A 41,358-nucleotide genomic window follows, 5' to 3' on the forward strand; every position below is an offset into this window, starting at 1 on the left:
GAAAAACGTGCCGGACAACAAGCTGATGTGGTACGTGATTATCCACCTGACCTTCGTCCTTTCGGCCTTTGTGATGGGCTATCTCGATCGTCTGAACAAAGTGAAACACTGATCTCTTCTCTCCCGGCGGTGTTAGCCGCTGGGCTTTTTTCTCCCCCGTTTCTGCTTCTCTGCGCTGGCGTATGTCCGGGCTTCTGCTTTGCTTAAAGGGCGCTTAACAACGGAGGCAGGGTGATGACGCGATTAACGGCCAAAGATTTCCCGCAGCAGCTGCTCGAGTATTATGACTACTATGCCCACGGCAAAATCAGCAAACGCGAGTTTCTCCAGCTGGCGGGGAAATATACTGTCGGCGGGATGACCGCGCTGGCGCTGTTTAATCTGCTGAAGCCCGACTATGCCCTGGCAGAGCAGGTACTGTTCACCGATCCGGATATCCGTCCGGAGTATATTCATTATCCCTCTCCTGACGGCCACGGCGAAGTGCGGGCTTACCTGGTGACGCCGACGAAAATAGCCGACAAAGCGCCCGCCGTTGTGGTGGTACATGAGAACCGAGGCCTGAATCCCTACATTGAAGACGTAGCCCGGCGGGTAGCGAAAGCGGGATATATCGCGCTGGCGCCTGATGGCCTGAGCTCCGTCGGCGGCTATCCGGGGAATGATGATGAAGGCCGCGCGCTCCAGCAGAAAGTCGATCCCGTGAAGCTGATGAATGATTTTTTTGCGGCGGTCTCGTTTATGGCGAAGCATCCACAGGCGACGGGGAAGGTCGGTATCACCGGTTTTTGTTACGGCGGCGGCGTCAGCAACGCGGCGGCGGTGGCGATCCCGGAGCTAGCCTGCGCGGTGCCGTTTTACGGCCGCCAGCCGCCGCTGAAGGAGGTCGATAAAATTAAAGCGCCGCTGCTGCTGCACTATGCCGGCCTCGATAGCGGCATTAATGAAGGCTGGCCCGCCTATGAACAGGCGTTGAAGGAACACCATAAAATCTACGAGGCCTATCTCTATCAGGGCGTGAATCACGGCTTTCATAATGATTCCACGCCGCGCTACGATCGGGCTGCGGCTGATCTGGCCTGGCAACGCACGCTGGCATGGTTTGAGAAGTATTTACACTAGCGCAAACGACATAAATAGCGCTACCGCTCGCTCAAAAAAACGCTATATAATTTATTATATAACGATTAGGGGGCGCGATGGAAAATCATTTTGGAAAAGGCTTAATGGCGGGGCTACAGGCATCCTATGCTGACACCGCCGCGCATGCGGCGAATTTTTGCGCCGACTATAAACGCGGGTTTGTGCTCGGCTATTCGCACCGCATGTTTGAAAAAACCGGCGACCGCCAGCTCAGCGCGTGGGAGGCGGGGATCCTGACCCGTCGCTATGGCCTTGACAGAGATATGGTGATGGATTTCTTCAAAGAAGGGGATTCGGGTATGGCGATGCGCTATTTTCTGGCGGGGTATCGGCTGGAAAGCTAAACAGGACGGCTTCGCAGGCGGAGCCGTCCTGTGGTGTGTGCCTTTTCCCGTCAGCGGGAAAGGGTAAAGACCTTACGCCTGGCGCTTATCTTCCGTTTGGGTGTCAAAGTCGCGGGCGTCGTGGCGCTCATGCAGCTGCTCATTGAGCGGGCCGTTGGTGCGGTTGACGATGCGTCCGCGCTTGACGGCCGGACGGTTGCCGACATCCTGCGCCCAGCGCAGCACGTTTTTATAGCTCCCGGCGTCGAGGAACTCCGCCGCGTTATAAACATTGCCCAGCACCACGTTGCCATACCACGGCCAGATAGCCATATCGGCGATGGTGTACTCCTCTCCAGCCACATAGCGACCACGGGCGAGCTGTTTGTCCAGCACGTCGAGCTGGCGTTTGGCTTCCATCGTAAAGCGGTCGATCGCGTACTCGATCTTCACCGGCGCATAGTTATAGAAGTGGCCGAAGCCGCCGCCGAGGAACGGCGCCGCGCCCTGCAGCCAGAACAGCCAGTTGAGGGTTTCGGTGCGACCGGCAGGATCTTTCGGCAGGAAGAAGCCAAATTTTTCCGCCAGATAGAGAAGAATGTTGCCGGACTCAAATACCCGGGTCGGCGGCGTGGTGGAGTGGTCGCTGAGGGCTGGGATTTTCGAGTTCGGGTTGATGTCGACAAAGCCGCTGGAAAACTGATCGCCTTCGCCGATGCGTATCAGCCAGGCGTCGTATTCCGCGCCGCTGACGCCCAGCGCCAGCAGCTCTTCCAGCATGATGGTCACCTTCTGGCCGTTGGGTGTACCGAGTGAGTATAGCTGGAGCGGATGGGTGCCGACCGGCAGGACGCGTTCATGGGTCGCGCCGGAAACGGGACGGTTGATATTGGCGAACGCGCCGCCGCTGTTTTGCTTCCATTCCCACACTTTTGGTGGCTGGTAGTTTTGCTCTGACATGCTGGTTTGCCTTTTTCGTGGATGTACAAAAAGTGTAGCAGGTGACCTCAGGCCATAATGCGCGCGGCCCACACGCTGACATCATCGCCGCTGCCCAGATCCGGCTGCACCAGGCCATTGACCATAAAGGTCGGCGAGACGTGGATGCCGTTCTGACGGGCGTATTTACTGTGCCACTTGATCACGTCCTGCAGCTCCGGGCGGGCAAAGGCGGCCCCCAGCAGCACGTGACTGTAACGTTCAATGCGTTCAATGATTTGCTGCGGCGTGGCGTTCATGTTCGGCCCGCTGCAGTGATCGGTAAACTCAAACTCTTCCCGATGGTCGGCCACGGCCTGCATCACCTTATGCGCCTGCTCTCTACCGTGCGGCAGGGTGGACGCGGCGAGGATGCAGCGGACGATAACCCCGGAGAACAGATGCCACGGCTGCGACTGCAGGCGTATCTTGATGGTGACGTTATCGGCACCGACCTCATCAAGCAGGTCGTCGAGTTTATTAAACGCGCGGACAGAGTAGGGGCAGGTGGGCTCAAGGAACACCTCAAACGTCCGCGGGCCGTGTCCCCAGACCAGCGGTTGGGCATTCAGATGCGAGGGTGTGCTCATTGTCGACTCCTGATGTTGCGTTGTTTTTTTGTTATATCACCGATAACGATATCACTTTTGCTTCCGGCTGCAGGGTTATTTTCCTTAACGGCACGATTAGCGAAACGAATGAGTGGTATCATCGTTACACCTCTGTCTGGTAAGTGCCTGCGGCAGGATAAGAAGAGGGAGTTTTGTTTCGCCAACTGCCCGGGCTGCATTAATTTGAGGTCAGGCTAAATGAGCAAAGGATCGACAAGCAGTGACGCCCCGTTTGGGACATTGTTAGGCTACGCGCCCGGCGGCGTGGCGATTTATTCATCGAATTACAGTAGCTTAAATCCGCAAGACTATCCGGATGACGCAACGTTTCGCAGCTACATCGATAATGAGTATATGGGACATAAATGGCAGTGCGTCGAGTTTGCACGCCGCTTTCTGTTCCTGACCTACGGGTTTGTCTTTACCGATGTGGGGATGGCGTATGAAATCTTCTCCCTGCGTTTCCTGCGTGAAGTGGTCAATGACAACATTCTGCCGCTGCAGGCCTTCGCCAACGGTTCCCGCCGTCCGCCCATCGCCGGTTCGTTACTGATCTGGCAGAAGGGAGGCGAGTTTAAGCACACCGGCCACGTCGCGGTGATCACCCAGCTTGTCGGCAATAAAGTGCGTATCGCCGAGCAGAACGTCATTCACTCGCCGCTGCCGCAGGGCCAGCAGTGGACCCGCGAGCTGACCCTCGAGGTCAACGCCGGCCGGTACACCATCAAAGATACCTTTACCGATACCGAAATTTTAGGCTGGATGATCCAGACCGCCGATACCGAACACAGCCTGCCGCAGCCGGTGCTGCCTGGCGAGGCGATGGCGATCAAAGGCGCGCGGCTGCCGAACAACGGCCAGTTCCGCGGCAAATGGCTGAACGAGAAAGATCCGCTGCAAAAAGCCTACGTGGCGGCCAACGGCCATTTCATCAACCAGGATCCCTACCAGTATTTCACCATCAGCGAAAGCGCCGAACAGGAGCTGATCAAAGCGACTAACGAGCTGCACCTGATGTATCTGCACGCCACCGATAAGGTGATGAAGGATGATAACCTGCTGGCGCTGTTTGATATCCCGAAAATCCTCTGGCCGCGTCTGCGTCTCTCCTGGCAGCGCCGTCGTCATCATATGATCACCGGGCGCATGGATTTCTGCATGGACGAGCGCGGGCTGAAGGTGTACGAGTACAATGCCGACTCCGCCTCCTGCCATACCGAAGGCGGGCTGATCCTTGAGCAATGGCTGAAGCAGGGCTACTACGGCACCGGCCACAATCCGGCGGAAGGTCTGCTCGATGAGCTGGCGGGGGCGTGGAAACACAGCCGGGCGCGGCCCTTCGTCCACATCATGCAGGACAAGGATCTGGAAGAGAATTACCACGCGAAATTTATCCAGCGTTCGCTGACCCAGGCCGGTTTTGAGAGCAAAATTCTCTTTGGCCTTGATGAGCTGCGCTGGGACGCTGCCGGCCAGCTGATTGACGCTGACGGGCGGCTGGTCAACTGCGTCTGGAAAACCTGGGCATGGGAAACCGCCATTGAGCAGGTGCGCGAAGTCAGCGCCGATGAGTACGCGGCGGTGCCGATTCGTACCGGACATCCGCAGAATGAGGTGCGGCTGATTGACGTCCTGCTGCGTCCTGAAGTATTGGTATTCGAACCCCTGTGGACGGTGATCCCGGGCAACAAAGCGATTCTGCCTGTGCTGTGGTCGCTGTTCCCGCATCATCGCTATCTGCTGGATACCGATTTTGTGGTTAACGAGGAGCTGGCGAAAACCGGCTACGCGGTTAAGCCCATTTCCGGACGTTGCGGGAACAATATCGATTTGATCGGTCCTCAGGATGAGGTTCTGGATAAGACCAGCGGCCAGTTTGTCGATCGAAAGAATATCTACCAGCAGCTGTGGTGCTTGCCGAAAGTCGACGGTAAGTACATTCAGGTGTGCACGTTTACCGTTGGCGGTAACTACGGCGGTACCTGTCTGCGCGGCGATTCGTCGCTGGTGGTGAAAAAAGAGAGCGATATCGAGCCGTTAATCGTTTTGAAAGACAAAGCATGACGTGCGAAACCCGGGTAGCGGCATACCCCTGTCCGGGTGACAACGTACAGAAAAGGATAGCCCCGGCATGGTCAGCGCCGCCGGGGAACACCTGCAACGAAGCGAAGATAATTAACACAACAACAAGACAGAAAAGGAAAATAGTATGCACGATCGGCGTCTCGCCGCCCGCGCGGGTGAACTCAAGCCCTCCGCCGTCCGCGAACTTCTCAAGCACAGTAAACTGCCCGGCGTGATCTCGCTTGGCGGCGGCATTCCGGCCCCGGAACTGTTTGATACCGAAGGCCTGGAGCTGGCGGTGCAGAAGGTGATGAGCGAACGTTTTCATGACGCATTCCAGTACGGTCTGACGGAGGGCTACCCGCCGCTACGTCAGGCGGTGAGTGAAATCTGTCACTCCCGTGGCGTGACCTGTTCTCCCGCTCAGGTCTATATCACCTCCGGCTCGCAGCAATCGCTGGATATCGTTGCTCGTACGCTGCTCGATCCAGGTGACACTATCGTCGTTGAACGTCCCACCTATCTGGCGGCGCTGCAGGTGTTTCAGCTGGCGCAGGCCAATATTCTCAGTGTCGACACCGATGATGACGGGATGCTGGTGGAGCAACTGGCCGACCTGCTGGAGACCACCCGCGTCAAAGCCGTTTATCTGGTGCCGACGTTCGGCAACCCCGGCGGCAAAACGCTGAGCGAGACGCGTCGTCGTCGCCTGGTTGAGCTGGCGAAAAAATATGACTTCGTCATTCTGGAAGACGATCCCTATGGCGAAATTAGCTTCACTGACGCCGTTCGACGCCCGCTCTATCAGCACGCGGTTGAGCTGGGCTGTGAAGATCAGGTGGTCTACACCTCGACCTTTTCGAAGATCCTCGCGCCGGGGATGCGCATAGGCTGGGTCGTGATGCCGGACTGGCTGGCGCAGCAGACGGTGATCGTGAAGCAGGCGGCGGATCTGCATACCAATATGCTGTCGCAGGTGATTACCGCGGAGTACCTCGGCATGAACCGGCTGGAGAACCAGATCGCGTTGATTCGCGAAGACTACCGCAAGAAGTGTGTGGCGCTGGCCGACGCGCTGGAAAGCCGCCTTGGCGAGCACCTGGAATTCAGCCGCCCGCAGGGTGGCATGTTCCTGTGGGCGCGTTTCCGCTATCCGTTCGATACCATGGAATGGATGAAGAAAACGCTGGAAAACGGCGTGGTCTACGTTCCTGGCGAAGCGTTCTATCACGATAAGCCGGATACCCGTACTCTGCGTCTCTCCTACTCCACGGTGTCAGAGGCCGGGTTGCTGACGGCCGTAGAGCGGCTGGCGGCCTCCCTGTAACGACTCTGCTGTGCGCCGCTTAACGACGGCGCACAGCCCTTCGCGACGAGAGCGGGAGGAACTGACGTTAGCGTCCAGCCCCAGGATCAATCTGTTTCGGCGATCCGGTCATCCAGCCAGACCAGCATCAGCGATGCGAGAAAAGCAACCGCAAAGGTGCCAATAAACAACCACATAAACGTCCCTCGCGGGTTAATTATTTTTCTGAGTTTACCGGAGAGCGATCGTTTCGGTCGGAGATGGAGATTTTTGTCCCAGCAGAATGGCTGGCGAGAGAGAAAAAGTCATCGGCATCAATATCGAAGTTGAGAATAATTTCTCTGTATTTCCCACCGTTAATCAACGCTTTGGCTTCTTTAATACTACTGGCAATAATGACTGGCATCAGTTTTATCTCATTTTGAAAACTGAGAAGCAAAATAAGAGTTAGTTCGTACCAGATCAACTACTTTTTATAGTATGTCGCTGCAGAAAAAAACGTCATATCGCGGCCCCGCAAGGGCGGGGTGTTTTGTGGCAGTCATCTGGTCATCAACAGCACAATCTCATTCGACGCTGAAGATATACTGCGATTTCGCCCCCCGTCAGGATGATTTTCCCTGCTGTTTTTCGCGCAATATCTCGCCACAGCGCTGCCGATCTTCGCCCAATATTTGCTGCTCCTGTGCGCTGAGCTGGTGCCAGGTGTCCAGCATCCGCTGCCCCAGCGCCGGCAGGTAATGGGTTTTATGCAACGCATAGTCAGAATTTCCCCCTTCGACGATATTTTGCATATCGTGGAGGAACTGGCGGCTGTCGTCATGATCGATCATGCAAAAGACTGCCCGGTAGTAGGCTTCTTCATCTGCGGTGTAATGCGGGGTGAACCACCAGACCAGCAGCGCGATAAGCGCTAAAAGCGGGATAATAAAAGGTAATTTTTTCAACATCAGTTTTTCGGCCGGAGACAATCAGCGGTAAGTGTACCTGCAATGACGGCCTGATGTAAGCGCCGGCCCCGGCGGGCCGGCACAGGCTAGTAGCCAACCGGGTAGATGCGGCCGGTCTGAACGCCTTCAATGCTGCGACGATAGGCCTGCGCCACGGCGGCAGCGGGGACGCTGGCAAAGCCCGGGAAAAAGTCGCCGTAGGCCGCCAGCGACTCGCTGAGTACGGTGGGGCTAATGAGATTGATGCGGATCCCGCGCGGCAGTTCGCAGGCGGCGGCGCGCACAAAGCCTTCCAGACCGGCGTTGACCGTCGTGGCATTGACCCCCTGAGCAATGGGCTCCTGGGCGACAATACCGCTGACCAGGGTAATCGACCCGCCGTCACGCAGGAAATGCTGCCCGATCAGCGCCAGGCGAATTTGCCCCAACAGCTTGTCCTGCAGCCCGAGGTTGAACTGGCTGTCGGTCATGGTGCTTAACGGCCCAAAGTGCAGATTGCCGGTGGTGGAGACAATCGCATCTACTTCGCCCGTTTGGGCAAACAGCGCCTGGACGCTCTCCTGCGAGGTGATATCCACCTGATAATCCCCCCGGGTGCGACCGACGCGAATAACTTCATGTCTCAGGCTCAGCTCTTCGCTGACCGCGCGACCGATGGTGCCGCTGGCACCGATAACGATAATTTTCATGGCTGTCTCCTGATGAGGTGAGAGGCTATTCTTTAATAAAACGAATATCGGATAAACTGGCTAAAAGTTAGAACATTACTAACCAGAGGTTAGCAATATGGATAAGTTACGAGGGATGGAGACGTTTATTGCCGTGGTGGAGTGCGGTAGCTTTACCGGGGCGGCGTCGCGCCTGGGGCTGTCGGCGGTGATGGTCGGGAAATATATCGCCCAGCTGGAAAGCCAGCTGGCGACACGTCTGCTGGAGCGTAACACCCGACGCCAGAGCCTCACCGACGCCGGGCGGGTCTATTTTGATGAAGCGAAACGGGTGATGGAGCAGGTTTCTATCGCCGAAAGCGCGGTCGAGCGGCTGCGGCTGGCGCCCGCCGGCACTCTGCGGGTGAGCGCCCCCACCTCGTTTGGCGCCAGCGTGATCGCGCCCCTGACCGCCACCTTCCTGCAGGCCTGGCCTGCGGTCCGGGTGGAACTGGATCTGACTAACCGGATGGTCGATCTGGTGGATGAGGGGGTCGATCTGGCGATCCGCATTGGCGAGATCCATCAGGAGGATCTGGTGGCCCGCTATCTGGCGCCGTATCGGATGGTGATCTGCGCCGCGCCGGCTTATCTGGCGCGTTACGGGACCCCCGGGACGCCGGAGGATCTCGCCGATCATCTCTGCCTGTCCCATACGGTCTGGACCGCCCGCAACGAGTGGCGGCTGCCGGGCATGGAGGGGGAAGTGCGCTGGAAACGCGATGCGATTTTACGCTGCAATGATGGTTACGCGCTGCGCCAGGCGGCGATCGCCGGGGCCGGGCTGCTGATGCAGCCGGAGGTGCTACTGGCCGATGCGCTGGCCAGCGGCAGCCTGGTGCGGGTGCTGGAGGCTTGGACCCCGCAGCCGAGACCCGTGCATCTGCTCTGGCGCCAGGATCGTCGGCCCCTGCCGAAGCTGACGCAGTTTATCGCCCACCTTCAGCAGGGAATGGCCGACGCGCTGACCCCGAGCCGCGCGTCGGAATAATCACTCTTCCCGCAGCGCCTGCTGCCAGTCGGCAATCAGATCGTTGGGATCTTCGATCCCCACCGACAGGCGGATCAACTGCGGCGTGATGCCGTTCGCCAGACGTTTCTCCAGCGGGATCGAGGCATGGGTCATGCTGAAGGGCTGGCTCACCAGACTCTCCACGCCGCCCAGGCTCTCCGCAAGCGTAAACCAGCGCAGCTTGCTGATGATGCGCTCGGCGTAACCATCATCGCCCTTCACCACCACCGAAATCATGCCGCCGGGCAGCGCCATTTGCTGGCGCGCCAACTGATGATGCGGGTGCGAGGCCAGCCAGGGGAACCAGACTCGCTCCACTTCCGGCTGCTGTTCCAGCCATTCGGCGAGCTGCAGCGCGTTCGCGCTGTGGCGCTCCATCCGCAGCGCCAGGGTACGGATACCACGTAGCGTCAGGAAGCTGCTGAACGGGTCGAGTACACCGCCTACCGCATTCTGCAGATAGCCAAGCTTTTCCGCGAGCTCGGAGTTATCGCCAACCACCGCCAGGCCGGCGACGACATCGGAATGGCCGTTGAGGTACTTGGTCGCGGAGTGCACCACAATATCAAATCCATGCTCCAGCGGGCGATGGATCGCCGGCGAGGCGAAGGTGTTATCGGCGACGCTGATCAGGTTATGGCGTCGCGCGATGGCGGCGATGGCGCTGAGATCCGCCAGCTTCAGCAGCGGGTTGGTGGGCGTTTCCACCCAGATCATGCGCGTATCGGGGCGGATCGCCGCCTCAATCCCCTTCAGGTCGTCGGGTTTCACCCAGCTCACCTGCAGACCAGCGCTACGGCGGCGAACGTTTTCCAGCAGGCGGTAAGTGCCGCCATACACATCATCGACCGCCACCAGGTGACTGTCCTTATCCAGCAGCTCCAGCACGGTGGAGATGGCGGCCAGCCCGGAGGCGAACGCGTAGCCGCGCGTGCCGTTTTCCAGGTCGGCGATCGCCGTCTCCAGCGCGTGGCGGGTAGGGTTCCCACTGCGGGAATATTCATAGCCGGTATGCTGCCCCGGCGCCGGCTGAGCAAAAGTGGAGGTAGCATAAATCGGCGGCATCACTGCGCCGTGGCTGTCGGTGAAGGTTCCGCTATGTACGCTCAGGGTGTGGATAGATGACATAAAAAATTCCTTATTGTGCAAGTCGGTTACGCCAGGCGGTCAGTACATCGCTACGGGTGACCAGACCAAGAAAACGTGCGTTATCTGTGATCACCGCTACCAGGCCGCGATCGAAAATGGCCTGCAGCGCGCTCTCGGGCGCCTGCTTATCGAGGGTTTCAACATGGCGGCTCATCGCTTCGCTGACCGGCAGGGAGAAGCGTTGGCGATCGCCCTGTACGTGGCGGATCAAATCCCACTCATCGACGATGCCAACGACGCGACCATCCTGCAGCACCGGCAGTTGGGAGATGTCATACAACCGCATGCGGGCAAAGACCGCGGCCAGGGTGTCGTCCGGCGCGGCGGTGACGGTGGCGCCTTCATCATGACGCAGGGCGATAAAATCACTGAGATCGCCCTGTTCGGGTCGGGCGATCAGTCCTTGCTGGCGCATCCAGTCGTCGTTGAACATTTTTGACAGGTATTTATTGCCGCTATCGCAGGCGAAGGTCACCACCCGTTTCGGACGGCTTTGTGCCCGGCAGTAGCGCAGCGCGGCACTGAGCAAGGTGCCGGTGGAGGAGCCGGCCAGCACGCCCTCGACCTGCAGCAGCTGACGCGCAGTCTGGAACGCTTCGCGGTCGCTGACGCGATACGCGGTATGCACCCCCTCCAGCCTGGCCAGCGGCGGGATAAAATCTTCGCCGATCCCTTCGACCAGCCAGGATCCCGTTTCGCCATAGCGACCGGTATCAACCTGATCGGCAAGGATCGAACCCGCCGGATCGGCGAGAATAAATTCCGTTTTTGGCGAGTGTTCAGCAAACCAGGCCTGAAGCCCGCCCAGCGTGCCGCCGGAGCCGACGCCGACAACGACGGCGTCAATGTCGCCCTCCAGCTGCTGATAAAGCTCCGGCGCAGTGGAGGTGGCATGGGCCAGCGGATTGGCGTCGTTATTAAACTGGTCGATATAAAAGGCGCCCGGCGTTTCATCGGCAAGGCGGCGGGCATAATCCTGATAATAGGCCGGGTGGCCTTTATTGACGTCGGAACGGGTGAGCAGCACCGTCGCGCCCAGCGCCCGCAGGTGAAAGATTTTCTCGCGGCTCATTTTGTCCGGCACCACCAGGATCAGCCGGTAATTTTTCTGCGCCGCGATCAGCGCCAGCCCGAGGCCGGTGTTGCCGGCGGTGGCTTCGATTATCGTTCCTCCGGGCGCCAGTTTTCCCTGGCGCTCGGCTTCATTAATCATCGACAGCGCAACCCGGTCTTTAATTGATCCACCCGGGTTCTGATTTTCCAGTTTTAAAAACAGACTGCAGGGGCCGGTATCCAGTTTGTGCAACTGGAGCAGGGGAGTATGACCGATCAGGTCGCTCACGGAATGAAACAGTGACATAACCATTTACCCACTCGTTTAAGATATTTTTGCATGGTAGAGCTGTGAAAACGGTAATTTAAAGAACATTTCTCTGTCTTTTAGCGTCAAATGGAATATAAGATGCTATTTGGCCATCTGGAGGGAAAGCAGGGTAGCCACCTGGGCGGATCGATTTCCAGAAAAGGGCGTTTTTAGCCGCTTTTAGCGATAAAATGGCGATTTGAATCAGCGTGTTATCTGATATCTGAAAATGTATTTTCGAAAAGATTCTATGGGGAACAGGCCTTAATGGCACAGAGGATACGGCGTGGTAGAAACCCACGGATAGAGGGCGCAGAAAAGCAAAAACCCGCCTTTTGGGCGGGTTCTTTAAATAGTGGTGCCCGGACTCGGACTAACGCCGCAGGCGTTGAACAGCGCGCGTGTCGCGCTGGCCCCGAAGGGGTGTGCCGCTGTGCGGCGAATAATCGAACGTAGTTCGATGGAGAGTCCGGATGCAGAAAAGCAAAAACCCGCCTTTTGGGCGGGTTCTTTAAATAGTGGTGCCCGGACTCGGACTAACGCCGCAGGCGTTGAACAGCGCGCTTGTCGCGTTGGCCCCGAAGGGGTGAGCCGCTGTGCGGCGAATAATCGAACGCAGTTCGATGGAGAGTCCGGTCGCAGAAAAGCAAAAACCCAGCCATAGGCTGGGTTCTCTGAATAAGTGGTGCCCGGACTCGGAATCGAACCAAGGACACGGGGATTTTCAATCCCCTGCTCTACCGACTGAGCTATCCGGGCAACGGGGCGCATTAAACCGTAATCGCCGCGCCTCGTCAACGAAATTTATCTGTTTTGCAGCAGACTGAACAATCTATCACCACATTGCGCTAAAAGCACGCGTCTTCAGGCAAAAAACAGCGTCCAGGCCGCTGAAATTGGCATCGCCAGCACCAGCGCAGGCAGCATATTCACCACGGCAAACATTTTTATCCCGCAGATGCGCAGCCCGGTGGCCACCAGCAGCATACCGCCGACGGCGCTGAAATCCGCCAGCATCATCGGCGTGGTGAGCGGCATAATAATCGCCGCGCAGGCTGCAAGAGTCAGCTGGATGAGCAGCATCGGCACGCTGATGGCGGCGACGGCAATGCCCAGGGTGCAGGCGAAAATGGTGGCGGTGAAAAAGTCGAGAAACGCTTTGGCAATCAGAATGCTGGCGTCGCCAGTCATCCCTTCGCGCATGGCGCCGAAGACGCCGGTGCCGCTGGCGCAGAACAGGACGATAATCGCCACATAGCTCTGAATATAAGAGTCATGAGCCGAGGCCTTTTTCTTGCCTTTCGCTGACATCAACTGCTGGAGCTTACTGACCAGCGTATTGATGCCTTTTTCCATATTGCATATTTCGCCGAGCAGCGTCCCCACCAGGGTCGACAGCACCATCACCGGCAGATTGGCGCACTTAATGACCAGTAAAATGCCGATGCCTAATGATGCCAGGCCAAAAATTGAGGTCATTGATGTGCGGATCCGTTCCGGCAACCGTTGACTGAGCAAGGCGCCCAGCACACCGCCGACCAGCACCGCGCTGGCGTTAATAAAAGGTCCTGTAACCACGCTGACTCCTGTTAAATATCCCTGATAACCGCATTATTATGACGTTAACCCGCCGCGAAAGCTTGTGTATCCGTGATATAAGTGCATACGGTTTTCATCTTGCGCCTGTTCGGGAAAGGTGCCATGATTGCGCGAATTTTCTCCTCCCTGATATGAGGCCGCCGATGACGACACTGCCATTATCTCGCCAGCGACGTCGCGCACAGATGCGCGGGCTGCCTCATCTTGCTACGCTTACCCCTCTGTTCACCATGCGGTGAAGGACACGTATGCTCACTGTAGGGCAACAGTAAGATCGGACGCGTCTGCTTTTACTGATGTCCGGCGGTCGGAGCTGAAATCCGTCAGACCCGGACACATCGTTGGGCAAGGTTTCCTTGTCTGAGATTTTTACACTCCCGATACGGGCATTTGCGCTTATGAAATCCATGCACATTGCCGCCAGCTGCGAGCTGGTCACCCGCTTGTCCACCCACCGTCGCGTTGTGGCGCTGGACAGTACCGATTTTACCGATGTGGCGGCCGTCGTCATCACTGCGGCTGACAGTCGCAGCGGCATCCTTGCCCTCCTCAGACGCAGCGGATTTAATCTGCCGGTCTACCTGCTGAGTGAGACGGCGGTCGAGAAGCCAGAGGGTGTACAGGCGGTGATCGCCGGTAAAGATCAGGAGTGGCTGGAGCTGGAGGCGGCGGCCTGTGATTATGAAGCGCGTCTGCTGCCGCCGTTTTTCAATACTCTGACCCAGTACGTCGAGATGGATAACAGCACCTTTGCCTGTCCGGGGCATCAGCACGGAGCGTTTTTCAAAAAGCACCCTGCAGGCCGTCAGTTCTATGACTTTTTTGGCGAAAATGTCTTTCGCGCCGATATGTGCAACGCCGACGTAAAATTAGGCGATCTGCTGATCCACGAAGGCTCGGCCAAGCACGCGCAGAAATTCGCAGCGAAGGTGTTCAATGCGGATAAAACCTACTTCGTCCTTAACGGCACCTCGGCGGCCAACAAAGTCGTGACCAACGCGCTGTTGACCCGCGGCGATCTGGTGCTGTTCGATCGTAACAACCACAAGTCAAACCATCACGGGGCGCTGATTCAGGCGGGAGCGACGCCCGTCTATCTTGAAGCCGCGCGCAATCCGTTCGGCTTTATTGGCGGCATTGACGAGCGCTGCTTTGATGAGCGTTACCTGCGGGATCTCATCCGCGAAGCGGCGCCAGAGAAAGCCAATGCCTCCCGCCCGTTTCGTCTGGCGGTGATCCAGCTCGGGACCTACGACGGCACGGTCTATAACGCCCGCCAGGTAGTGGATAAAATCGGCCACCTCTGCGATTACATCCTGTTCGACTCGGCCTGGGTGGGCTATGAGCAGTTTATCCCGATGATGGCCGACTGCTCGCCGCTGCTGCTGGAGCTGACCCCGGACGATCCGGGTATTTTTGTCACCCAGTCCGTGCACAAGCAGCAGGCCGGCTTCTCGCAGACGTCGCAGATCCATAAAAAGGATAACCATCTGCGCGGCCAGGCGCGCTTCTGTCCGCACAAGCGGCTGAATAACGCCTTTATGCTGCATGCCTCCACCAGCCCGTTCTATCCGCTGTTTGCCGCGCTGGACGTCAACGCCAAAATTCATGAAGGCGAGAGCGGCCGCCGCCTGTGGGCCGAGTGCGTGGCGCTGGGCATCGAGGCGCGGAAAGCGATCATCGCTAACTGCAAGATGATCCAGCCCTTTATTCCGCCGGTGGTGGCGGGGCGGCCATGGCAGGATCACCCGACCGAGGCGATCGCCCGGGAGCGCCGCTTCTTCAGCTTTGAACCGGACGCGCGCTGGCATGGTTTTGAGGGCTATGCGGACGACCAGTATTTTGTCGACCCGTGCAAGCTGTTGCTGACCACCCCGGGCATTGACGCTGAGAGTGGGGAGTACAGTGAGTTCGGCATCCCGGCGACCATTCTGGCGCATTATCTGCGTGAAAACGGCATCGTGCCGGAGAAGTGCGATCTCAACTCGATTTTATTCCTGCTGACGCCAGCGGAGAGCGCCGAAAAAATGGCGCAGCTGGTGGCGATGCTGGGACAGTTCGAACAGCATATTGAATCGGATACGCCGCTGGCTGACGTGCTGCCGACCATCTACAACAAATATCCGGTGCGCTATCGCGATTACACCCTCCGCGAGCTGTGCCAGGAGATGCACGATCTGTACGTCAGCTTTGATGTGAAGAGCCTGCAAAAGGAGATGTTCCGTAAACGGAGCTTCCCGCGCGTGGTGATGAATCCGCAGGATGCTAACCGCGAATTTATCCGCGGCAACGTGGAGCTGGTGCGTCTGAGCGAGGCGGAAGGCCGCGTTGCGGCAGAGGGGGCGCTGCCCTATCCGCCAGGGGTATTATGCGTGGTGCCCGGTGAGATCTGGGGCGGGGCGGTACTGCGCTATTTCCTCGCGCTGGAGGAGGGCGTCAATATGCTGCCGGGATTCTCGCCGGAGCTGCAGGGGGTCTATAGCGAAACGGATCCAGATGGCATTAAGCGGTTGTACGGGTATGTGTTGAAAGCGTAAACCGCGACCAGGTATTGTGCGCGTATTTTTGCCGGATGGCGGCTGGCGCCTTATCCGGCCTACAAATTCTGTAGGCCCGGTAAGGCGCCAGCCGCCACCGGGCAATGACGATCAGGCGCTCTGGCGCGCGGCGGCAGGCTGTCTGACGTGTTGATACTTGAACAGCGCCACGAAGGCAAAGGCCAGCACCAGCGAATAGCCAGCGAAAATCAGCCATACGCTCTGCCAGTTAGTGATCCCCTCGACGGTAAAGTGCTCAACCACTTTGCCGCTCACCATCCCGCCAAGAATGCAGCCGAAGCCGTTGGTCATCATCAGGAACATCCCCTGGGCGCTGGCGCGGATTTCCGGACGCACTTCTTTCTCAACGAATACCGAACCGGAGATGTTGAAGAAATCGAAGGCGCAGCCGTAGACGATCATCGACAGCACCAGCAGTACGGTGCCGAACGGCGTCGGGTCGCCGAAGGCGAACAGGCCGAAGCGCAGCATCCACGCGACGATACTCATCAGCATCACGTTCTTAATGCCGTAGCGGCTGAGGAAGAACGGAATGGTCAGGATAAACAGCGTTTCGGAGATCTGCGAAATCGACATCAGCACCGAGGCGTGCTCGACGATAAAGCTGCCGGAGAACAGTGGATCTTTATCGAAGCTATGCAGGAAGGTGTTGCCGAACATATTGGTGATTTGCAGTTCGGCGCCGAGCATCATCGAGAAGATAAAGAAGATTGCCATACGCTTGTTTTTAAACAGCGCAAAGGCGTTCAGGCCGAGCATCTCGGTCCAGCTCTGATTGCGTTGGGCGTTAGCGACCGGAATATGCGGCAGCGTCAGGGTGAACAGCGCCAGGACCACCGACAGGATCGCGCCGATATAGAGCTGCATATGGCTCAGCTCAAAGCCCGAGAAGCTCACGCCCCACATGGCGAAGATAAAGCCGATGGTGCCCCAGATACGAATCGGCGGGAAATCGGTGACGATATCCAGTCCTGCCGACTGCAGGCGGTAGTAGGAGATGGTGTTAATCAGCCCCAGCGTCGGCATATAGGCCAGCGAGTTGAGGAGGATCACGAGGAACATCTCACCCGGCGTGGTGACCTGCGCCGCGAGGTACAGCGTCAGCGCGCCCACCAGGTGGCAAACGGCGTAAACCCATTTAGCGCTGATCCACTTATCGGCGACGATGCCGAGCAGCGTCGGCATCAGCACCGCGGCGATACCGAGCGAGCTATACACTGCGCCGATTGCCGCGCCGTCAAACTTCAGCGTGACAAACATGTATGAGCCAAGCGTGGTCAGCCAGCTCCCCCAAAGGCAGAACTGCAGGAACGACAGTATTTTTAGCTGCAGCTTAAGATTCATGTATTTATCCTCACGAATGTGGGCTTGTTATGTTTTTTAAATAACATAACTACCGTTATTTTGATGCGATTCTATCATTCGGGTGTGAGATGCTTCTGTTAACTGCCGCAGAAAATCGAAAAGATATGACGAAGTATGTCATATAAATAGAGAGGCCCAGCGCGATGTCCGGGCCTGTGAGAGAGGAGCGTTATTTACGGCGATAGCTTTTCTGCGCGGTGTTAACTTTATACAGATAGCGGCGTGATTCGCCCGACGGGTGACGGGTGGTCAGCGTCTGATAGACATCGCCCGGCGCCATACTGTTAATAATGTTAGCCGCCTGCACTTTATCGCTGGAGAAGACGCGGAGCACGCTGCCGGCGCCGCCGTTATAGGCGGTGATCACCGCGTAGCGACGCGAGGTGGGGTTATCGATGCCAGCGAGATAAACATTGTTCAGCATCGCCAGATAGGCGGTACCGGTATCAATGTTATTTGCCGGGTCGAACAGATAGCTGCGGCTCGGCAGGCCGGATTTGCCCTGCGAACGGAAAACGTCTTTCCCGGCGCTGTGCTGGACGACCTGCATCAGCCCCATGGCATCGGCGTGGCTCACCGCATACGGGTTAAACGATGATTCTGTTTGCATAATTGCGAGGATCAGCGACTCATCAACACCGTATTTACGCGAGGCCTGACGCACCATGCCGAGATACTTATGCGCACGTTTGTCGAGGTGGTTCGGTACCAGATTGATGGTGATGCTGTAGATCACGCGCAGGCCGTTGCTGCGGCTCTTCAGACGGGTTTGCAGTAGATAATCGGCATAGCGCGCGGCGCGCCACTCCCAGCGGATGGATTCACCGGTGTTATCGACCACCTGACCATAGAGGAACGGCTCTTTGGAGATCTGAATATCATCGACGTCGGAGTAGAGGTCAATGGAGTTGGGGTCATCGCCCATCAGCAGCGTTTTGATGATCGCCTGACGCAGTCGCCCGCGCGGATCGGTACCCGCGATGGTCTCGACGGTGATCGTCCCGGCATCAAAGTTGATGTGGCTACGGGTTTGATATTGATCGGTGTATTTGACGTAGTCCTTCGGCCCGGCGAGCAGGACTTCGTTATACCCCCAAATGTTCTCGATGTTGTGGGCAAACTGGCCCATCAGGATATCGAATCCGTTCGTGTCCTTGACCCAGGCCTCGTTATATTCGGTGCCTTTTTTATTGGAGCTGGAACACGAAACGAGCAACGGCGCAATCAGCGCGAGCGCTAAGTATTTTTTCATCATTCCGGGCGTGCGTGTTGTGTTTGTTTTTAAAAGGCCACAGGGCCCTTACTGTTTTTCTGGCGGCGTGTAGCCTTCGATATGCACGTCTTTCCCTTCAAACAGGAACTGCACCATCTCCTGCTCCAGCAGCTTGCGGTGCTCCGGGTTCATCATGCTGAGTTTTTTCTCGTTGATCAGCATGGTCTGCTTGTGCTGCCACTGCGCCCAGGCTTCTTTGGAGATTTCGTTGTAAATGCGCTTGCCGAGCTCACCCGGATACAGCTGGAAATCCTGGCCGTCCGCTTCACGCTGCAGGAAAGTACAAAAAATGGTTCTGCTCATAATCAATCCTCTTTGATAGCCGAAAATTTATACCGGCGTTCCGGCTTTTAACTGTTGCAACAAGCGCTCCACGGGGGCCGCCAGTCCGACCGACGGCGGCTGCGCTAAGTTATACCAGAGTGCGTTGCCTTCATCCATGCATGCGCCAGATGAGTGCACTGTAAGCCACATCGGCACAATATCCAGGTGGAAATGGCTGAAAGTGTGGCGAAAGGCGGTTAATTGCGTCAGATTATCGGTCTTTATCTGACGCTGCGCCAGCCACTCGCGCAGCCCGGATTCGTCTGCAAACTGCGGAAAACAGAATAATCCGCCCCACAAACCCACAGGTGGACGCTGGGAGAGAAACACCTCGTCGCCGTGCTGCATCAGCAGGAAATAGCCGGTGCGTTCCGGGATGATCTGCTTCGGTTTTTTGCCCGGATATTCCGACCATGAATGGTTCGCATAGGCCACGCAGCCGTTGCTCAACGGGCACAGCTCGCACTTCGGCTTCGAGCGGGTGCAAACCATCGCCCCGAGATCCATCATCGCCTGGTTGAAGCGTTCTACCCCTTGCGCCGGGGTCACCTCTTCGCTGATATCCCACAGCCGTTTTTCGACCTCTTTTTTCCCCGGCCAGCCGCTGACAGCATAGCAGCGGGCGAGCACGCGCTTCACGTTGCCGTCGAGAATCGGATAATGCTGACCGAGCGAAAGCGACAGAATCGCCCCTGCCGTTGAACGCCCGACGCCGGGCAGCGCTGCCACTTCGTCAAAGGTTTGCGGGAAGATGCCGCCATGCTGTGTCGCCACCTGCTGGGCGGCTTTATGCAAGTTGCGCGCCCGCGCGTAGTAGCCGAGACCGGTCCACAGATGCAGCACTTCATCCAGCGGCGCGTTGGCGAGATCCACTACCGTTGGGAAACGCGCCATAAAGCGTTCAAAATACGGGATTACCGTGGTCACCTGGGTTTGTTGCAACATCACTTCGGAGAGCCATACTTTGTAGGGCGTCTTGGCGATTTGCCAGGGCAGGGTTTTACGCCCGTATTTGTCGTACCAGTCCAGAACCTGGGCTGAAAATTGCGCGGCGAGAAAAGTCAAAGCTATGGCTCCGGGATCGCGATTACAGGGTGGCAGATTGCAGCACAAGGGCGAGTGGCTGTAAACCCTTGCATCCGCCGGGTAACTTTGGATAATGCCCGTTTTCCGAACACTTTCACTAGCAGACTTAACTTTTATGAAAAACGACGTCATTTCTCCGGAATTCGATGAAAACGGCCGCCCGCTGCGCCGTATTCGTAGCTTCGTCCGTCGCCAGGGGCGCCTGACGAAAGGGCAGCAGCATGCGCTGGATAACATTTGGCCGGTGATGGGCGTTGAATTCAACGATGCGCCGCTCGATTTCGCTGCCCTGTTTGGCCGCGAAGCGCCGGTCACACTAGAAATTGGTTTCGGCATGGGGGCTTCGCTGGTGGCGATGGCAAAAGCCAAACCGGAACAGAATTTCCTTGGCATTGAAGTGCACTCCCCGGGCGTTGGCGCCTGTCTGGCTTCTGCTGAAGAAGAAGGTGTGCAAAATCTGCGTGTGATGTGTCACGATGCGGTGGAAGTGCTGCATACCATGATCCCGGATAACTCACTGAATATGGTGCAGCTGTTTTTCCCTGACCCGTGGCATAAAGCGCGTCATAATAAACGTCGTATCGTGCAGCCGCCTTTCGCTGAGCTGGTCAAAAGCAAACTGAAACTCGGCGGCGTCTTCCATATGGCGACCGACTGGGAAGCCTATGCCGAGCATATGCTGGAAGTGATGTCCTCGCTGGAAGGCTATCGTAACCAGTCGGCAAGCAACGATTACGTACCGCGCCCGGAATCGCGCCCGGTAACCAAATTTGAACAGCGTGGTCATCGTCTCGGCCACGGCGTATGGGACTTAATGTTCGAGAGGGTGAAATAATGGCCAAGAATCGTAGCCGTCGTCTGCGTAAAAAAATGCATATCGATGAGTTTCAGGAGTTAGGCTTCTCCGTCGCCTGGCGTTTCCCGGAAGGGACCACCGAAGAGCAGATCGACCAGACGGTCAACGATCTGATCGAAGAGGTGATTGAGCCGAACAAGCTGGCCTTCGACGGCAGCGGCTATCTCTCCTGGGAAGGTCTCATCTGCATGCAGGAGATCGGTAAGTGCACCGAAGAGCATCAGGCCATCGTACGCAAATGGCTGGAAGCGCGTAAATTAGAGGATGTGCGCACCAGCGAACTTTTTGACGTCTGGTGGGACTAAGTTTGACAAGGGTCGGCAACTGCCGGCCCGTTTTGTCTTAAGGGAGTTTTATGATGCGTAAAACGCTGCTGGCGGTGGCGCTCTCCGTCACCGCTTTGTCTGCCCATGCGGACTACCAGTGTAGCGTCACGCCGCGTGACGATGTGATCCTTAGCCCGCAGCAGGTGCAGGTGAAAGGGGAAAACGGCAATCTGGTGATAAAGCCGGACGGCAACCTGACCTTTAACGGTAAAGCCTATACTCTGAGCGCCGCCCAGCGCGAACAGGCGCAGGATTACCAGGCCAGCCTGCGCAGCAGCCTGCCGTGGATTGACGAAGGTGCGCGTTCGCGAGTCGAAAAAGGCCGTAAGGCGCTGGATAAAATCATCACTGAACAGGTTGGCGCCAACAGCAGCATGCACGGTCGCCTGACCAAGCTGGACGCGCAGCTGAAAGAACAGATGAACCGCATCATTGAGCGCCGCAGCGATGGCCTGACCTTCCACTATAAAGCTATCGACCAGGTACGCGCCGATGGCCAGCAACTGGTGAATCAGGCGATGGGCGGCATTCTGCAGGACAGTATTAACGAGATGGGCGCGAAAGCGGTGCTCAAAGGCGGCGGCAACCCGCTACAGGGCATTCTCGGCAGCCTCGGCGGCCTACAAACGGCGATTCAGGATGAATGGAAAAACCAGGAGGCCGATTTCCAGCAGTTTGGTAAGGACGTCTGCAGCCGGGTGGTCTCGCTGGAGGATAGCCGGAAATCGCTGGTTGGCTCGCTGAAATAAAGACATGGCGGTCCGCTTTCCGACAGGACCGCCTCTGCGTTTACTCGTTCAGAAATAACTCAAGCAGGGAATTCAAAAACAGCTTACCGTGCTCGGTGATCTGCCAGTTCTGCTCGTCTTCCTGTAGATACCCCTGGGCTATCGCCGCGTCCAGCTGGGGGCGGATCACCGCTTCCTCAAGACCGGTATAGCGGCTAAATTCTGCGCGCGGCGCGGCCTCCAGCAGGCGGAAACGGTTCATAAAGAACTCAAACGGTTTATCCGCCTCTTCCACATCATGCTGACGCTCGAGGTAGCGGCCCTCCATATACCCGCGTGGGTGGCGGGTTTTGGCGGTCCGCAGGATGCGTCCGTCAGGGAAGGTTATCTTACCGTGCGCGCCGCAGCCGACGCCGAGGTAGTCGCCAAAGCGCCAGTAGTTGAGATTATGCTGACACTGGAAGCCCGGTTTAGCGTAGGCGGAAGTCTCGTACTGCTGATAGCCGGCGGCGCTCAGCAGCTGATGCCCCTGCTCGAAAATATCCCATAGCGCGTCGTCATCCGGCAGCACCGGCGGCCGGGAACCGAACAGGGTGTTCGGCTCAATGGTCAGCTGGTACCACGACAGGTGCGGTGGATTCAGCGCAATCGCCTGACGCAGATCGTCCAGCGCCTCCTCCAGCGACTGGTCCGGCAAACCGTGCATCAGGTCGAGATTGAAGCTGCGCAGGCCCAGGCCGCTGGCGAGACGTGCCGCGCGTTTGGCCTCTTCCGGACCGTGGATCCGCCCCAGGCGCTGCAGCTTCGGTTCGCTAAAGCTTTGTACGCCGATGGAGATGCGGTTTACCCCGGCGCGCTGGTAATCAACGAAGCGATCGGCCTCCACGGTGCCCGGATTGGCTTCCATAGTGATTTCCGCCCCGGCGGCCAGCGGCAGGCAGGCGCGGACGCCATCCAGCAGAGTTTGCATGGCCGGGCCGGACAGCAGGCTCGGCGTACCGCCGCCGATAAAAATAGTGCCTATTTCCCGTCCCTGGGCATATTGCGCATCGGCCTGCAGATCGTTTAGCAGATGCTGGACGTAATCGTCATGCGGCACCTCGCCTTTCAGCGCATGCGAATTAAAGTCGCAGTACGGGCATTTCTGCACGCACCAGGGAATATGAATATAGAGACTCAGCGGCGGCAAATTAGCCATTACGTAATGCTTCCAGTAACAGTTTTAGCGCTTGCCCACGATGGGAAATCGCACTCTTTTCTTCACGGCTCAGTTCAGCCGCGGTTTTCCCTTCTGACGGGACGAAGAAGATCGGGTCGTAGCCGAAGCCACCCGTACCGGCGGCTTGTCGGGTGATTACCCCAGGCCAGCTGCCGTGGCATACCAGCGGCGTGGGATCTTCGGCATGGCGCAGATAGACCAGCACGCAGTGAAACTGCGCCTGACGCTTGTCGTCCGGCACGTCCTTTAACGCGTCGAGCAGCTTCTCAAGATTCTGCTGGTCGGTGGCGTTGACGCCGGAATAGCGGGCGGAGTAAATACCCGGCGCGCCGCCAAGAGCATCGACGGCCAGACCGGAATCGTCGGCGATGGCCGGCAGGCCGGTGATCTGTGCCGCATGACGCGCTTTCAGAATCGCGTTTTCAATAAAGGTCAGGCCGGTCTCTTCCGCAGAGTCCACGCCCAGCTCGGTCTGAGCGACGATATCGAGACCAAAATCTTCCAGCAGCGAGGCCAGTTCGCGCACTTTACCGGCGTTGCCGGTCGCGAGGACGACTTTTTGCATGATGAATCCTGTTTATTCAGTTAGCGCCGCGACCGCAGTCGGGATCTGTTGTGGGGCGATGATTTTAACTTGCTTATGGCGACCCAGCTCGCCTTTTTCAATCAGTACCTGGCTTTTGGCTACGCGGAACTGTTTGGCGAGAAATTTCACCAGGTGGGCATTGGCCTGGCCATCAACGGGCGGGGCGGTAATGGCGACTTTGAGCTCGTCGCCATGTACGCCCACGATGCTATCGCGGCTGGCCTTCGGCTGAATGTACAGCCTCAGCACCAGCCCGTCAGCACAGGTTTCAACGGCACTCATAGCGCCATCCACAGCCCCGGCAGCAGCACGTTACCGGTGGCCTGCAGCACCTCGGCGACGCCCATATTAATCACGTACAGCAGCAGCACCAGCACCATCGGTGAGAAATCGATACCGCCCATCGACGGCAGCAGGTTGCGGATAGGGCGCAGCAGCGGGTCCGCCAGCTGCATCAGCACGTACTCCACCGGACTACGGCCCTGGCTGACCCAGCTCATGATCGCCATCAACAGCAGCACCCAGAAGATCAACGAGCCGATGGTTTTCAGCAGAATAAGCAGGGCGGAGATCCAGATGATCGGCTGGAAGGTGATCACCATAAACAGCACGATCGCTTTGATGACGCAGAGAATAAATGCCACCAGCAGCGAGGCGCTGTCAATCGGCCCCATCGCCGGGATAATCCGGCGCAGCGGCCCGACAATCGGCTGCGTGGCCTTCACCACAAACTGCGAAAACGGGTTGTAAAAGTCGCAGCGCGCCCACTGCATCCAGACGCGTAACAACACGACCATCGTATAAAGCTCAATGACCGTTGAAAGCAGGAAAGTCAACGTCTTCATGGCGTTCCTCAGATTCCTTATTATTTGCTGTAGTCGCGCGCACCAAAAATAGCTGTGCCGATGCGCACCATCGTGCTTCCCGCCGCGATTGCGGCTTCCATATCGTCCGACATTCCCAGAGACAACGTATCGACCGTGGGGTACCGCGTTTTTAATCGCGCAAATGCTACCGCCATTTGCTGGGCGACGGCAAACTGCCTTACATATTCTGACTCAGGCGCTGGGATGGCCATCAGACCGCGCAGCTCCAGATGAGGTAACTCAGCGATCTCTGCCGCTAATCCATCGAGCGCTTCCAGCGGTATGCCGGATTTGCTCTGCTCATCGCTGATGTTGATTTGAATCAGCACCTTCAGCGGCGGCAGATGCGCCGGGCGCTGTTCGTTCAGGCGGGTGGCAATTTTCAGCCGATCGACGGTATGGCACCAGTCAAAATGCTCTGCCACCAGCCGGCTTTTGTTGGACTGTAGAGGGCCAATAAAGTGCCACTGCAGCCCACTGACGCCGGCCTGCTGGAAATGGTTAATCTTTTCCACGCCCTCCTGGACGTAGTTTTCACCAAATGCCCGCTGGCCTGCCGCGATGGCTTCTTCGATCGCGCTCGCAGGTTTTGTTTTACTCACTGCAAGCAATGTCACTTCTTCTGGCGCACGCCCGCAACGAGCGGCGGCACCGGAGATTTTGTCCCGGACCTGTGCCAGGTTATGCGCAATATCGTTCATATTCCGAGGATGAGTTATGAAGCTGGAAGAAATCGTAGCCCTTAGTGTAAAGCATAATGTCTCCGATCTACACCTGTGCAATTCCGCCGCACCGCGCTGGCGGCGACAGGGCAGGCTGGAGCCCGCCCCCTTTCCCGCGCCGGATATCCCGGATTTACTCAACTGCTGGCTTGATGCCGCACAGTTACAGCACTGGCAGGAACACGGCCAGATTGACTTTGCGCTGACCCTGGCCTGCGGTTCGCGGTTGCGCGCCAGCGCTTTCGCCCATACGCGTGGAATATCACTGGTGTTGCGGCTCCTTCCTGAACAGTGCCCGCGTCTGGAGACGCTGGGCGCCCCGCCTGCGCTGAGTGAACTGCTGGCGGAAGAGAGTGGCCTGCTGCTGGTCACCGGAGCGACGGGCAGCGGCAAGTCGACCACCCTGGCGGCGATGGTGGGGCATCTCAATCAGCGTCTTGATGGCCATATTCTGACCCTGGAGGACCCAGTGGAGTTTATTCATCACAGCGAGCGCTGCCTGATCCAGCAGCGAGAGGTTGGCCGTCACTGTCCTTCATTCGCCGCGGCGCTCCGCGTGGCGCTGCGCCAGGATCCGGATGTGATCCTGCTCGGCGAGCTACGCGACAGCGAAACCATTCGTCTGGCGTTAACGGCTGCGGAGACCGGGCATCTGGTGATGGCGACGTTACACACCCGCGGTGCGGCGCCGGCAGTGGAGAGATTGATCGATGTCTTTCCGGCAGAGGAGAAAGATCAGGTTCGTAGTCAGCTGGCCGGAAGCCTGTGCGCGGTGCTGGCGCAAAAATTGTTACCTGCACGTCAGGGCGGGAGAGTTGCGCTATACGAGCTTTTGGTCAATACCCCCGCCGTGGCGAATTTGATCCGTGAAGGAAAAGTGCACCAGTTGCCCGGCGTGATGCAGACCGGGATGCAGGCCGGAATGCTGACATTTACGCAGAGTTTTCAGCAACGTGTCGCCGCAGGCGAGCTGTAAGAGAAGCGTGAAGCAGGCAGGGTGGGTTAAATGATATGTTAACTGAATGTTTGATGGCTGTTTATTTATATTATTTGGTAATACAAATAACCATTCTGAATAAATTCAAATAACACATTCAGTTGCGATATGTCGACAGTGAATACGCATTTCCAGGAAAAAAGTTTGATTACCTTTTGACAGCTTTGAGGTATTCGATTTATGCTGTTTACGGGAATAGGATGATTCTCATGGAATAACGTTTCAATTTGTAAGTTGCCAAGGCTATTTATAAATTCACGACTGTTTGTATATTTTTTTATTCATTTAACCACCATGGCGGTGGGTAGCAGCTAAGGAGAGTTTTAAGTGATTAATTTTAATGGAAATTCATCATCTTCTCGTCAGGTTACATTTATTACCCACCCGTCAATTCAGAGCAAAGCCTTTGCCAGCTATCTGAGTGAAACCCTGATGGCACCAGTGGTTTTACAAAACATTAATAAACCACTGGCGCAGCGCCTGGCGAAAGATTCGGTAATATTATTTGATATTGCAGTGTCAAATAAGAAATTAAATGGGGTGTGGCGAGACATTATTCGACTGCAGGCAGATAATCCTCGCTTGTTGATTATTAATAGCGCACAAAAGTATGAGTTATACGAAATGGCGCAGTGGCCGGCTTTATATGGCGTGTTCCGCCATGACGATGATGAATCGCGCTTAATTGAGGGCGTTAAGGCCGTACTGAACGGCGAACAGACGGCTGAATTGAGCGTGATGCACCCGGCGATGTACGCTGCGGACCATGCATCGGCGCCCGTTGAGAACTCGCCACTCACTGAGCGGGAATGTGAGATCCTCAACGAGCTGCGCTGTGGGGCGACGAATCTGGATATTGCCCGTGCCCTGTTTATCAGCGAGAACACGGTGCGTACGCACCTGTACAATGTGTTTCGTAAACTGAGCGTGAAGAATCGTACTCAAGCGGTGAGCTGGGCGAACGAACATCTGCGCCACTAAGCGGCCTGAAGCGCGCCGTCAGCAATTTGCCGGCGGCGCAGGAGAGCAGAGCCTAAAAGCTCTGCTCGAAGTAGCTTTCCAGAATGACCACGGCTGAAGCCGAATCAACGCTACCTTTATTCAGCGCCCGGTAGCCGCCGTGTTCAAATAAGCCTGCCCGAGCCTCCACCGTACTCAGACGTTCATCGTGAAGGACGATCGCGACGCCAAAGCGGCCATGAATTTTATTGGCGAAATTCCGTGCGCGCGCCGTCAGCGGTTGCTCGGTGCCGTCCATATTCAGCGGCAGGCCAACGATCACCGCCTCAGGCTGCCACTCTTTGAGCAGTTTTTCGATGATATTCCAGTCCGGTTTACCGTCCTGCGCCTTCAGCGCCGGTAATGGTCGCGCGGTTGCGGTGATGCGTTGCCCCACCGCCACGCCGATGCTTTTGGTGCCGAAATCAAAGCCGAGAAAGGTTCCGCTCATCATGCATGCCCCGCGACGCCTGGCATCGTCACAATGTCGATACCAATCAGTTTAGCCGCCTCGCGCCAGCGATCGGCGATGGGCGTGCGGAAGAGAATATTCTGGTCAGCAGGGGCGGTGAGCCAGGCATTATCTAAAATCTCTTGCTCCAGTTGCCCTTTCTCCCATGAGGAGTAGCCCAGCGCAACCAGTACGTTGCCCGGCTGTCTGTCGGTACCTAAGGTTTCAAGAACATCCCGCGAGGTGGTGACCACTGTATTATCCGAAATGCGGATACTCGAGGAGAAGTCAGAGGGTGGGGTATGCAGAATAAAGCCGCGGTCTTCCGCCAGCGGGCCGCCCAGCATCACCGGTTTATCCAGACGGATCTCCGGATTGCGCGGCTCCGGAACAATCTTGAGCTTCTCAAGGATCCCTTCCACCTGCAGATTTTCCAGCGGCTTATTGATAATAATGCCCATGGCTCCCTCGTCGTTATACTCGCAGATATAGACCACGGAGCGGCGGAAAATAGGATCCTGAAGCGCAGGCATGGCAATCAGAAAGTGATGCTGTAAATTCATTGTCAGAGGTTCTGTTCCTGGTTCAAAAAGCAACACCCAGTATGCGGGCAAAGTAGAATAGTGTCGATGCACTTTATCTGGCTGGCGCCCGAGTGGCGCCTGGCTGGCAGCGTTTCACGAGCGCGGTCAACCGCGCTCGCTGCGCCATGAGCGGACGTTTATCCGCCCTGGTGTTTATTTGGTGATACGTCTTTCGATAGCGTCCATCAGCATGCCGGTGATCGAAATATCCGGGAAGGCGGCTTCAATCTCACGCACGCAGGTGGGGCTGGTGACGTTAATTTCCGTCAGACGGTCGCCGATGATATCCAGGCCGACGAAGATAAGACCTTTGGCTTTCAGCGTCGGGCCGACGCGGCGGGCAATTTCCCAGTCGCTTTCGGTCAACGGGCGAGCTTCGCCACGGCCGCCAGCGGCCAGATTACCGCGGGTCTCGCCACCCTGCGGAATACGCGCCAGGCAGTAAGGCACCGGCTCGCCGTCCACCACCAGCACGCGCTTGTCGCCGTCTTTAATGGCGGGCAGATAGTTCTGCGCCATGCAGTAGCGGCTGCCGAGCTCGGTCAGGGTCTCCGTGATCACGCCAAGGTTCGGATCGCCGGCTTTGACGCGGAAAATAGAGGCGCCGCCCATGCCGTCGAGCGGCTTCATGATGATATCGCCGTGTTTTTCCCAGAAGGCTTTCAGCTGGGCTTTATTGCGGGTGACCAGCGTTTCCGGCGTCAGTTCAGAGAACCAGGCGGTGAACAGTTTCTCGTTACAGTCGCGCAGGCTCTGCGGCTTGTTGACGATAAGCGTGCCTTTCTCTTCTGCCCGCTCCAGGATGTAGGTCGCATAAATAAATTCGGTATCGAACGGCGGATCTTTACGCATCAAAATAACGTCAAGATCGGCCAGCGGCAGATCCTGCTCACCGGTGAAGTCATACCATTTATCGTAGTTCTGTTCGACGCTCAGCGTGCGCGTACGGGCGCGGGCTTCGCCGTTGATCAAATAGAGGTCGTTCATCTCCATATAATGGAGTTCATAGCCGCGACGCTGCGCTTCCAGCAACATAGCGAAGCTGGTGTCTTTCTTGATGTTGATGGTTGCGATGGGATCCATCACGATGCCAAGCTTGATCATGGTTCTTCTCCGTTAACGCCTCAACCTAAGTCGCCAAAACGCACCTGCAGGGCGGTGATGGCGGTGAGCGCAGTAGTCTCTGTACGCAGAACGCGCGGTCCCAACAGGATATCAGTAAACTGGTATTGCGCGGTCATCGCTATCTCTTCTGCCGATAGCCCACCTTCCGGACCAATCAGCAAACGGACGCGTTCAACCGGTAGCGGCAGCGTATTAATGCTGGCGCTGGCGCGCGGGTGCAGGTTGAGCTTCAGCCCGCTGTCCTGCTCGGCGCACCACTCTTCCAGCTGCATAGCCGGACGTATTTCCGGTACCACGTTACGACCGCTCTGTTCGCAGGCGGCAATAGCGATTTTCTGCCACTGCTGGATCTTCTTCTGCAAACGTTCGGCGTCCAGTTTAACGCCGCAGCGCTCGGAAAACAGTGGCGTTATGAGGCTTACCCCGAGTTCGATCGATTTCTGGATAGTAAATTCCATTTTTTCACCGCGCGACATCACCTGGCCTAAGTGAATATGCAGCGGCGATTCACGATCGTCGGGGTCGCCGCTGAGCACCTCAACCGTGACATTTTTCTTGCCAGCCTCGGTGATGACGGCGTCAAACACCTGGTTACTGCCGTCAAAAAGCTGTAAGTGCTGACCGGTGGCCATGCGCAGGACGCGACCGACGTGGTTGGCCGCGTCATCGCTCAGCGCAATCTGGCTGCCGACAATGAGGCGTTCTGGATGATGGATGCGAGGAATGCGCATGCTTGATATTCCGTTCGTTGCGCAGATGCCAGCTTCCCGCCACCGGGCGGGAAGCACAGGGCTGCAAATTAACAATTGCCGCTAGTGTAGGTTAGCTCTTTTGCGCCTGGCAAGCCTGCTGGACATACGGATTATGGTTGCCCTGCACTTTCGCGATGCGCTCATCGCGCTCACATTCCCAGGCGGTGACCGGGTACTGTTTATCCCAGGCGGTAAACAATTGAGTTTGCTGGCGGGAAAGATTCAGCTGGTAGCGGTCGCGCATATAGAAGTAGGTGCGGGCGATGGCGCCGCGGGCGCGGGCAGGGGGCTCAGCGACTTTATCTTTAAAATCGACCTTCATAGTGCACTGGCCGTACTGGCCTTCACCGCCGTTCCACTGGCTGTACATAAAGTTGCCGCGATCGCCATTCACTTCTCCCACCGCCGGCTGCAGGTTGTGCATATCGCTTTCCATCTTGCGGTACTCCGGATCTTTGGCGCAGTTTTGCCGCCCGCCTTCCTGCCAGCACTGGCGCTGATGGCCGAACTGCCACGCTGGCACCACGTGTTCCCATTCAACCCGGCTGGCGCGGTTCTCATTTTTACGCACTTTATAGCCGCAAGATTCCAGATCGATAACGCCTTTTTTACCCTGCCAGTCGATTTTACAGCCGCAATAAAAGTCGCCCGGAACGTCGGCGTTCACTTTGACGCCAGCGGCCTTGGCCTGGGAAAAACTACTAATACCGGCGGCCGCAAGCGGGCCACTGACTGCCGTGCTCAATACCGCTACGGCTAAAACATGCATACGGGACATCGTTAACTCCGTGTCAAAACGAGCCCGCAACGTAGCGAATGAGGGTGCCGGATGCAATCAGTCAGATCAGAAAGTTTCTAATTAATTCCGATGGTTATTTTTCAGCCACCAGCAGATCGCCGCAGTGAACGCAGCGGTAGGTGGCCTCGCCGCGCACCACCCGGTTATGGCGACGGACGGTGAGCTGATGCTGCTGACAGCGACAGCGATAGGGGAAGGTGTTCTGGCGGACCGAATCGAGTTCAAAACGGTGGGTGCGACGCGCGGGAACGCCAAGGACGCTCTCCATCATCCATTTCCACTCTTTACCGTGCGGCGCGACGCGGCCAAAGTGCTGCCAGACCAGCAGGTGCGCCAGCTCGTGCGGTACCACTTCATCGATAAACTCCTGCTGATTTTCCAGCAGCAGCACCGGGTTTAAACGAATTTCGTTTTTCTCCAGCCAGGCGGTGCCGGCGGAGGTACCGCGCTGCTGGTAGACCAGCGTCGGCTCCGCGTAGCGGCGTTCCAGTTTGAGGTTCGCTTTGGCGAGATGCTCCCGCAGGCTGCGCATCACGGCCTGCTGAATAGCGATGGGAATACGGGGTGTTTTCATAGCGCCAGAGGATAGTGCGACGGGCGGGGGAGAGCAAGAGGAAGCTTCCTCCCGGGAGGGGAGGAAGCTCAGGCGGGTTAGTCGCGGGCGCCGATTTCACGCAGCGGACGACCCTGCATCAGGTTACGTTCAATATGTTCCAGCGAGACGTTTTTGGTTTCCGGAATCAGCCAGATAGTCAGCAGGATAAACAGCACGTTCAGACCGCCGTACACCCAGAAGGTATTGGCGCTGCCCAGCGAGTTGAGCATGGTCAGGAAGGTGGCGCCGACAATCATATTGGCAATCCAGTTGGTCGCTGTGGAGCAGGTGATGCCGAAGTCGCGGCCTTTCAGCGGCTGGATTTCGGAACACAGTACCCAAATCAGCGGACCGGCACTCATGGCGAAACCGACGATGAACATCAGCAGCATCAGGACGGCGATGTACTGCGCGGTAGAGGAGTGAATGCCGATGTGCATCATGCTACCCAGCACGCCCATGCCCGCGGCCATCACGATAAAGCCGAGGATTAGCGTCGGTTTACGGCCCCAGCGGTCGACCAGACCGATAGCGATAAAGGTGGCCAGCACGTTGGTCAGACCGACGATCACCGTCCCCCACATCTGCTCGGTGGTGTTGGCATAGCCCGCCAGCTCAAAGATCTTCGGTGCGTAGTACATGATGACGTTCATGCCGGTGAACTGCTGCATCACCTGCAGCAGAATACCGAGGAACACCGCGCGGCGGAAGTTGCTGTTGTCTTTGAACAGCGACCAGCCGGACTGTTTCACCTTCAGGCTTTCGCGGATCTCGTCAAGCTCACGTTTCGCTTCGGCGCTGGTATCGCGCAGACGCAGCAACACGCGTTCAGCATCAACGAAGCGACGTTTCGCAGCGAACCAGCGCGGGCTGTCCGGCAGGAAGATGACACCGATCAGCAGTAAAATCGCCGGAATAATGATCACACCGAGCATCCAGCGCCACGCGCCGCTATAGCTGAAGGCGGTGTCAGAGAGATAGGCGCCGAGGATCCCGATGGTGATCATCAGCTGGTACATCGAAATCATACTGCCGCGAATCTTCTCTGGCGCGATTTCCGACAGATACAGCGGTGCAGTATAAGAGGCAACGCCCACCGCCAGGCCCAGCAGCACGCGGGAAACCAGTAGGATCTCGACGTTTGGCGCGGCAGCGGAGAACAGAGAGCCGGCGACAAAGAGGATGGCGCCGATCATCAGGCTTTTTTTACGGCCCAGTTTGAAGGAGAGCCAGCCGCTGCCGACCGCACCGACGGCGGCACCGAACATCATGGAGCTGACCACCCACTCCTGGGTATGGGCTGAAATCTGGAACTCATTGGCAATAAAGGGTAAGGCACCCGCAATAACACCGATATCAAGGCCGAACAGCAGGCCAGCCAGTGCGGCGAGGAAGCAGACGAAGAACGTCATGGTCTTGTTCGAACGCCCTTGTTTTTTGTTGTCAGGCATAACGCCCTCCAGTTGAGTTATTGATTCTGTCGATGGTTAGGGTAGGACACTCGACGGTAAAAAAACGTGATTATAGTCACGGCTGTGTAATCGTTTACACAAAGGTAAAGAAACGTAATGCATTAAATGCTTTTTAAATCAGCAGTATATGCAAGGATAGTCGACAATTTGAAAAACGGTAATCAGAGTTGACCGAAACAATATGTAACATTGTGAAAAAAACACGCATGAAATGCCTGCTGTAGGCAGGAAGTGGCATTCATCACTATGTAATCGCTTTCATCATGTTGCAGCGTTCCGCTGAAGCGAGGCGCAGGGGGAGGGCGACGGAAACAAAAAGGCCAGCGCGAGGCTGGCCTTGAAGAGAGGAAACGGGGAGGTTATTTCAGACCGGCCGCTTCGCGCAGCAGAGCCGCTTTGTCGGTTTTTTCCCATGGGAAATGCTCGCGACCAAAGTGACCGTAGGCAGCGGTTTCTTTGTAGATCGGGTGCAGCAGGTCCAGCATCTGAATCAGGCCGTACGGACGCAGGTCGAAGAACTCGCGCACCAGCAGGGTCAGCTGTTCAGAAGGCACTTTCTCGGTGCCGAAAGTTTCCACCATGATGGAAGTCGGTTCAGCAACGCCGATAGCGTAGGAGACCTGGATTTCACAACGATCGGCCAGGCCTGCGGCAACGATGTTTTTCGCCACATAGCGCGCCGCGTAGGCTGCGGAACGGTCAACTTTAGACGGATCTTTACCGGAGAACGCGCCGCCGCCATGACGAGCCATGCCGCCGTAGGTATCAACGATGATCTTACGACCGGTCAGACCGCAGTCGCCCATCGGGCCGCCGATAACGAAACGTCCGGTCGGGTTGATGAAGAACTTGGTCGAAGCGCTCAGCCATTCGGTCGGCAGGGTCGGCTTGATGATCTCTTCCATCACCGCTTCCTGCAGAGATTTCTGGTCAATATCTTCCGCGTGCTGCGTGGACAGAACCACCGCATCGATGCCGACGATTTTGCCGTCGTCATACTGGAAGGTCACCTGGCTTTTCGCATCCGGACGCAGCCACGGCAGGGTGCCGTTTTTACGTACTTCAGCCTGGCGCTGCACCAGACGGTGAGCATAGGTCACCGGCGCTGGCATCAGCACGTCGGTTTCGTTGGTCGCATAGCCAAACATCAAACCCTGGTCGCCTGCGCCCTGTTCCAGCGGGTCGGCACGGTCGACGCCCTGGTTGATGTCCGGAGACTGTTTACCAATGGCGCTCAGAACGGCACACGAGTTGGCGTCAAAGCCCATATCGGAATGCACGTAGCCAATTTCGCGGACGGTGTTACGGGTGATCTCTTCGATATCAACCCATGCGCTGGTGGTGATTTCGCCGCCTACCAGCACCATGCCGGTTTTGACATAGGTTTCACATGCGACACGTGCTTTCGGATCCTGCTCGAGGATCGCATCCAGCACGGCATCAGAGATTTGGTCAGCAATTTTGTCAGGATGCCCTTCTGATACGGACTCAGACGTAAAAAGGTGTTTTGCCATATTTTATTTCACCTGTGGACGATTCGGATAGCTCATACTGTTGTGTAATGTGGCTTTGGTGGATAATCAGCGCAAAGCCGCGCAGGTAGCGACACGAGCAGTCTGAGTGTTAATCAGTATAGACGGATTAACTTCTGGATGGCTATTTTAGGTCAATTCTTGAGCCCATTTCCAGCCTTTTTTGATGGCGGTCGCATTTATGGGAAAACCCGCCTGGCAAATTTTCCTGACAACCACGCAAACGCACACATTTTTATTTTGCTTTTTACCCTGCTTCTCGGTATAAAACGCCGCGCGCGGCTCATTAAAAAAGCGCACGGGGCATCGCCCTGTGGTGCCACTTCCAGCCGGGTTAAGCAGTCTGTATTTACAGAATCTCGCAGCGGCGTAGCGCCTGTTGCCCGGTATGTATAGCTTTGGCTTGTCGCCGACCCTGTCGCAGGGCGGTGTGGAGGTGATACCAGATAATGAACCAACGTTTTTCGCTTGATTCGTCGCGTCGTTCTGTCGCGCGTCAGCACTCCGCAACCTGCATCTCTCTCATGCAAACCAGCCGATGTTCACCCCATCTCGGCGCTTCTCAGGATTCCAGGGCCGGTCGGTCGTCAGAAAACTGAACAAGGGCGCTCTTGCCAGGCAAGAGTTTTCTCGTGGTTTCTCCGGACTGTCATACTCTGTTCGGCTACGTGTTTTACGATGATATGAATAAGAAACCGGTCGCGCAGTCGCAAAACCAGCAGATAGTGCTGGGCTTTAGGACTGTTCATGGGTTGTTATCGCATCTTTGGACTGCGATAGTAGTTAACTGTCTTACACTTATTATTAAAAATTGAGGTTCGCTATGTCTGACGACATGTCTATGGTTTCGCCTTCGTCAGCAGGCGAACACGGTGTACTACGTTCCATGCAGGAGGTAGCGATGAGCTCCCAGGAAGCCAGCAAGATGCTGCGTACTTATAATATTGCCTGGTGGGGCAATAACTATTATGACGTCAACGAACTGGGCCACATCAGCGTTTGCCCGGATCCGGACGTCCCGGAAGCGCGCGTGGACCTCGCGGAATTAGTCAAAGCCCGCGAGGCGCAAGGGCAACGTTTGCCGGCGCTGTTCTGCTTCCCGCAGATCCTGCAGCACCGCCTGCGCTCGATCAACGCCGCCTTCAAACGCGCGCGTGAATCGTACGGTTATAACGGCGATTACTTCCTCGTCTACCCGATTAAGGTTAACCAGCACCGTCGCGTGATTGAATCGCTGATCCATTCCGGCGAGCCGCTGGGACTGGAAGCCGGTTCGAAAGCGGAACTGATGGCCGTGCTGGCGCACGCCGGGATGACCCGCAGCGTCATCGTCTGTAACGGCTATAAAGACCGCGAATACATCCGTCTGGCGCTGGTGGGCGAGAAGATGGGCCACAAGGTCTATCTGGTCATCGAGAAGATGTCGGAAATCGCCATCGTGCTCGAAGAAGCCGAGCGCCTGAACGTGGTGCCGCGCCTCGGCGTGCGTGCGCGTCTGGCCTCTCAGGGCTCCGGCAAATGGCAATCCTCCGGCGGAGAGAAGTCCAAGTTTGGCCTCGCGGCGACCCAGGTACTGCAGCTGGTCGAGATCCTGCGTGCCGCAGGGCATCTTGAGAGCCTGCAACTGCTGCACTTCCACCTCGGCTCGCAGATGGCCAACATTCGCGACATCGCCACCGGCGTGCGTGAATCCGCGCGTTTCTACGTCGAACTGCATAAGCTGGGCGTCAACATTCAGTGCTTTGACGTCGGCGGCGGTCTGGGCGTGGACTATGAAGGGACCCGCTCGCAGTCTGACTGCTCGGTGAACTACGGTCTGAATGAATACGCCAACAACATCATCTGGGCGATCGGCGATGCCTGCGAAGAGAACGGCCTGCCGCACCCGACGGTGATCACCGAATCCGGCCGCGCGGTGACCGCGCACCATACCGTGCTGGTTTCCAACATCATCGGCGTGGAGCGTAACGAATACACTGAGGCGACCCCGCCGGCGGAAGACGCCGCGCGTCCGCTGCAGAGCATGTGGGAAACCTGGCTGGAGATGCACGAGACCGGCAACCGCCGCTCGCTGCGCGAATGGCTGCACGATAGCCAGATGGACCTGCACGATATCCATATCGGCTACTCCTCCGGCACTTTCAACCTGCAGGAGCGCGCCTGGGCCGAGCAGCTGTATCTGAACATGTGTCATGAAGTGCAGAAGCAGCTCGACCCGAGCAACCGCGCGCATCGTCCCATCATCGATGAGCTGCAGGAACGCATGGCGGATAAAATCTACGTCAACTTCTCGCTGTTCCAGTCGATGCCGGATGCCTGGGGGATCGATCAGCTGTTCCCGGTCATGCCGCTGGAAGGGCTGAACAAGTCGCCGGAGCGCCGCGCGGTGCTGCTGGACATCACCTGCGACTCCGATGGTGCCATCGATCACTATGTGGACGGCGATGGGATCGCCACCACCATGCCGATGCCGGAATACGACCCGGAGAACCCGCCGATGCTGGGCTTCTTTATGGTCGGGGCCTATCAGGAGATCCTCGGCAACATGCATAACCTGTTCGGCGACACCGAGGCGGTGGACGTGTTCGTCTTCCCTGATGGCAGCGTTGAGGTTGAGCTGTCCGACGAGGGCGATACCGTGGCGGATATGCTGCAGTATGTGCAGCTGGATCCGAACACGCTGCTGACCCAGTTCCGCGATCAGGTGAAAAACACCGATCTGGACGACGCGCTGCAGCAGCAGTTCCTCGAAGAGTTTGAGGCGGGACTGTACGGCTATACTTATCTGGAAGACGAGTAACCATTGATGCCCGGTGGCGCTGCGCTTACCGGGCCTGTGAAGGTAGGCCGGATAAGGCGAAGCCGTCATCCGGCAGAATGCGATACTCACTTGAACCCGTATGCATTACCGGCGATAATTCACGCCAATAAGCGATTTATCTATCAAACCCTTCCTCGTCGGGCCTAACGACGTGGAGGGGTTTTTTTATACTTATTTTTTACGTTCCACGACTGCGAGAAGAGGTCATATCCATGAGCACTTTAGGTCATCAATACGATAACTCCCTGGTATCCAACGCCTTTGGCTTTCTGCGTTTGCCAATGAACTTCATGCCGTATGAAAGCGATGCGGACTGGGTCATCACCGGCGTGCCGTTTGATATGGCGACCTCCGGGCGCGCGGGTGGCCGTCATGGTCCGGCGGCGATCCGTCAGGTTTCCACTAACCTCGCCTGGGAGCACAACCGTTTCCCGTGGAACTTCGACATGCGCGAACGCCTGAACGTGGTGGACTGCGGCGATCTGGTATACGCCTTCGGCGACGCGCGCGAAATGAGCGAGAAACTGCAGGCCCACGCCGAGAAACTGCTGGCGGCAGGCAAGCGCATGCTCTCCTTCGGCGGTGACCACTTTGTTACCCTGCCGCTGCTGCGCGCCCACGCTAAGCACTTCGGTAAAATGGCGCTGGTGCACTTCGATGCCCACACCGACACTTACGCCAACGGCTGCGAGTTCGACCACGGCACCATGTTCTACACCGCGCCGAACGAAGGGCTTATCGATCCAAACCACTCCGTGCAGATCGGTATCCGTACCGAGTTCGACAAAGATAATGGCTTTACGGTGCTGGACGCCGGCCAGGTCAACGACCGCAGCGTTGATGACGTGATTTCCCAGGTGAAGCAGATCGTCGGCGACATGCCGGTGTACCTGACCTTTGATATCGACTGTCTGGATCCGGCGTTTGCGCCAGGCACCGGGACCCCGGTTATCGGTGGGTTGACCTCAGACCGCGCGATCAAACTGGTGCGTGGCCTGAAGGATCTGAACATCGTTGGGATGGACGTGGTGGAAGTCGCTCCGGCCTACGATCAGTCCGAAATCACCGCTCTGGCGGCGGCGACCCTTGCTCTGGAAATGCTCTACATCCAGGCGGCGAAGAAGGGCGAATAAGCCGGGTAACCCCGACCCTCTCCCTTCCCGGGAGAGGGTTGCGCGCGGCACAGAGGGGTTATCAAGGCGCCGGGCGAGAGCTCCTGCGCGCCGGGAGAGGGCCGGCGCACAGGAGAGGGGTCATCATCGTGTCAAAATACGTTAAACGGATATTCGACGTAGAACCGGACTTCATTCCCGCTAACGTTATAGTCGCTGGCGTTGCTGGAAACGCGCAGCACCGAATAGCGTAGTCTGAATTTCAAATCTTTCGCCACGCCGTTTTGTACCTGGTATTGAACCTGGTTGAACCATTCGTGTTCTTTGCCGTTGCTGGTCTCTGACGTTTTAATGTTATCACCGCGCACGTAGGCAGTGGTCCAGGTCAGCCCCGGTAATCCCAGCCCGGCGAAATCCAGTCCGTACGATGCCTGCCAGGAGCGTTCATCTTCACCGTTAAAATCAGACCAGTAGGAGTTGGCCAGCCAGATGGTGTTCCCGCCATCGCCAACGCCACCCTGGTTCTGGTAACCGCCGTAGTGGTAACCGGTGCTGCCGCTGCTTTGCTGATAAGCGACTTTAAAGGTGTGAATATCCCAGATGTAGCTGGCGGCCAGGCTCCAGATGCTGTTGCTGCGCCCGGTGTCATTGGCGTCGGCATATTCTTGATCCAGGCGTGAGTTATAGCCGTTGAAATCGAGAACCAGCTGTTGGTCGGCGGCGAACGGCTGCTTGTAGTTCAGGCCAAGATACTGTTTGTTCAGCACATCTTCGACGTGTGACGCGTACAGCGCGCCGCTGAGCTGCTCGTTGAACCGGTAGCTTGCCCCGCCGAAGGTCAGGCTTTTCAGGCCGCTGTTATGGCTGTCGTCGCTTTTGCGCTGCTGGTCGGTGAGATAACCGGCGTTAATTTCCAGACCGTCGATTTCGCGTGAGGTGAGCATGGTGCCGGTATAGCTCTCGTACAGCAGGCGTGAATCGTCAGCGTAGACGATGGGCAGCATCGGCCGCTGGCTGCCGTAGCTGAGCACGGTATTCGAAAAGCGCATTTTGCCGGTAGCGCCGAATTTCGCGAGGTCGGATTTCGCGCGGCCATCGTCATCCTGGGCGAAAAAGTCGATCCCGCCCGCGCCGCTGCGCCCGCGACCGCCGTCAAGGCGCACCGCATACTGAGCGATACCGTCCACGCCAAAGCCGACCGGTCCCTGGGTAAAGCCCGATTCGAAGGTGGCGATAATCCCCTGGCCCCATTCGGCTTTATCCGGCAACCCATCGCGATAATCACGTTTGATATACGCGTTACGTAAAAAGAGATCCAGATGGCTGTCGTCAATAAAGCCCTGACTGGCGGATTGTTGGCTGGCGAAAGTCGGTGCGGCGGCAATTATGCCAAGTGCAATTAAGGATAATTCTTTTTTCACTGAAGACACTTCTCTGTCTGTCGATATATATTCAAGGGAATCACTGCAATCGCGATATTCTCCTGAAATAATGTCGAAAGCAATCATTGTGTGAGCAATGGTATCGCCAGGAAACAAGCTGTGTGGCGCACGCCGGCTGCGTTTGGCGAAGAGGGGTGGACTATTTATTATCTGGAGGAACGCGGTTCTGAAAGGCGGATTGTGTACGCTGTTTTTTATTTGCCAAATAATATCTTGCTGAGTGACAGCGCTTAAAATAATTGGCTGTAACGAGGTGCAGCAATAATTAACGGTTTGTGCGCTTAAGTTATCAATTCATGCGGCTAAATATTTTTACAGGGATATAAAAAAGGGAGGCGATAATGCCTCCCGCTGTCGATTATTTAATCCCGTCGGCTTTCATGCGATCGCGAATATGCTGGGCGCGAGCTTCGGAGGCCGGGTGATCGTCAAACATAGAGCTCTGACGACCGGCTTCCAGCTTGGCCAGTTTTTCGAAGCTGGTGGCCAGTCCCGACGGATTGATGCCGCGCTTACGCAACAGGTCATAAGAGTAGTCATCCGCTTCCGATTCCTGACGCTGGGAGAACTGCGAGTTCACCAGTTTTTCGCCTAAATCGCCCAGCTGCGACTGCGACAGGCTGCCGACGATGCCGCCGGCGGAGGCCGCCGCCGCACGCACGGCGTTGGTCCCCAGCGCGACCTGCATGCCTTTCTTCACGTGGCCCAGCGCAACGTGACCCATTTCGTGGCCGATAACCGCTTCAACTTCATTATCGTTCATCAGGTCCATCAGCCCGCTGTAAACGCGGATGCAGCCGTTCGCCATCGCGAAGGCGTTCACATCCTTGGTCTCATAGACCTTGTAGTTCACTGGCTGGCCATTGATGTTATCGCCCAGCGCGGTCGCGATTTTGCTCAAACGCTGGCTGTATTCACTGCTGGCCGGGGCGATTTTCGCTTTGGCGTCCATCTCTTTACAGGCCTGGTCGCTTAAGGTTTTCACCTGCGCGTCGCTGAGGGAGTACGCCTGGAAGGCTTCGGCGCCTGAGCTGAGCAGACCATTGGAGTCCATGTTCTGACATCCGGTGAGGGTTGCTGCGATCCCAAGAGCAAGTACGGTTGAGCGAATTTTCATTTTTTTATCTTCCACAATCTTATGGTTGTTTATCCGACAATACGGCGACGGCAGGGAACCGTATTCTGCGTAAATTATAAAGAGTATCGCAGGATGCGGGCGAGCGGATTCCGGGGTAGCACAACCTGTTCCAGAGATTTCTTAAAGGGCAAAAGGATGCTCCATGTACATGACTTGTCGCTTGGGTTACATTGTTCACACTTTTTTCCGGCGTAGCCCAAAACGCGCTCTCGTCAAGTCGTTAAGGGCATGGCCTTCAACAGTCCGAACTGGAGTCAAAATGTCCTCACGTAAAGAGCTTGCTAACGCTATTCGTGCGCTGAGCATGGACGCTGTACAGAAAGCCAAATCCGGCCACCCGGGGGCCCCGATGGGTATGGCTGACATTGCCGAAGTGCTGTGGCGTGATTTCCTGAACCATAACCCGAACAATCCGGCCTGGGCTG

The 41,358-nt window shown here is 56.9% G+C and carries 45 protein-coding genes and 1 tRNA gene (1 of these 46 running past the window's edge); 18 read left to right on the top strand and 28 right to left on the bottom strand.

What is annotated here, in order from left to right; genetic code table 11:
• The 3 genes from CWM57_RS17875 to CWM57_RS17885 all read left to right on the top strand — a co-directional run.
• A protein-coding gene (locus CWM57_RS17875; RefSeq protein WP_061153309.1) for a TIGR00645 family protein crosses the window boundary here: on the top strand, positions 1–112 show its 3' portion. Its footprint begins 383 nt before the window's first position; only the last 112 of its 495 coding nucleotides appear in the window; its start codon lies beyond the left edge, outside the window; it ends in the stop codon at positions 110–112.
• 122 nt (positions 113–234) lie between these two features.
• Positions 235–1,122, top strand: a complete 888-nt coding sequence (yghX, locus tag CWM57_RS17880; protein ID WP_100676281.1) for a YghX family hydrolase — start codon at positions 235–237, stop codon at positions 1,120–1,122.
• Positions 1,123–1,199: 77 nt separating this feature from the next.
• Complete coding sequence (locus tag CWM57_RS17885; RefSeq protein ID WP_074387583.1) at positions 1,200–1,487, top strand: DUF2623 family protein; 288 nt, start codon at positions 1,200–1,202, stop codon at positions 1,485–1,487.
• Positions 1,488–1,559: 72 nt separating this feature from the next.
• Here CWM57_RS17885 and yghU read toward each other — a convergent pair whose 3' ends face one another.
• Positions 1,560–2,426 (bottom strand): glutathione-dependent disulfide-bond oxidoreductase, encoded by an 867-nt coding sequence (yghU, locus tag CWM57_RS17890; RefSeq protein ID WP_061153312.1) that lies wholly within the window; start codon positions 2,424–2,426, stop codon positions 1,560–1,562.
• A gap of 47 nt (positions 2,427–2,473) precedes the next feature.
• Positions 2,474–3,034, bottom strand: a complete 561-nt coding sequence (locus tag CWM57_RS17895; protein ID WP_004150918.1) for a DsbA family protein — start codon at positions 3,032–3,034, stop codon at positions 2,474–2,476.
• 20 nt (positions 3,035–3,054) lie between these two features.
• On the opposite strand from CWM57_RS17895, the gene CWM57_RS27815 reads away from it, so the two are divergent.
• The 3 genes from CWM57_RS27815 to CWM57_RS17905 all read left to right on the top strand — a co-directional run bounded on the left by CWM57_RS27815 (position 3,055) and on the right by CWM57_RS17905 (position 6,446).
• On the top strand, positions 3,055–3,177 hold the full coding sequence (locus CWM57_RS27815) for a hypothetical protein (RefSeq protein WP_046881918.1): 123 nt from the start codon (positions 3,055–3,057) through the stop codon (positions 3,175–3,177).
• 76 nt (positions 3,178–3,253) lie between these two features.
• Entirely contained in the window at positions 3,254–5,119 is a 1,866-nt protein-coding gene (gss, locus tag CWM57_RS17900) for a bifunctional glutathionylspermidine amidase/synthase (RefSeq protein WP_100631773.1), read from the top strand.
• Between the two features lie 145 nt (positions 5,120–5,264).
• Positions 5,265–6,446, top strand: coding sequence for a PLP-dependent aminotransferase family protein (locus CWM57_RS17905; RefSeq protein WP_008806493.1), 1,182 nt, complete (start codon positions 5,265–5,267; stop codon positions 6,444–6,446).
• Between the two features lie 196 nt (positions 6,447–6,642).
• Here the strand turns inward: CWM57_RS17905 and CWM57_RS17910 are convergent, their stop codons facing one another.
• From CWM57_RS17910 to CWM57_RS17920, 3 genes are all read right to left on the bottom strand, one after another.
• On the bottom strand, positions 6,643–6,831 hold the full coding sequence (locus tag CWM57_RS17910; protein ID WP_032733814.1) for a hypothetical protein: 189 nt from the start codon (positions 6,829–6,831) through the stop codon (positions 6,643–6,645).
• A gap of 199 nt (positions 6,832–7,030) precedes the next feature.
• Positions 7,031–7,375 (bottom strand): hypothetical protein, encoded by a 345-nt coding sequence (locus CWM57_RS17915; RefSeq protein WP_074387704.1) that lies wholly within the window; start codon positions 7,373–7,375, stop codon positions 7,031–7,033.
• Between the two features lie 86 nt (positions 7,376–7,461).
• The gene (locus CWM57_RS17920) at positions 7,462–8,064 is read right to left on the bottom strand and encodes a short chain dehydrogenase (RefSeq protein ID WP_074387585.1); all 603 of its coding nucleotides are present in this window, start codon (positions 8,062–8,064) and stop codon (positions 7,462–7,464) included.
• A 97-nt stretch (positions 8,065–8,161) separates the two neighbouring features.
• On the opposite strand from CWM57_RS17920, the gene CWM57_RS17925 reads away from it, so the two are divergent.
• Complete coding sequence (locus tag CWM57_RS17925; RefSeq protein WP_061153316.1) at positions 8,162–9,073, top strand: LysR family transcriptional regulator; 912 nt, start codon at positions 8,162–8,164, stop codon at positions 9,071–9,073.
• On the opposite strand, the gene CWM57_RS17930 is transcribed toward CWM57_RS17925, so the two are convergent.
• The 4 genes from CWM57_RS17930 to CWM57_RS17955 form a co-directional block, all read right to left on the bottom strand.
• The gene (locus CWM57_RS17930) at positions 9,074–10,222 is read right to left on the bottom strand and encodes a trans-sulfuration enzyme family protein (RefSeq protein ID WP_100631774.1); all 1,149 of its coding nucleotides are present in this window, start codon (positions 10,220–10,222) and stop codon (positions 9,074–9,076) included. It abuts the gene before it with no gap.
• A gap of 10 nt (positions 10,223–10,232) precedes the next feature.
• Complete coding sequence (locus CWM57_RS17935) at positions 10,233–11,609, bottom strand: pyridoxal-phosphate dependent enzyme (RefSeq protein ID WP_162676926.1); 1,377 nt, start codon at positions 11,607–11,609, stop codon at positions 10,233–10,235.
• A 680-nt stretch (positions 11,610–12,289) separates the two neighbouring features.
• A tRNA-Phe gene (locus CWM57_RS17950) sits at positions 12,290–12,365 on the bottom strand.
• 105 nt (positions 12,366–12,470) lie between these two features.
• The gene (locus tag CWM57_RS17955) at positions 12,471–13,184 is read right to left on the bottom strand and encodes a DUF554 domain-containing protein (protein ID WP_100631827.1); all 714 of its coding nucleotides are present in this window, start codon (positions 13,182–13,184) and stop codon (positions 12,471–12,473) included.
• Positions 13,185–13,603: 419 nt separating this feature from the next.
• Here CWM57_RS17955 and CWM57_RS17965 point away from each other — a divergent pair, with 419 nt between their 5' ends.
• Positions 13,604–15,742: an ornithine decarboxylase gene (locus CWM57_RS17965; protein WP_061153322.1), complete on the top strand. Its 2,139-nt coding sequence runs from the start codon at positions 13,604–13,606 to the stop codon at positions 15,740–15,742.
• 111 nt (positions 15,743–15,853) lie between these two features.
• Here CWM57_RS17965 and CWM57_RS17970 read toward each other — a convergent pair whose 3' ends face one another.
• The 4 genes from CWM57_RS17970 to mutY form a co-directional block, all read right to left on the bottom strand.
• Complete coding sequence (locus CWM57_RS17970; RefSeq protein ID WP_074387589.1) at positions 15,854–17,107, bottom strand: nucleoside permease; 1,254 nt, start codon at positions 17,105–17,107, stop codon at positions 15,854–15,856.
• A gap of 190 nt (positions 17,108–17,297) precedes the next feature.
• On the bottom strand, positions 17,298–18,380 hold the full coding sequence (mltC, locus tag CWM57_RS17975) for a membrane-bound lytic murein transglycosylase MltC (RefSeq protein ID WP_061153324.1): 1,083 nt from the start codon (positions 18,378–18,380) through the stop codon (positions 17,298–17,300).
• A gap of 48 nt (positions 18,381–18,428) precedes the next feature.
• Positions 18,429–18,704, bottom strand: a complete 276-nt coding sequence (locus CWM57_RS17980; RefSeq protein ID WP_004105744.1) for an oxidative damage protection protein — start codon at positions 18,702–18,704, stop codon at positions 18,429–18,431.
• A 27-nt stretch (positions 18,705–18,731) separates the two neighbouring features.
• On the bottom strand, positions 18,732–19,790 hold the full coding sequence (gene mutY / locus CWM57_RS17985; protein ID WP_100676282.1) for an A/G-specific adenine glycosylase: 1,059 nt from the start codon (positions 19,788–19,790) through the stop codon (positions 18,732–18,734).
• Between the two features lie 136 nt (positions 19,791–19,926).
• Here mutY and trmB point away from each other — a divergent pair, with 136 nt between their 5' ends.
• From trmB to CWM57_RS18000, 3 genes are read left to right on the top strand one after another with little or no spacing between them, the layout of a single operon-like run.
• A complete protein-coding gene (gene trmB, locus CWM57_RS17990) occupies positions 19,927–20,646 on the top strand; it encodes a tRNA (guanosine(46)-N7)-methyltransferase TrmB (protein ID WP_061153326.1) in 720 nt (239 codons plus the stop codon).
• Positions 20,646–20,972, top strand: coding sequence for a YggL family protein (locus CWM57_RS17995; protein ID WP_012540559.1), 327 nt, complete (start codon positions 20,646–20,648; stop codon positions 20,970–20,972). Before trmB ends, CWM57_RS17995 begins: the two co-directional genes overlap by 1 nt.
• A 50-nt stretch (positions 20,973–21,022) precedes the next feature.
• Positions 21,023–21,742, top strand: coding sequence for a DUF2884 domain-containing protein (locus CWM57_RS18000; RefSeq protein WP_012540560.1), 720 nt, complete (start codon positions 21,023–21,025; stop codon positions 21,740–21,742).
• Between the two features lie 40 nt (positions 21,743–21,782).
• On the opposite strand, the gene hemW is transcribed toward CWM57_RS18000, so the two are convergent.
• From hemW to CWM57_RS18025, 5 genes are read right to left on the bottom strand one after another with little or no spacing between them, the layout of a single operon-like run.
• A complete protein-coding gene (gene hemW, locus CWM57_RS18005) occupies positions 21,783–22,919 on the bottom strand; it encodes a radical SAM family heme chaperone HemW (RefSeq protein WP_100676283.1) in 1,137 nt (378 codons plus the stop codon).
• Positions 22,912–23,505 (bottom strand): XTP/dITP diphosphatase, encoded by a 594-nt coding sequence (locus CWM57_RS18010; protein WP_074387592.1) that lies wholly within the window; start codon positions 23,503–23,505, stop codon positions 22,912–22,914. The genes hemW and CWM57_RS18010 overlap by 8 nt, the downstream gene beginning before the upstream one ends.
• 12 nt (positions 23,506–23,517) lie before the next feature.
• Positions 23,518–23,808 (bottom strand): DUF167 family protein YggU, encoded by a 291-nt coding sequence (gene yggU, locus CWM57_RS18015; protein ID WP_002916614.1) that lies wholly within the window; start codon positions 23,806–23,808, stop codon positions 23,518–23,520.
• On the bottom strand, positions 23,805–24,371 hold the full coding sequence (locus CWM57_RS18020) for a YggT family protein (RefSeq protein WP_004205182.1): 567 nt from the start codon (positions 24,369–24,371) through the stop codon (positions 23,805–23,807). The genes yggU and CWM57_RS18020 overlap by 4 nt, the downstream gene beginning before the upstream one ends.
• A gap of 20 nt (positions 24,372–24,391) precedes the next feature.
• The gene (locus CWM57_RS18025) at positions 24,392–25,093 is read right to left on the bottom strand and encodes a YggS family pyridoxal phosphate-dependent enzyme (protein WP_012540563.1); all 702 of its coding nucleotides are present in this window, start codon (positions 25,091–25,093) and stop codon (positions 24,392–24,394) included.
• Positions 25,094–25,109: 16 nt separating this feature from the next.
• On the opposite strand from CWM57_RS18025, the gene CWM57_RS18030 reads away from it, so the two are divergent.
• Together CWM57_RS18030 and CWM57_RS18035 are read left to right on the top strand one after the other, a co-directional pair.
• Positions 25,110–26,090, top strand: coding sequence for a type IV pilus twitching motility protein PilT (locus CWM57_RS18030; protein WP_074387593.1), 981 nt, complete (start codon positions 25,110–25,112; stop codon positions 26,088–26,090).
• A 348-nt stretch (positions 26,091–26,438) separates the two neighbouring features.
• Positions 26,439–27,092 (top strand): LuxR family transcriptional regulator, encoded by a 654-nt coding sequence (locus CWM57_RS18035; RefSeq protein ID WP_074387594.1) that lies wholly within the window; start codon positions 26,439–26,441, stop codon positions 27,090–27,092.
• A 52-nt stretch (positions 27,093–27,144) separates the two neighbouring features.
• On the opposite strand, the gene ruvX is transcribed toward CWM57_RS18035, so the two are convergent.
• The 8 genes from ruvX to metK all read right to left on the bottom strand — a co-directional run bounded on the left by ruvX (position 27,145) and on the right by metK (position 34,402).
• Complete coding sequence (gene ruvX, locus CWM57_RS18040; RefSeq protein WP_061156319.1) at positions 27,145–27,561, bottom strand: Holliday junction resolvase RuvX; 417 nt, start codon at positions 27,559–27,561, stop codon at positions 27,145–27,147.
• Positions 27,561–28,124 carry a YqgE/AlgH family protein gene (locus CWM57_RS18045; protein ID WP_012540566.1) on the bottom strand — a complete coding sequence of 188 codons (564 nt, stop codon included), beginning with the start codon at positions 28,122–28,124 and terminating at the stop codon, positions 27,561–27,563. Before CWM57_RS18045 ends, ruvX begins: the two co-directional genes overlap by 1 nt.
• Positions 28,125–28,298: 174 nt before the next feature.
• Positions 28,299–29,249, bottom strand: a complete 951-nt coding sequence (gene gshB / locus CWM57_RS18050; protein WP_008806462.1) for a glutathione synthase — start codon at positions 29,247–29,249, stop codon at positions 28,299–28,301.
• Positions 29,250–29,269: 20 nt separating this feature from the next.
• A complete protein-coding gene (gene rsmE / locus CWM57_RS18055; protein WP_061153332.1) occupies positions 29,270–30,001 on the bottom strand; it encodes a 16S rRNA (uracil(1498)-N(3))-methyltransferase in 732 nt (243 codons plus the stop codon).
• 91 nt (positions 30,002–30,092) lie between these two features.
• A complete protein-coding gene (gene endA, locus CWM57_RS18060; RefSeq protein WP_100631832.1) occupies positions 30,093–30,800 on the bottom strand; it encodes a deoxyribonuclease I in 708 nt (235 codons plus the stop codon).
• 94 nt (positions 30,801–30,894) lie between these two features.
• Positions 30,895–31,395 (bottom strand): SprT family zinc-dependent metalloprotease, encoded by a 501-nt coding sequence (locus CWM57_RS18065; RefSeq protein WP_074387596.1) that lies wholly within the window; start codon positions 31,393–31,395, stop codon positions 30,895–30,897.
• 77 nt (positions 31,396–31,472) lie between these two features.
• Positions 31,473–32,867: a sugar porter family MFS transporter gene (locus tag CWM57_RS18070; protein WP_061153335.1), complete on the bottom strand. Its 1,395-nt coding sequence runs from the start codon at positions 32,865–32,867 to the stop codon at positions 31,473–31,475.
• A gap of 380 nt (positions 32,868–33,247) precedes the next feature.
• Entirely contained in the window at positions 33,248–34,402 is a 1,155-nt protein-coding gene (gene metK, locus CWM57_RS18075; RefSeq protein WP_061153336.1) for a methionine adenosyltransferase, read from the bottom strand.
• Positions 34,403–34,540: 138 nt separating this feature from the next.
• Between metK and CWM57_RS28230 the strand changes: the two genes are divergently transcribed.
• From CWM57_RS28230 to speB, 4 genes are all read left to right on the top strand, one after another.
• Positions 34,541–34,816 (top strand): hypothetical protein, encoded by a 276-nt coding sequence (locus tag CWM57_RS28230; RefSeq protein WP_136027425.1) that lies wholly within the window; start codon positions 34,541–34,543, stop codon positions 34,814–34,816.
• Positions 34,817–35,103: 287 nt separating this feature from the next.
• Positions 35,104–35,235, top strand: a complete 132-nt coding sequence (gene yqgB / locus CWM57_RS18085; RefSeq protein ID WP_002916578.1) for an acid stress response protein YqgB — start codon at positions 35,104–35,106, stop codon at positions 35,233–35,235.
• 8 nt (positions 35,236–35,243) lie between these two features.
• Entirely contained in the window at positions 35,244–37,220 is a 1,977-nt protein-coding gene (speA, locus tag CWM57_RS18090) for a biosynthetic arginine decarboxylase (protein ID WP_071839037.1), read from the top strand.
• Positions 37,221–37,453: 233 nt separating this feature from the next.
• The gene (speB, locus tag CWM57_RS18095; protein ID WP_100676284.1) at positions 37,454–38,374 is read left to right on the top strand and encodes an agmatinase; all 921 of its coding nucleotides are present in this window, start codon (positions 37,454–37,456) and stop codon (positions 38,372–38,374) included.
• Between the two features lie 131 nt (positions 38,375–38,505).
• On the opposite strand, the gene CWM57_RS18100 is transcribed toward speB, so the two are convergent.
• Positions 38,506–39,774 carry an OprD family outer membrane porin gene (locus CWM57_RS18100; protein WP_074387597.1) on the bottom strand — a complete coding sequence of 423 codons (1,269 nt, stop codon included), beginning with the start codon at positions 39,772–39,774 and terminating at the stop codon, positions 38,506–38,508.
• Between the two features lie 379 nt (positions 39,775–40,153).
• Positions 40,154–40,912, bottom strand: coding sequence for a M48 family metallopeptidase (locus CWM57_RS18105; protein ID WP_012540572.1), 759 nt, complete (start codon positions 40,910–40,912; stop codon positions 40,154–40,156).
• A 280-nt stretch (positions 40,913–41,192) separates the two neighbouring features.
• Here CWM57_RS18105 and CWM57_RS18110 point away from each other — a divergent pair.
• Positions 41,193–41,358, top strand: a 166-nt coding sequence (locus CWM57_RS18110; protein ID WP_169300784.1) for a hypothetical protein, incomplete at its 3' end; no start/stop codon positions are given.

This window comes from Klebsiella sp. G-Nf4, assembly GCF_002810615.1.
Lineage (GTDB): Bacteria > Pseudomonadota > Gammaproteobacteria > Enterobacterales > Enterobacteriaceae > Klebsiella > Klebsiella variicola.

Coding starts and splice junctions, on each gene's coding strand:
- yghX (WP_100676281.1), top strand. CDS start 235: ATGACGCGATTAACGGCCAAAGATTTCCCGCAGCAGCTGCTCGAGTAT.
- CWM57_RS17885 (WP_074387583.1), top strand. CDS start 1,200: ATGGAAAATCATTTTGGAAAAGGCTTAATGGCGGGGCTACAGGCATCC.
- yghU (WP_061153312.1), bottom strand. CDS start 2,426: ATGTCAGAGCAAAACTACCAGCCACCAAAAGTGTGGGAATGGAAGCAA.
- CWM57_RS17895 (WP_004150918.1), bottom strand. CDS start 3,034: ATGAGCACACCCTCGCATCTGAATGCCCAACCGCTGGTCTGGGGACAC.
- gss (WP_100631773.1), top strand. CDS start 3,254: ATGAGCAAAGGATCGACAAGCAGTGACGCCCCGTTTGGGACATTGTTA.
- CWM57_RS17905 (WP_008806493.1), top strand. CDS start 5,265: ATGCACGATCGGCGTCTCGCCGCCCGCGCGGGTGAACTCAAGCCCTCC.
- CWM57_RS17910 (WP_032733814.1), bottom strand. CDS start 6,831: ATGCCAGTCATTATTGCCAGTAGTATTAAAGAAGCCAAAGCGTTGATT.
- CWM57_RS17915 (WP_074387704.1), bottom strand. CDS start 7,375: ATGTTGAAAAAATTACCTTTTATTATCCCGCTTTTAGCGCTTATCGCG.
- CWM57_RS17920 (WP_074387585.1), bottom strand. CDS start 8,064: ATGAAAATTATCGTTATCGGTGCCAGCGGCACCATCGGTCGCGCGGTC.
- CWM57_RS17925 (WP_061153316.1), top strand. CDS start 8,162: ATGGATAAGTTACGAGGGATGGAGACGTTTATTGCCGTGGTGGAGTGC.
- CWM57_RS17930 (WP_100631774.1), bottom strand. CDS start 10,222: ATGTCATCTATCCACACCCTGAGCGTACATAGCGGAACCTTCACCGAC.
- CWM57_RS17935 (WP_162676926.1), bottom strand. CDS start 11,609: ATGGTTATGTCACTGTTTCATTCCGTGAGCGACCTGATCGGTCATACT.
- CWM57_RS17965 (WP_061153322.1), top strand. CDS start 13,604: ATGAAATCCATGCACATTGCCGCCAGCTGCGAGCTGGTCACCCGCTTG.
- CWM57_RS17970 (WP_074387589.1), bottom strand. CDS start 17,107: ATGAATCTTAAGCTGCAGCTAAAAATACTGTCGTTCCTGCAGTTCTGC.
- mltC (WP_061153324.1), bottom strand. CDS start 18,380: ATGAAAAAATACTTAGCGCTCGCGCTGATTGCGCCGTTGCTCGTTTCG.
- CWM57_RS17980 (WP_004105744.1), bottom strand. CDS start 18,704: ATGAGCAGAACCATTTTTTGTACTTTCCTGCAGCGTGAAGCGGACGGC.
- trmB (WP_061153326.1), top strand. CDS start 19,927: ATGAAAAACGACGTCATTTCTCCGGAATTCGATGAAAACGGCCGCCCG.
- CWM57_RS17995 (WP_012540559.1), top strand. CDS start 20,646: ATGGCCAAGAATCGTAGCCGTCGTCTGCGTAAAAAAATGCATATCGAT.
- CWM57_RS18000 (WP_012540560.1), top strand. CDS start 21,023: ATGATGCGTAAAACGCTGCTGGCGGTGGCGCTCTCCGTCACCGCTTTG.
- hemW (WP_100676283.1), bottom strand. CDS start 22,919: ATGGCTAATTTGCCGCCGCTGAGTCTCTATATTCATATTCCCTGGTGC.
- CWM57_RS18010 (WP_074387592.1), bottom strand. CDS start 23,505: ATGCAAAAAGTCGTCCTCGCGACCGGCAACGCCGGTAAAGTGCGCGAA.
- yggU (WP_002916614.1), bottom strand. CDS start 23,808: ATGAGTGCCGTTGAAACCTGTGCTGACGGGCTGGTGCTGAGGCTGTAC.
- CWM57_RS18020 (WP_004205182.1), bottom strand. CDS start 24,371: ATGAAGACGTTGACTTTCCTGCTTTCAACGGTCATTGAGCTTTATACG.
- CWM57_RS18025 (WP_012540563.1), bottom strand. CDS start 25,093: ATGAACGATATTGCGCATAACCTGGCACAGGTCCGGGACAAAATCTCC.
- CWM57_RS18030 (WP_074387593.1), top strand. CDS start 25,110: ATGAAGCTGGAAGAAATCGTAGCCCTTAGTGTAAAGCATAATGTCTCC.
- ruvX (WP_061156319.1), bottom strand. CDS start 27,561: ATGAGCGGAACCTTTCTCGGCTTTGATTTCGGCACCAAAAGCATCGGC.
- CWM57_RS18045 (WP_012540566.1), bottom strand. CDS start 28,124: ATGAATTTACAGCATCACTTTCTGATTGCCATGCCTGCGCTTCAGGAT.
- gshB (WP_008806462.1), bottom strand. CDS start 29,249: ATGATCAAGCTTGGCATCGTGATGGATCCCATCGCAACCATCAACATC.
- rsmE (WP_061153332.1), bottom strand. CDS start 30,001: ATGCGCATTCCTCGCATCCATCATCCAGAACGCCTCATTGTCGGCAGC.
- endA (WP_100631832.1), bottom strand. CDS start 30,800: ATGTCCCGTATGCATGTTTTAGCCGTAGCGGTATTGAGCACGGCAGTC.
- CWM57_RS18065 (WP_074387596.1), bottom strand. CDS start 31,395: ATGAAAACACCCCGTATTCCCATCGCTATTCAGCAGGCCGTGATGCGC.
- CWM57_RS18070 (WP_061153335.1), bottom strand. CDS start 32,867: ATGCCTGACAACAAAAAACAAGGGCGTTCGAACAAGACCATGACGTTC.
- metK (WP_061153336.1), bottom strand. CDS start 34,402: ATGGCAAAACACCTTTTTACGTCTGAGTCCGTATCAGAAGGGCATCCT.
- CWM57_RS28230 (WP_136027425.1), top strand. CDS start 34,541: ATGGCTATTTTAGGTCAATTCTTGAGCCCATTTCCAGCCTTTTTTGAT.
- yqgB (WP_002916578.1), top strand. CDS start 35,104: ATGAATAAGAAACCGGTCGCGCAGTCGCAAAACCAGCAGATAGTGCTG.
- speA (WP_071839037.1), top strand. CDS start 35,244: ATGTCTGACGACATGTCTATGGTTTCGCCTTCGTCAGCAGGCGAACAC.
- speB (WP_100676284.1), top strand. CDS start 37,454: ATGAGCACTTTAGGTCATCAATACGATAACTCCCTGGTATCCAACGCC.
- CWM57_RS18105 (WP_012540572.1), bottom strand. CDS start 40,912: ATGAAAATTCGCTCAACCGTACTTGCTCTTGGGATCGCAGCAACCCTC.